38 protein-coding genes and 2 pseudogenes are annotated in these 46,439 nt (G+C 49.1%); 15 read left to right on the top strand and 25 right to left on the bottom strand.

Translation table 11 applies throughout. The features are described from left to right. From glpF to fpr, 4 genes and pseudogenes are all read left to right on the top strand, one after another. Positions 1-548, top strand: a pseudogene (glpF, locus tag A7098_RS19525) (glycerol uptake facilitator protein GlpF); the annotation flags it as partial. A 22-nt stretch (positions 549-570) separates the two neighbouring features. After that, positions 571-2,079, top strand: a complete 1,509-nt coding sequence (gene glpK, locus A7098_RS19520; RefSeq protein WP_000136801.1) for a glycerol kinase GlpK — start codon at positions 571-573, stop codon at positions 2,077-2,079. Between the two features lie 228 nt (positions 2,080-2,307). Beyond that, positions 2,308-3,318, top strand: a complete 1,011-nt coding sequence (gene glpX, locus A7098_RS19515; protein ID WP_105281311.1) for a class II fructose-bisphosphatase — start codon at positions 2,308-2,310, stop codon at positions 3,316-3,318. 96 nt (positions 3,319-3,414) lie between these two features. Continuing rightward, entirely contained in the window at positions 3,415-4,161 is a 747-nt protein-coding gene (fpr, locus tag A7098_RS19510; protein WP_105281310.1) for a ferredoxin--NADP(+) reductase, read from the top strand. 4 nt (positions 4,162-4,165) lie between these two features. Here fpr and uspD read toward each other — a convergent pair whose 3' ends face one another. The 3 genes from uspD to A7098_RS19495 form a co-directional block, all read right to left on the bottom strand. Further along, on the bottom strand, positions 4,166-4,594 hold the full coding sequence (uspD, locus tag A7098_RS19505; RefSeq protein WP_000323549.1) for a universal stress protein UspD: 429 nt from the start codon (positions 4,592-4,594) through the stop codon (positions 4,166-4,168). Between the two features lie 11 nt (positions 4,595-4,605). Continuing rightward, positions 4,606-4,905 carry a DUF406 domain-containing protein gene (locus A7098_RS19500; RefSeq protein WP_000655995.1) on the bottom strand — a complete coding sequence of 100 codons (300 nt, stop codon included), beginning with the start codon at positions 4,903-4,905 and terminating at the stop codon, positions 4,606-4,608. A gap of 211 nt (positions 4,906-5,116) precedes the next feature. Continuing rightward, positions 5,117-5,557, bottom strand: a complete 441-nt coding sequence (locus tag A7098_RS19495; protein ID WP_000155269.1) for a DUF805 domain-containing protein — start codon at positions 5,555-5,557, stop codon at positions 5,117-5,119. Positions 5,558-5,657: 100 nt separating this feature from the next. Here A7098_RS19495 and A7098_RS19490 point away from each other — a divergent pair, with 100 nt between their 5' ends. After that, positions 5,658-6,257: a YiiQ family protein gene (locus A7098_RS19490; RefSeq protein ID WP_000834910.1), complete on the top strand. Its 600-nt coding sequence runs from the start codon at positions 5,658-5,660 to the stop codon at positions 6,255-6,257. Positions 6,258-6,364: 107 nt separating this feature from the next. After that, entirely contained in the window at positions 6,365-7,132 is a 768-nt protein-coding gene (gene tpiA, locus A7098_RS19485) for a triose-phosphate isomerase (protein ID WP_001216325.1), read from the top strand. Between the two features lie 55 nt (positions 7,133-7,187). Here the strand turns inward: tpiA and cdh are convergent, their stop codons facing one another. The 5 genes from cdh to cpxP all read right to left on the bottom strand — a co-directional run bounded on the left by cdh (position 7,188) and on the right by cpxP (position 12,038). Then, positions 7,188-7,937, bottom strand: a complete 750-nt coding sequence (cdh, locus tag A7098_RS19480) for a CDP-diacylglycerol diphosphatase (protein ID WP_105281309.1) — start codon at positions 7,935-7,937, stop codon at positions 7,188-7,190. Between the two features lie 104 nt (positions 7,938-8,041). After that, the gene (gene sbp, locus A7098_RS19475; RefSeq protein ID WP_001045694.1) at positions 8,042-9,031 is read right to left on the bottom strand and encodes a sulfate/thiosulfate ABC transporter substrate-binding protein Sbp; all 990 of its coding nucleotides are present in this window, start codon (positions 9,029-9,031) and stop codon (positions 8,042-8,044) included. A 312-nt stretch (positions 9,032-9,343) separates the two neighbouring features. Further along, complete coding sequence (gene pfkA, locus A7098_RS19470; RefSeq protein ID WP_001355350.1) at positions 9,344-10,306, bottom strand: 6-phosphofructokinase; 963 nt, start codon at positions 10,304-10,306, stop codon at positions 9,344-9,346. 180 nt (positions 10,307-10,486) lie between these two features. After that, entirely contained in the window at positions 10,487-11,389 is a 903-nt protein-coding gene (gene fieF / locus A7098_RS19465; RefSeq protein WP_001076752.1) for a CDF family cation-efflux transporter FieF, read from the bottom strand. 148 nt (positions 11,390-11,537) lie between these two features. After that, the gene (gene cpxP, locus A7098_RS19460; protein WP_016158830.1) at positions 11,538-12,038 is read right to left on the bottom strand and encodes a cell-envelope stress modulator CpxP; all 501 of its coding nucleotides are present in this window, start codon (positions 12,036-12,038) and stop codon (positions 11,538-11,540) included. A 149-nt stretch (positions 12,039-12,187) separates the two neighbouring features. On the opposite strand from cpxP, the gene cpxR reads away from it, so the two are divergent. Both cpxR and cpxA read left to right on the top strand, forming a co-directional pair. Continuing rightward, on the top strand, positions 12,188-12,886 hold the full coding sequence (gene cpxR / locus A7098_RS19455) for an envelope stress response regulator transcription factor CpxR (protein WP_001033722.1): 699 nt from the start codon (positions 12,188-12,190) through the stop codon (positions 12,884-12,886). Next, a complete protein-coding gene (gene cpxA / locus A7098_RS19450; protein ID WP_000580416.1) occupies positions 12,883-14,256 on the top strand; it encodes an envelope stress sensor histidine kinase CpxA in 1,374 nt (457 codons plus the stop codon). The genes cpxR and cpxA overlap by 4 nt, the downstream gene beginning before the upstream one ends. 100 nt (positions 14,257-14,356) lie before the next feature. Here cpxA and yiiM read toward each other — a convergent pair whose 3' ends face one another. Continuing rightward, positions 14,357-15,031: a 6-hydroxyaminopurine reductase gene (yiiM, locus tag A7098_RS19445; protein WP_001270282.1), complete on the bottom strand. Its 675-nt coding sequence runs from the start codon at positions 15,029-15,031 to the stop codon at positions 14,357-14,359. 152 nt (positions 15,032-15,183) lie between these two features. Here yiiM and A7098_RS19440 point away from each other — a divergent pair, with 152 nt between their 5' ends. Next, positions 15,184-16,074 carry a dihydrodipicolinate synthase family protein gene (locus tag A7098_RS19440; RefSeq protein WP_105281308.1) on the top strand — a complete coding sequence of 297 codons (891 nt, stop codon included), beginning with the start codon at positions 15,184-15,186 and terminating at the stop codon, positions 16,072-16,074. 56 nt (positions 16,075-16,130) lie between these two features. Here the strand turns inward: A7098_RS19440 and kdgT are convergent, their stop codons facing one another. Then, entirely contained in the window at positions 16,131-17,114 is a 984-nt protein-coding gene (gene kdgT, locus A7098_RS19435) for a 2-keto-3-deoxygluconate transporter (protein WP_024191187.1), read from the bottom strand. A gap of 259 nt (positions 17,115-17,373) precedes the next feature. Continuing rightward, a complete protein-coding gene (sodA, locus tag A7098_RS19430) occupies positions 17,374-17,994 on the bottom strand; it encodes a superoxide dismutase [Mn] (RefSeq protein ID WP_010345169.1) in 621 nt (206 codons plus the stop codon). 284 nt (positions 17,995-18,278) lie between these two features. Between sodA and rhaT the strand changes: the two genes are divergently transcribed. Next, the gene (rhaT, locus tag A7098_RS19425; RefSeq protein WP_105281307.1) at positions 18,279-19,313 is read left to right on the top strand and encodes an L-rhamnose/proton symporter RhaT; all 1,035 of its coding nucleotides are present in this window, start codon (positions 18,279-18,281) and stop codon (positions 19,311-19,313) included. On the opposite strand, the gene rhaR is transcribed toward rhaT, so the two are convergent. Both rhaR and rhaS read right to left on the bottom strand, forming a co-directional pair. Continuing rightward, on the bottom strand, positions 19,310-20,158 hold the full coding sequence (gene rhaR / locus A7098_RS19420; RefSeq protein WP_085461447.1) for an HTH-type transcriptional activator RhaR: 849 nt from the start codon (positions 20,156-20,158) through the stop codon (positions 19,310-19,312). The genes rhaT and rhaR overlap by 4 nt on opposite strands. Positions 20,159-20,230: 72 nt before the next feature. Further along, positions 20,231-21,067, bottom strand: a complete 837-nt coding sequence (gene rhaS, locus A7098_RS19415; RefSeq protein WP_105281306.1) for an HTH-type transcriptional activator RhaS — start codon at positions 21,065-21,067, stop codon at positions 20,231-20,233. Positions 21,068-21,354: 287 nt separating this feature from the next. Between rhaS and A7098_RS19405 the strand changes: the two genes are divergently transcribed. The 5 genes from A7098_RS19405 (at position 21,355) to rhaM (ending at position 26,754) form a co-directional block, all read left to right on the top strand. Further along, positions 21,355-22,761 carry a rhamnulokinase gene (locus tag A7098_RS19405; protein ID WP_105281304.1) on the top strand — a complete coding sequence of 469 codons (1,407 nt, stop codon included), beginning with the start codon at positions 21,355-21,357 and terminating at the stop codon, positions 22,759-22,761. Beyond that, complete coding sequence (rhaA, locus tag A7098_RS19400; protein ID WP_105281303.1) at positions 22,758-24,017, top strand: L-rhamnose isomerase; 1,260 nt, start codon at positions 22,758-22,760, stop codon at positions 24,015-24,017. The genes A7098_RS19405 and rhaA overlap by 4 nt, the downstream gene beginning before the upstream one ends. Before the next feature lie 381 nt (positions 24,018-24,398). Continuing rightward, positions 24,399-25,223 carry a rhamnulose-1-phosphate aldolase gene (gene rhaD, locus A7098_RS19395; protein WP_105281302.1) on the top strand — a complete coding sequence of 275 codons (825 nt, stop codon included), beginning with the start codon at positions 24,399-24,401 and terminating at the stop codon, positions 25,221-25,223. A gap of 71 nt (positions 25,224-25,294) precedes the next feature. Next, positions 25,295-26,443, top strand: coding sequence for a lactaldehyde reductase (fucO, locus tag A7098_RS19390; protein WP_105281301.1), 1,149 nt, complete (start codon positions 25,295-25,297; stop codon positions 26,441-26,443). Continuing rightward, positions 26,440-26,754, top strand: a complete 315-nt coding sequence (rhaM, locus tag A7098_RS19385; protein ID WP_105281300.1) for an L-rhamnose mutarotase — start codon at positions 26,440-26,442, stop codon at positions 26,752-26,754. The genes fucO and rhaM overlap by 4 nt, the downstream gene beginning before the upstream one ends. A 40-nt stretch (positions 26,755-26,794) precedes the next feature. On the opposite strand, the gene A7098_RS19380 is transcribed toward rhaM, so the two are convergent. The 12 genes and pseudogenes from A7098_RS19380 to A7098_RS19330 form a co-directional block, all read right to left on the bottom strand. Further along, the gene (locus tag A7098_RS19380; RefSeq protein ID WP_105281299.1) at positions 26,795-28,189 is read right to left on the bottom strand and encodes a carbohydrate porin; all 1,395 of its coding nucleotides are present in this window, start codon (positions 28,187-28,189) and stop codon (positions 26,795-26,797) included. Positions 28,190-28,957: 768 nt separating this feature from the next. After that, positions 28,958-30,496, bottom strand: a complete 1,539-nt coding sequence (gene aldB, locus A7098_RS19375) for an aldehyde dehydrogenase AldB (RefSeq protein WP_000183978.1) — start codon at positions 30,494-30,496, stop codon at positions 28,958-28,960. A 164-nt stretch (positions 30,497-30,660) separates the two neighbouring features. Further along, on the bottom strand, positions 30,661-31,812 hold the full coding sequence (gene yiaY, locus A7098_RS19370) for an L-threonine dehydrogenase (RefSeq protein ID WP_000741505.1): 1,152 nt from the start codon (positions 31,810-31,812) through the stop codon (positions 30,661-30,663). A gap of 188 nt (positions 31,813-32,000) precedes the next feature. Beyond that, positions 32,001-33,845, bottom strand: coding sequence for a selenocysteine-specific translation elongation factor (gene selB, locus A7098_RS19365; RefSeq protein ID WP_105281298.1), 1,845 nt, complete (start codon positions 33,843-33,845; stop codon positions 32,001-32,003). Beyond that, the gene (gene selA, locus A7098_RS19360; RefSeq protein WP_105281297.1) at positions 33,842-35,233 is read right to left on the bottom strand and encodes an L-seryl-tRNA(Sec) selenium transferase; all 1,392 of its coding nucleotides are present in this window, start codon (positions 35,231-35,233) and stop codon (positions 33,842-33,844) included. Before selA ends, selB begins: the two co-directional genes overlap by 4 nt. Positions 35,234-35,330: 97 nt before the next feature. Continuing rightward, positions 35,331-35,939, bottom strand: coding sequence for a glutathione S-transferase (locus A7098_RS19355; RefSeq protein ID WP_000766696.1), 609 nt, complete (start codon positions 35,937-35,939; stop codon positions 35,331-35,333). Between the two features lie 146 nt (positions 35,940-36,085). Further along, positions 36,086-39,757 (bottom strand): S6 family peptidase, encoded by a 3,672-nt coding sequence (locus tag A7098_RS19350; RefSeq protein ID WP_301005549.1) that lies wholly within the window; start codon positions 39,755-39,757, stop codon positions 36,086-36,088. Positions 39,758-39,958: 201 nt separating this feature from the next. Beyond that, on the bottom strand, positions 39,959-40,108 hold the full coding sequence (locus A7098_RS23870) for a hypothetical protein (RefSeq protein WP_157943561.1): 150 nt from the start codon (positions 40,106-40,108) through the stop codon (positions 39,959-39,961). 202 nt (positions 40,109-40,310) lie between these two features. After that, positions 40,311-42,794, bottom strand: coding sequence for a fimbria/pilus outer membrane usher protein (locus A7098_RS19345; protein WP_105281296.1), 2,484 nt, complete (start codon positions 42,792-42,794; stop codon positions 40,311-40,313). A 25-nt stretch (positions 42,795-42,819) separates the two neighbouring features. Continuing rightward, positions 42,820-43,500: a molecular chaperone gene (locus A7098_RS19340; RefSeq protein WP_105281295.1), complete on the bottom strand. Its 681-nt coding sequence runs from the start codon at positions 43,498-43,500 to the stop codon at positions 42,820-42,822. Between the two features lie 91 nt (positions 43,501-43,591). Next, complete coding sequence (locus A7098_RS19335) at positions 43,592-44,149, bottom strand: hypothetical protein (RefSeq protein WP_105281294.1); 558 nt, start codon at positions 44,147-44,149, stop codon at positions 43,592-43,594. Between the two features lie 562 nt (positions 44,150-44,711). Beyond that, positions 44,712-45,805: pseudogene (locus A7098_RS19330) on the bottom strand (IS3 family transposase). Positions 45,806-46,439: the final 634 nt, after the last annotated feature.

Below are 46,439 nucleotides of genomic sequence, written 5' to 3'. Positions count from 1 at the left end.
CTGCGGCCTTAGTTTACGGACTTTACTACAATTTATTCCTCGACTTCGAACAGACCCATCATATTGTTCGCGGCAGCGTCGAAAGTGTTGATCTGGCGGGCACATTCTCTACTTACCCTAACCCTCATATCAATTTTGTGCAGGCTTTCGCAGTTGAAATGGTGATTACCGCTATTCTGATGGGGCTGATCCTGGCGCTCACGGACGATGGTAACGGTGTACCGCGTGGGCCATTGGCACCGTTGTTGATTGGTCTACTGATTGCGGTCATCGGCGCATCTATGGGTCCATTGACGGGCTTTGCCATGAACCCAGCACGTGACTTCGGTCCGAAAGTCTTTGCCTGGCTGGCGGGCTGGGGCAAGGTCGCCTTTACCGGCGGCAGAGACATTCCTTACTTCCTTGTGCCGCTTTTTGGCCCTATCGTTGGCGCGATTGTAGGTGCATTTGCCTACCGCAAACTGATTGGCCGCCATTTGCCTTGCGATATCTGTGTTGTGGAAGAAAAGGAGATCACAACTCCTTCAGAACAAAAAGCTTCACTGTAATGTGACTACGGGACAATTAAACATGACTGAAAAAAAATATATCGTTGCGCTCGACCAGGGCACCACCAGCTCCCGCGCAGTCGTGATGGATCACGATGCCAACATCATTAGCGTGTCACAGCGCGAATTTGAGCAAATCTACCCAAAACCAGGCTGGGTAGAACACGACCCAATGGAAATCTGGGCCACCCAAAGCTCTACGCTGGTAGAAGTGCTGGCGAAAGCCGATATCAGTTCCGATCAAATTGCAGCTATTGGGATTACTAACCAGCGAGAAACCACTATCGTCTGGGAAAAAGAAACCGGCAAGCCTATCTATAACGCCATTGTCTGGCAGTGCCGTCGTACCGCTGAGATCTGCGAGCATCTCAAGCGCGATGGCATGGAAGAGTACATTCGTAATAACACCGGTCTGGTCATTGACCCGTACTTCTCTGGCACCAAAGTGAAGTGGATCCTCGACCATGTGGAAGGCTCCCGCGAGCGTGCGCGTCGTGGTGAACTGCTGTTTGGTACGGTTGATACCTGGCTAATCTGGAAAATGACTCAAGGTCGCGTTCACGTGACCGATTACACCAACGCATCCCGTACTATGTTGTTCAACATCCATACTCTGGACTGGGACGACAAAATGCTCGACGCGCTGGATATCCCGCGCGAGATGCTGCCAGAAGTGCGTCGCTCTTCGGAAGTGTACGGTCAGACCAACATCGGCGGTAAAGGCGGCACGCGTATTCCGATCGCCGGGATCGCGGGTGATCAGCAGGCGGCGCTATTCGGTCAGTTGTGCGTTAAAGAAGGGATGGCGAAGAATACCTATGGTACAGGCTGCTTTATGCTGATGAATACCGGTGAGAAAGCGGTGACATCAGAAAATGGCCTGCTGACCACCATCGCCTGTGGCCCGACTGGCGAAGTGAATTATGCGCTGGAAGGCGCGGTATTTATGGCGGGCGCGTCCATTCAGTGGCTGCGCGATGAAATGAAACTGATTAGCGACGCCGACGATTCCGAATACTTTGCCACCAAAGTGCAAAATACCAACGGCGTATATGTCGTTCCGGCCTTTACCGGCCTGGGCGCGCCGTACTGGGACCCGTATGCGCGCGGGGCGATTTTCGGTCTGACTCGTGGGGTGAATGCTAACCACATCATCCGCGCGACGCTGGAGTCTATTGCTTATCAGACGCGTGACGTACTGGAAGCAATGCAGGCCGACTCCGGCATTCGTCTGCACGCACTGCGCGTGGATGGCGGCGCGGTGGCGAACAATTTCCTGATGCAGTTCCAGTCTGACATCCTCGGCACGCGCGTTGAGCGCCCGGAAGTGCGCGAAGTGACCGCATTGGGTGCAGCCTATCTTGCTGGTCTGGCGGTTGGCTTCTGGCAGAACCTTGACGAGCTGCAAGAGAAAGCGGTGATTGAACGCGAGTTCCGCCCTGGCATCGAAACCACCGAGCGTAATTACCGTTACGCAGGCTGGAAAAAAGCGGTTAAACGCGCGATGGCGTGGGAAGAACACGAGGAGTGATGCCAGGCATCTGAACGATTGCCTGATGCTGATCGCCTGATGCGACGCTTACGCGTCTTATCAGGCCTACGAGCCGATGCCATTTTGTGTAGGCGGGATAAGGCGTTCACGCCGCATCCGGCATCATGCAGACTCTGAAACCGTGCGGGGGCAACCCCGCACACATCAATAATCCCGCCCTTCCCCTGTGCTACACTTCGCGCCATTCCTTACTGCTTAGAGTTTGCTATGAGACGAGAACTTGCCATCGAATTTTCCCGCGTCACCGAATCTGCGGCGCTGGCTGGCTACAAATGGTTAGGACGCGGCGATAAAAACACCGCTGACGGCGCGGCGGTAAACGCCATGCGTATTATGCTCAACCAGGTCAACATTGACGGCACCATCGTCATTGGTGAAGGCGAAATCGACGAAGCACCGATGCTCTATATTGGTGAAAAAGTCGGTACTGGTCGCGGCGATGCGGTAGATATTGCTGTTGACCCGATTGAAGGCACGCGCATGACGGCGATGGGTCAGGCTAACGCGCTGGCGGTGCTGGCTGTGGGCGATAAGGGCTGCTTCCTCAATGCGCCGGATATGTATATGGAGAAGTTGATCGTCGGATCTGGTGCCAAAGGCGTCATCGACCTGAATCTGCCGCTGGCGGATAACCTGCGCAATGTTGCGGCGGCACTCGGTAAACCGTTAAGCGAACTGACGGTCACTATTCTGGCGAAACCGCGCCACGACGCGGTTATCGCAGAAATGCAGCAACTCGGCGTGCGCGTATTTGCCATTCCTGATGGCGATGTCGCAGCCTCGATTCTCACCTGTATGCCAGACAGCGAAGTTGACGTGCTGTACGGTATTGGCGGCGCGCCAGAAGGTGTGGTGTCTGCGGCGGTGATCCGCGCATTAGATGGCGACATGAATGGCCGTCTGCTGGCACGTCATGACGTCAAAGGCGACAACGAAGAGAATCGTCGCATTGGCGAGCAGGAGCTGGCGCGCTGCAAAGCAATGGGCATTGAAGCCGGTAAAGTACTGCGTCTGGGCGATATGGCGCGTAGCGATAACGTCATCTTCTCTGCCACCGGTATCACCAAAGGCGATCTGCTGGAAGGGATTAGCCGCAAAGGCAATATCGCGACAACCGAAACGCTGCTGATTCGTGGTAAGTCACGCACCATTCGCCGCATTCAGTCGATTCACTATCTGGATCGCAAAGACCCGGAAATGCAGGTGCATATTCTCTGAGTCATTTGATCGATTGAGCCTTCCAGTCCTTCGGGACTGGAATTTTTTTGTCCGGAGAACGAAGATAAGGCAAGTCAATCAAAACAGGAGAGAAACATGGCTGATTGGGTAACAGGCAAAGTCACTAAAGTGCAGAACTGGACCGACGCCCTGTTTAGTCTCACCGTTCACGCTCCGGTACTTCCATTTACCGCCGGACAATTCACCAAACTTGGCCTTGAAATTGACGGCGAACGCATCCAGCGCGCCTACTCTTACGTTAATTCTCCCGACAATCCCGACCTGGAGTTTTATCTGGTCACCGTCCCTGATGGCAAATTAAGCCCGCGACTGGCGGCGCTAAAACCGGGTGACGAAGTGCAGGTGGTTAGCGAAGCGGCTGGCTTTTTTGTTCTGGATGAAGTACCAGATTGCGAAACGCTATGGATGCTGGCAACCGGTACAGCGATTGGCCCTTATTTGTCGATTCTGCAATTAGGCAAAGATTTAGATCGCTTCAAAAATTTGGTACTGGTTCACGCCGCGCGTTATGCCTCCGACTTAAGCTATTTGCCACTGATGCAGGAACTGGAAAAACGCTACGAAGGAAAACTGCGCATTCAGACGGTTGTCAGTCGGGAAACGGCAGCGGGCTCACTCACCGGGCGAATACCGGCGTTAATTGAAAGCGGTGAACTGGAAAACGCGGTTGGACTGCCAATGAATAAAGAAACCAGCCATGTGATGCTGTGTGGTAATCCACAGATGGTGCGCGATACGCAACAACTGCTGAAAGAGACCCGGCAGATGACGAAACATTTACGTCGCCGACCGGGTCACATGACAGCGGAGCATTACTGGTAAGCGGTTACTTGTCGATAAATGGCACGATCAAGAGATCCGCACTCAACTTATTGATCATCCCGCGATATGCCGGCATCAAACGGTTGATAAACGAGTGGTGGTGACCACAAACAAGGAGGTCACACTGCTCTTTTTGCATAATTTCCAGCAGTGTTTCCGGCATTTCTCCGCGCTCAATGCGCAGTTTCGTTTTCGGCCACTGAATATTTTTCGTCAGCTTATACAGTTTGTTATCTGACTTATCTTTCAATAGTTGAAGAATATCTTCTGTTGCGGGGAAGTAGATACCCGGATACAACTCACTTAAGCCATCATCAATATGAATTAACGTCAGATGAGCGTCATTATGTCTGGCGAGATCCAGGGCTTTGTTCACCAGTAGGGCATCTTCTTCATTCCCGGAAATTGCCACGCCAATGTGTTTATAAGCCATGTTTAACTCCATTAACCAAGTGAACGCAGTGATAACTCAAAAATAATCATCTCGGCCTGGCATGAGAAGGTGAAAGCTGCATCAAGCTCGACTTGCCCCTCCAGATCTTTAATCTTATAGGCCACGCTGGCGCCTTCATCCGCAGAGGATGCAGTGGCTGCAAGCTCTTTCAGTTTGGTCATAAAGGACTCTGCTTCTTCGCGGGTAGCAAAAAAGCGCGAAAGTTTGCTTGTACAGTTGTCGTTATCAATCACCGTACCGATATCAATCGCACATCCTTTAGTACTGCATTTATCTACGACATCTTTCATAGGGCACCTCTGTATATTCGCCTCTCTGTCGATTGCCACTTAAGAATAATGCGCCGTTAAGGGAAGAACAAACAAGTAATGATCTTATGGATTACCATTTTTTTTGATATTGATTAAGGTAAGGAAATGAGGGAGATTTTCCGGGTATCGTCATTTGCAATATGGAAATAACGATACCGGATAAAAATAGCAATAAGAGATATATTGCGGATTAATGGCTTGATTTATTCTCAGACTTATACTTTACGTCCAGGGTATCTTTACCAAATTTATTTGCGCCCTGGGTGCCGACAAATGCGCCAAGATCGATAAGCATCATCACCAGAATCAACGTCGGAATAAACCGCCCCACCGCCCATTGCCACACGCCCGGTAAAATCGCCCAGTTACCCGCCAGAAGCATCCACGCTACAATCATCAGAAATGCCCATGCGCCAGAACGCCCACGATCGTGCAGTCGTTTCACCGTCACTGCCGCTGTCGGCCATAACAGGCACACAAGGCAAAACGCGGCGGTCTGGATATCGAGTAATTTTTTAGCCGCCAGTGAGAAAAGCACCAACATGCCAACGATCCAGAGGCCAATCCAAATCCAGAAATCGCGGCGTCCAATACGCCCTTTAAATGAGAATAACCATTGCTGTATGGTCATGTAAGTTCCTTGATGGTTGTCTTTTCCAGGATTCTACCCTTTTGACAAGGGCGACAGATATCGTTTTAATCGAACCCAGTCATAACAAAAGGTACTGCCGATGAAGTCAGGGTGTTCAGTGTTTTTTCTCTTATCTACCGTGTTATCCGTTAGTGCAACGGTGCACGCACAATCGCCTGGCACGGCAACGACAGCGCCCTACCTGCTGGCTGGCGCCCCCACTTTCGATCTCTCCATCAGCCAGTTTCGAGAAGACTTTAACAGCCAGAACCCCAATCTGCCACTGAACGAATTTCGTGCCATCGACAGCAGCCCCGACAAAGCCAACCTGACTCGCGCCGCCAGTAAAATTAACGAGAACTTGTATGCTTCCACGGCGCTTGAGCGCGGCACCTTAAAAATCAAAAGCATTCAAATTACCTGGCTGCCAATCCAGGGGCCAGAGCAAAAAGCCGCTAAAGCGAAAGCCCAGGAATACATGGCAGCAATGATCCGCACACTCACCCCGCTGATGACCAAAACACAAAGTCAGAAAAAGCTGCAGTCACTCCTTACGGCGGGGAAAAACAAACGTTACTACACTGAGACAGAAGGCGCGTTGCGCTATGTTGTCGCGGACAACGGCGAAAAGGGGCTGACCTTCGCTGTTGAACCGATTAAGCTGGCGCTATCTGAAACGCTGGAAGGGTTGAATAAATGACAAAAAGCAAAGCCTTTGCGCCGATGAATCTCTATACTGTTTCACAGACCTGCTGCCCTGCGGGGCGGCCATCTTCCTTTATTCGCTTATAAGCGTGGAGAATTAAAATGCGACATCCTTTAGTGATGGGTAACTGGAAACTGAACGGCAGCCGCCACATGGTTCACGAGCTGGTTTCTAACCTGCGTAAAGAGCTGGCAGGTGTTGCTGGCTGTGCGGTTGCAATCGCACCACCGGAAATGTACATCGATATGGCGAAGCGTGAAGCTGAAGGCAGCCACATTATGCTGGGTGCGCAGAACGTGGATCTGAACCTGTCCGGCGCATTCACCGGTGAAACCTCTGCTGCTATGCTGAAAGACATCGGCGCACAGTACATCATCATCGGTCACTCTGAACGTCGTACTTACCACAAAGAGTCTGACGAACTGATCGCGAAAAAATTCGCTGTGCTGAAAGAGCAGGGTCTGACTCCGGTTCTGTGCATCGGCGAAACTGAAGCTGAGAACGAAGCGGGCAAAACTGAAGAAGTTTGCGCACGTCAGATCGACGCAGTGCTGAAAACTCAGGGTGCGGCAGCATTCGAAGGCGCAGTTATCGCTTACGAACCAGTATGGGCAATCGGTACTGGCAAATCTGCAACTCCGGCGCAAGCGCAGGCTGTTCACAAATTCATCCGCGATCACATCGCTAAAGTTGACGCTAACATCGCTGAACAAGTGATCATCCAGTACGGCGGTTCTGTAAACGCGTCTAACGCTGCAGAACTGTTCGCTCAGCCGGACATCGACGGCGCGCTGGTTGGCGGTGCTTCTCTGAAAGCTGACGCCTTTGCTGTGATCGTTAAAGCTGCAGAAGCGGCTAAACAGGCTTAAGTCTGACAGGTGCCGGATTTCACATCCGGCACTTAACTTTTCTTAACTGCTTGCCTTAACGCAAAATCTCACACTGATGATCCTGAATCTCCTCGGCTGAAGCACGATTCAGCGTCAGCAGATTACGCTGTGTCGCCAGTAATACAAACGAGTTGTCACTCTGCCGTACCATCGCCAGCCCGTAACTTCCCATATGTTCCCGCGCTTCTGGCACTTCTTCCGCCAGCATCAGAAACGGACTACGTTGTACCAGTTCGCTTTCGGTTACCCGACGCGCCAGATATTCATGCCCCTGTAATCCACCTGGCAGCGGCAACCAGCGACTGCTGATGTTCGCCAAATTGTTATCCAGTTGTTTGCGCACATCAGGACGAATACAAGAGATATGAATATGAAAATGGTCTTGTGTGCGCCCGGTGCGGGAGTTAATCGCCAACGAGACCGCGCGATCGGGAACCGGCTGACCATATTTTTTACTCATAAAATCACGCGCCTGCCAGGCCAGCCAAAAGAAGTTCGGCGTTGCAGGATCGGTCAGCAAAGGACTTTCAGTGCCGTTAATACGATACGTTGGCATCAACAGATATTGCAGTGGTCCGTTAATGTCTTTTAAAACCACATATCCGGCATCGGGTTTGACTTCCACACATGGCGAAGGATTTTGGTTTTGCTGCTGGTTGGGCAAACATTGCTCAAGGACAATCTTACGTAACACATCCGAATCACCGGTAAATTTCCAGTAGCCGATACCCGCAGCAACGGCGATAACTATCATCACCAAAATGAGAATAACCGTTTTTTTCATCGTTTTTTCCCTGTACCTCAAAGAGATGCAAGGGTAACGCAAAATCGCGACAAATAAAAAACCCGGTCGCGAGATGCCACCGGGTCTGGTTATCGTCAACAAAATTAACGTTTGCTGATTTGGTCAAACGTACCGCCGTTAGAGAAATGCTCTTTTTGCGCTTTCGTCCAGCCGCCGAACTCTTCATCAATGGTGAATAACTTCAGCTTCGGAAAAGCATTTTCATACTTTTTCGCCACGTCAGGATCGCGCGGACGGTAATAGTTTTTGGCTGCAATCTCCTGACCTTCTGGCGAGTAGAGATATTTCAGATAGGCTTCTGCCACCTCTTTGGTGCCTTTTTTCTCCACCACTTTATCGACAACCGATACCGTCGGCTCCGCGAGAATAGACTCACTCGGCGTGACGATTTCGAACTTATCTTTCCCCAGTTCATTCGTTGCCAGCAGTGCTTCGTTTTCCCAGGCGATCAGCACGTCACCAATCCCGCGCTCGACGAAAGTATTTGTTGAACCACGCGCACCGGAGTCCAGCACTTCAACATTTTTATACAATGACTGCACAAAATCCTGCGCCTTTGCCTGATCGTTATTGTTGTGGTGCAGGGCATATCCCCACGCCGCCAAGTAGTTCCAGCGTGCACCGCCAGAGCTTTTCGGGTTAGGCGTGATCACCGAAACACCCGGTTTAACCAGGTCGTTCCAGTCATGGATTTGCTTCGGATTGCCCTTACGAACCAGGAAGACAATGGTGGAGGTATACGGCGCGGAGTTATCCGGCAGACGTTTGATCCACTCTTTATCAATTCGACCACGTTCAGCAATCGCATCTACGTCGTAAGCCAGCGCCAGCGTAACAACGTCAGCTTCTATCCCGTTGATTACCGATGTTGCCTGTTTCCCTGAACCACCGTGCGACTGACGAATCACCACGTTATCGCCGGTTTGCTGTTTCCAGTGGGCGCTGAAGGCTTTGTTGTATTGTTCGTATAACTCGCGCGTTGGATCATACGAAACGTTAAGTAACTGAATATCCTTTGCCATCACGCTGGTCGCTGCCAGCAAAAATGTTAATCCTACGCCCCACTTGTTCATCGCCCGGCTCTCTTATGTTGTGTTGTGATAAGCAAAGCGTGCCAGAAGGCGAACCAAACATTAAAGAATAAAAAAAGATTGGCTATAACTTGTGGGTATATGTTGGGGAGTTAAAAAGGCGGAAGAAATCCGCCTCATATTGCTGACAAAGTGCGCTTTGTTCATGCCGGATGCGGCGTGAACGCCTTATCCGGCCTACAAAAGCTTGCAAACTCAATAGATTGCACAATTCATGTAGGCCTGATAAGCGAGCGCATCAGGCATTTTTGCTTCTGTCATCGGTTTCAGGCGAAAGAAATCTGCCCGAAATCATTAATACAGTTTTTTCGCGCAGTCCAGCCAGTCACCTTTGAACGGACGCTTCATGTTTTCGATAGCGTCGATGATGTCATGGTGAACCAGTTGTTCGTTCTGAATACCTACGCAGCGACCGCCGTAACCAGCCAGTAGCAGTTCAATAGCGTAAGCGCCCATACGGGAAGCCAGAATACGGTCGTAAGGCACCGGAGAACCACCACGCTGGATGTGACCCAGCACAGTTGCGCGGGTTTCACGACCGGTTTCTTTCTCGATGAAATGCGCCAGTTCGTCAACATCACACATATGTTCGGTAATCGCCACAATTGCGTGTTTTTTACCTTTCGCGATACCCGCTTTGATTTCATTTACCAGGTCATCGCGGCTGAATTCAACTTCCGGAACCACCACAAATTCACAACCACCGGCAATGGCCGCAGCCAGCGTCAGATCGCCACAGTAACGCCCCATCACTTCCACCACAGAAATACGCTGGTGAGAAGAAGAGGTGTCACGCAGACGGTCGATGGCTTCCACAACGGTGCTCAGAGCAGTGAAGAAACCGATAGTGTAGTCAGTACCTTTGATGTCGTTGTCGATGGTGCCCGGCAGGCCGATGCACGGGAAGCCCATTTCGGTCAGACGCATTGCACCCATGTAGGAACCGTCACCGCCGATAACCACCAGCGCATCGATACCACGTTTTTTCAGGTTTTCGATAGCCACGGCGCGGATGTTCTCGTCGCGGAATTCCGGGAAGCGTGCAGAACCGAGGAACGTACCGCCACGGTTGATCATGTCAGACACGCTGTAACGGTCTAGCTGTACCATACGGTCTTCATACAGACCCAGATAGCCGTCATAAATGCCCATTACTTCCAGACCTTCTGTCAGCGCAGAACGAACAACCCCGCGAATTGCGGCGTTCATGCCTGGCGCATCACCGCCGCTTGTCAACACACCGATTTTCTTAATCATGACTACCTCTGAACTTTGGAATGCAAAATGAAATCTGTTGCCGGAAGTCTTCTTGCACATCGAAGTGATCCAACGAATGTGCAAATAGTATAACAATCACTTCCTGCTGAATTGATTCAGGTCAGGCCAAATGGCGGTATTTTATACACAAAATGCGGGTCTGGCTCTCTTTTATACTGATTATGAAAGCATAGACCGTTTACCCTCCCTGGGTACGACGGAACAAGGGTCCTGATGAATAATCACATCCGATCCCGGAAAACGCCGTAAAATAGCCTGCTCTACCTGATCCGCCACCATATGCGCCTGAACCAAAGGCAGAGAGTCTTCCATTTCCAAATGAATCTGAATAAAGCGGGTCGGCCCTGACTGCCGCGTACGAAGATCGTGAGCGCCGCTAACTCCCGGCCAGGAAGTCACGATATCAATAATTTCTTGCCGTTCCTCATCGGGCAGCGCGCGATCCAGTAATGACTGTACCGCCTCATACCCCATGCGTAACGCGCTATATAAAATATAGATGCCGATTCCCAATGCAAACAGGGCATCAGCACGATGCCAGCCATACCAGGACAACCCCAGCGCCAGCAGAATCGCACCGTTCATCATAACATCGGACTGATAATGTAGCATATCTGCCCGCACTGCCTGGCTCTGTGTCCTGCGCACGACCCAACGCTGAAACGAAACAAGGATAATCGTACAAATCAGCGCCACAATAGTCACGAGAACCCCGACGCCGGGGTCTGTCATCGGCGTCGGAGAAACCAAATGCTGAATACCAGTCAAAAACAGGAACAGCGCCGAACCGGAGATAAACATACTTTGCGCCAGCGCCGCGAGGGACTCGGCTTTACCGTGACCAAACGAGTGATTGTCGTCGGCAGGTTGCAGCGAGTAACGCACCACCAGTAAATTCGTCAACGACGCGCCAATATCCACCAACGAATCCACCAGCGCGGCAAGAATACTCACCGAACCGGTATACCACCATGCAAAAATTTTAATCAGCAATAGCAGCGAAGCCATCGCCGTCGCAGCAATCGCCGCCCGGCTGACCAGCCGTCCATAAGATTGATTCATAAATACTCCCGCTATCAACTGACGGTAGTATAACGGAAGCAAATCATCTGCAATGCATCAAGCAACAGGCAAATTGAAGATAAAAAAAACCCCCACATCATGTGGGGGAAGACAGGGATGGTGTCTATGGCAAGGAAAACAGGGTTTACTACTGGGAACGTGAGTTGCTACTACTCAATAGCTTCAACGATGAACTTTTTTGCCATTGCGTCACGTCGCGCAACTGCTCCATTCGTTGTTGATGTTTCTCGTTTAAAACCGCTTGCTGCTCTGGCGTTAACAGGTGATACATTTGGTTGCGGACTTTAGCCATCTCAACCTGGCGAGCGATCTGTTCTTTCGCCATTTTTTCTGCCTGAGCGCGCACAGCGTTTTCATCAAAATTTTCTGCGGTGACAAGGCGATGCATTGTCTCCACTTCGCTAACATTAACAGGAGGCTGTTCGTGCCGGGCCTGTTGCATAAGATCTCGCATCTGCTGACGCTGATGTTCGGTTAAACTTATGCCGTCGAACATATGGCTCTGCGTACTGCGCTGCGCAAGTTCTTCGCCCGGATGCCAGTTATCGCCTGAACCGACTTCAGCAGCGTGGCTTAATGAACTGACTGCCAGCGTTGAGGCCATGACGGCAGCGGTAACTATGCGCATCATTTGCTCCCAAAATCTTTCTGTCGCGATTCAACGATAGAGAGTTTACGATTCAGGCTGCAAACATGCGTCAGGGGGTGTAAAACAACGTAAAGTCATGGATTAGCGACGTCTGATGACGTAATTTCTGCCTCGGAGGTATTTAAACAATGAATAAAATCCTGTTAGTTGATGATGACCGAGAGCTGACTTCCCTGTTAAAGGAGCTGCTCGAGATGGAAGGCTTCAACGTAATTGTTGCCCACGATGGGGAGCAGGCGCTTGATCTTCTGGACGACAGCATTGATTTACTTTTGCTTGATGTCATGATGCCGAAGAAAAATGGTATCGACACATTGAAGGCACTTCGCCAGACACACCAGACGCCTGTCATTATGTTAACGGCACGCGGCAGTGAACTTGATCGCGTCCTCGGCCTTGAGTTAGGCGCTGATGACTATCTCCCGAAACCGTTTAACGACCGTGAGCTGGTGGCTCGTATTCGCGCGATCCTGCGCCGTTCCCACTGGAGCGAGCAACAGCAAAACAACGACAACGGTTCACCGACGCTTGAAGTTGATGCCTTAGTGCTGAATCCAGGCCGTCAGGAAGCCAGCTTCGATGGGCAAACGCTGGAGTTAACCGGTACTGAATTTACCCTACTCTATTTGCTGGCACAGCATCTGGGTCAGGTAGTTTCTCGTGAACATTTAAGCCAGGAAGTGCTGGGCAAACGCCTTACGCCTTTCGACCGCGCTATCGATATGCACATCTCCAACCTGCGTCGTAAACTGCCGGATCGTAAAGATGGTCACCCGTGGTTTAAAACCTTGCGTGGTCGCGGCTATCTGATGGTTTCCGCTTCATGATAGGCAGCTTAACCGCGCGCATCTTCGCCATCTTCTGGCTGACGCTGGCGCTGGTGTTGATGTTGGTTTTGATGTTACCCAAGCTCGATTCACGCCAGATGACCGAGCTTCTGGATAGCGAACAGCGTCAGGGGCTGATGATTGAGCAGCATGTCGAAGCGGAACTGGCGAACGATCCGCCCAACGATTTAATGTGGTGGCGCCGTCTGTTCCGTGCCATTGATAAGTGGGCACCGCCAGGACAGCGTTTGTTATTGGTGACCACCGAAGGCCGCGTGATCGGCGCTGAACGCAGCGAAATGCAGATCATTCGTAACTTTATTGGTCAGGCCGATAACGCCGATCACCCGCAGAAGAAAAAGTATGGCCGCGTGGAACTGGTCGGTCCGTTCTCCGTGCGTGATGGCGAAGATAATTACCAACTGTATCTGATTCGTCCGGCCAGCAGTTCTCAATCCGATTTCATTAACTTACTGTTTGACCGCCCGCTATTACTGCTGATTGTCACCATGTTGGTCAGTACGCCGCTGCTGTTGTGGTTGGCCTGGAGTCTGGCAAAACCGGCGCGTAAGCTGAAAAACGCTGCCGATGAAGTCGCCCAGGGAAACTTACGCCAGCATCCGGAACTGGAAGCGGGGCCACAGGAATTTCTTGCCGCAGGTGCCAGTTTTAACCAGATGGTCACCGCGCTGGAGCGCATGATGACCTCCCAGCAGCGCCTGCTTTCTGATATTTCTCACGAGCTGCGCACGCCGCTGACGCGTCTGCAACTGGGTACGGCGTTACTGCGCCGTCGTAGTGGTGAAAGTAAGGAACTGGAGCGTATTGAAACCGAAGCGCAACGTCTGGACAGCATGATCAACGACCTGTTGGTGATGTCACGTAATCAGCAGAAAAACGCGCTGGTGAGCGAGACCATCAAAGCCAACCAGTTGTGGAGCGAAGTGCTGGATAACGCAGCGTTCGAAGCGGAGCAGATGGGTAAGTCGTTTACCGTTAACTTCCCGCCTGGGCCGTGGCCGCTGTACGGAAACCCGAACGCCCTGGAAAGTGCGCTGGAAAACATTGTTCGTAATGCCCTGCGTTATTCCCATACGAAGATTGAAGTGGGCTTTGCGGTAGATAAAGACGGTATCACCATTACGGTGGACGACGATGGTCCTGGCGTTAGCCCGGAAGATCGCGAACAGATTTTCCGTCCGTTCTATCGTACCGATGAAGCGCGCGATCGTGAATCTGGCGGTACAGGTCTGGGGCTGGCGATTGTCGAAACCGCCATTCAGCAGCACCGTGGTTGGGTTAAAGCGGAAGACAGCCCGCTGGGCGGTTTACGGCTGGTAATTTGGCTGCCGCTGTATAAGCGGAGTTAAACTCCGCGCAGGCCGGATAGGCGTTTACGCCGCATCCGGCGTTTGAGCAGGATGCCTGATGCGACGCTGATCGCGTCTTATCAGGTCTACTCTTCGGGGGTTATTTCCCCCACAAACGCCGCGAATTATCTTCAATCTTGCCGCTAAGTCGGCGCTTCTGCATCGTCCGCGTCCAGCTTTTCGACAGCCCGGCAGCGGAGAGTAAACGGTGATACTGCTCGTCATCAAACGGCATATGCCATGCGATAGCTATTGCCTCCTGCACGGTGACATCGCTGACGCGAGAAACCAGCTCCAGCGGAGCATCCGCAGATACCAACCCCGGCGCAATCACGCTATACAGCCAGCCAACTTTACCGGCGTTTTGCATCAACTGCGCCATATCGCTGATGTCAAAATGGTAATTGAGTTTGTAACACGGGGAGCGCGGCTGGGTGACCTGAATTAATGCCTCACCCCAGCGGAAAATATCACCAATATAAACATTGCTTTCCGTCAGTCCGTCGGTTGAGAGGTTTTCACCAAACGCAGGCGCAACAAACAAATCTGCCTGTTCAGGAAATTCCCGCGCCCAGTAGAGATAATGCTCGCGAGGATAATGACACAGCGCCCTGTCCGGCCCACCGTGAACTATTTTCTCTGCCTGCTCGTCACCTTCCAGCCCCAGCTCTGTCAACATCAACTCGCCATCGACCTGGATTTTCGCAATCGCGCTGGGTTTGCTTTCGGGATAAGCCTGTATTTTGCCTGTGTATACATCAACCGGATATCGCATCTGTTCCCTCTCCACCGAGAAATTTCCCCATTAGACCATATTTATTTTACGTCAGGCGCGCAAAATGAGAGCACGGTTCACATGACGACGTCTTAGAAATGTTATCAATGAGATGAATTTGAAACGCCATTTCATTATCAGGAGTGTACAACGTGACCGAGCAAACACAGTTTTCTGGCGTCTGGTGTCCTTCCATTACGCCAATGGATAAAGACGGTAATGTGGATCTTAACGGACTGAAGAAGCATCTGCAGCGGCTAACAGAAGCCAATATTGATGTGATATTGCTGATGGGCAGCATTGGTGAATTTGCCTCTTTCACTCTCGAAGAGAGACTCATACTTATCCGCGAAGCGCGTTCCATGAGCACATTAAAAATGGTCGCTAACGTTTCTTCCACCTGCACACACGATGTGCTGATGATGGCGCAAGAGGCGTATCGCACAGGCTATGATGCAGTGATGATCCTCCCGCCTTACTACTACGGCCAGACGGCAAAACAATTATTAAGCTATTTCCGCCATCTGGGTCGCGAATTACAGGGCAAATGGTTCGCATATAACTTCCCGGCAAGAACCGGTTGTGATTTAACCCCTGACCTGGTCGCCACGCTGGCGAGTGAATTTCCTGACTTTGCCGGAATTAAAGATACCGTCGATTGCCAGTCACACACCCGCAGCATGATTCAGGCAACCCAGGCAGTTCGTTCTGATTTTGCAGTGCTTTCGGGCTATGACGAGTATTACATTCCTAATCTGCTGGCAGGCGGCGCGGGAATAATATCCGGCCTGAACAACGTTATGCCGGAGCTGTTTGTCAAAGCCCGTGAAGCCTTCAAACGCGGCGACCTGGCGGCTTTACAAGAGATTCAGCAACAGATTGGCACTTATATGTCCATCTACACCATTGGTGAGGATTTTGTCACTACTATCAAGACGGTGGTATCGCGTAAGTTTGGCTATTGCACTGGCGTATCACGCAATGCGGGTGGTGAGTTAAGCGAAAGTGAATGTCGAACGATTGATGAAGTCTTTGTCAGATAACGCAAAAGGCCGGATGACTACAAATCATCCGGCCTCTTGATTTATATGGATGGAGATTACTTCACCGTACCCAATATTTCGATTTTCGCCGCTCTGGCTTTAACTTTGCGCGACCAGACGGAAGTCAGAATCGGCACCAGAATCGAGGTCACAATCACTGACGTCGCCACCAGCGAAGTTGCCGCAGGCGCCATTGGTTTAAAGGCGGGGATCATTTCAGCAATCAGTACCGGCGTCGCCACCGCAGCACCGGCAGAACTGGAAGCCGCGATTCCGGCTGTACCATCGCCACCGCCAATCAATTTATCGGCAATAATCAACGGAATACCGGTCACGACGATCACCGCCACACCCAGCAAGATCCCCAGCAAACCGGTCTGAGCAATCACGGTTAAATCAATGGTATTGCCCAGCGCAAAGGCAAAGAACGGGATCAGCGTCTGTACGGCTTTGCTGAAAAATTCTCGCAGCTCAGGGTCAAGGTTCCCCAGGGCAAAGCCCACGAGGAACGGTAATACCGCACCGACGAAAACATGCGGTTCAAACGATGCAATCCCGGCAGTCCCCAGAATAATCATCGTCATAAGCGGCCCGGATTCCAGCGACATTAATACAAACGCCCCGGCCTCTTCTTTAGTGCCATACTGCTGCATGATCGAAGCGTAAAGTCCGCCGTTGGTCATATCCATCGCCGCCACCAGCGCCAGCGTTGAAAGTCCGGCAAAGAATCCAACTTCAACACCATGTTCAGGAATAATGCGTGAAGCAATTGCCGCAACCACCCACGCCACGGCAATTTTAGTTACCACCAGCGTACCGGATTTACGCAATACCGTTCCCGTCGCACTTAATTTTATCGATGCCCCCATGCAGAAAAACCACACCGCCAGAATCGGCACCGTGCCGGTAATCATTCCATTTGTGAATGAACCAAAGTATTTTCCCGCCCCTGGCGAGAAAGTGTGACACAGTGCGCCAAGGAACAGCGGGACGAGCATCATCCCTCCTGGGATTTTCTCTATCGTGTGTTTTATCTGCATTTTCATCACCTATCGGCATATTTTTATAGGCTGATGCATAAGTCCTTCACGATGCATCAGTGTTGATGGAAATGAAGATAGACATTCAACAGAGCAATAAAAGTGATCAAAACCACATCAATTGAAACGTTGTTTTATTTTTATAGGATCATTGTTTTTATTTTGAAATTGATCACAAAAAAACCACCGCTATGTGCGATGGTTTGTTTTTTATGCTGAAAAACGGCGTAAACGCCTCATTGCAGTAGGCAATATGCGATTATTTTTTCGCCGCGAAACGTGCCGCAGCTTCGTCCCAGTTCACCACGTTCCAGAACTCTTTGATGTAGTCCGGACGGCGGTTCTGGAATTTCAGGTAGTAAGCGTGTTCCCACACATCCAGACCCAGAACAGGGAAGCCGGAAGCGCCAGAAATGGCTTCGCCCATCAGCGGGGAGTCCTGATTAGCAGTAGAAACCACCGCCAGTTTATCGCCTTTAAGCACCAGCCATGCCCAGCCGGAACCAAAGCGGGAAGCTGCCGCTTTCTCAAATTCTGCTTTGAAGTTATCAACGGAACCGAAATCACGTTCGATAGCCGCTTTCAGGTCGCCCTGCAAAGTCGTGCCTTTTTTCAGGCCTTTCCAGAACAGGCTGTGGTTGGCGTGACCACCAGCGTTGTTACGCAGCACGGTTTTTTTGTCTGCTGGCAGCTGATCCAGTTTGGTGATCAGCTCTTCAACCGGCAGGTTGGCGAATTCTGGCAGGCTTTCCAGCGCCGCATTGGCGTTGTTGACGTAAGTCTGATGGTGCTTGGTGTGGTGGATTTCCATGGTCTGCTTATCGAAGTGCGGTTCCAGGGCATCGTAAGCATACGGCAGGGATGGCAGGGTATAGCTCATATTCATCTCCAGTATTGTCGGGCGGCCGATTGTTAATGCCGCGTAAGCAGTTGGTTCATTATAGTTAATTAAATGATATTGAAAATGATTATCAATGCCGTACTTTTCATAGGGGAATGGTTTTGCAGGGAAATGTCCGAGATGTGAACCAAATCACCCACTTAATGCCGTGATTGCCAGTAAATCGACAACGGCGGCAACAGGCGAAAGGTTAATCGACAGCACGATTTTTACACTCATCTCGTCGGAGATGTGACGCGACGAAAAATGATGAGGATAAGAAGATGAGTAACGCGATTACGATGGGGATATTTTGGCATTTGATCGGCGCGGCCAGTGCAGCCTGTTTTTACGCTCCGTTCAAAAAAGTAAAAAAGTGGTCATGGGAAACCATGTGGTCTGTCGGTGGGATTGTTTCGTGGATTATTCTGCCGTGGGCCATCAGCGCCATGCTACTACCTGATTTCTGGGCATATTACAGCTCGTTCAGTCTCTCTACCCTGCTGCCTGTTTTTCTGTTCGGCGCTATGTGGGGGATTGGTAATATCAACTACGGTCTGACCATGCGTTATCTCGACATGTCGATGGGAATTGGCATCGCCATTGGCATTACGTTGATTGTCGGTACGCTGATGACGCCAATTATCAACGGCAATTTCGATGTGCTGATTAATACCGAAGGCGGACGCATGACGTTGCTCGGCGTACTGGTGGCGTTGATTGGCGTGGGGATTGTGACTCGCGCCGGGCAGTTGAAAGAGCGCAAAATGGGCATTAAAGCCGAAGAGTTCAACCTGAAAAAAGGGCTGGTGCTGGCGGTAATGTGTGGCATTTTCTCTGCCGGGATGTCTTTTGCGATGAACGCCGCAAAACCGATGCATGAAGCGGCTGCCGCGCTGGGTGTTGATCCACTGTATGTCGCTCTGCCAAGCTATGTTGTCATCATGGGTGGCGGTGCGATCATCAACCTCGGTTTCTGTTTTATTCGTCTGGCAAAAGTGAAAGATTTGTCGCTAAAAGCCGACTTCTCGCTGGCAAAACCGCTGATCATCCACAACGTATTGCTCTCGGCACTGGGGGGTTTGATGTGGTATCTGCAATTCTTTTTCTATGCCTGGGGACACGCCCGCATTCCGGCGCAGTATGACTACATCAGTTGGATGCTGCATATGAGTTTCTATGTATTGTGCGGCGGTATCGTCGGGCTGGTGCTGAAAGAGTGGAACAATGCGGGACGCCGTCCGGTTACCGTATTGAGCCTCGGTTGTGTGGTGATTATTGTCGCCGCCAACATCGTCGGCATGGGCATGGCAAGTTAATCTTTCTGGGAATTGCGATGACGCCACTGGCTGGGCGTCATCCCAGTTTCCCGGGTAAACACCACCGAAAAGTAGTTGCTATCTTCAAAGCCACATTCTGTCGAAATATCACTGATTAACAGGCGGCTATGCTGGAGAAGATATTGCGCATGGCACACTCTGACCTGCCGCAGATATTGATTGATGGTCATCCCGGTCTGCTGGCGAAATTGCTGGCGCAAGACGCGTTCACTGCACGCCGCCTCATCACAAAATTTATCCAGCACAAAAGGACTTTTCAGGCTGGCCGCCAGTCGGGTAATCAGCTTATCCAGCAACGTTTCGCTGGATGTTGGCGGTAACGAATCACTGGTGTAGCGATGACGTTTCAAAAGCATCACCAACTGCCCGAACAGTAACTCCGCCATTTCGTTGGCAAACGGCGCGGGCTGATTGCTTTCGTGCTCAAGCTGCCCGATAACCTGCCGCACCAGCGCCATGCCCGCACTGCCTAAACGCCAGTGTGGTTGTCCTGCGCTGGCGTTAAACCCTGGAATCGCTCCCTGCCAGTCGAGATTAAGCGTCAGCCGCTCCGGGCAATAAATAATGTTCTGCAACACCAGATCGTTAACGGAAGCGTAGGAGTGTTTATCGTCTGCGTGGATATAAAAGAGATCGCCACGAGTAATACGATGAGGACGATCGTTGAGCACGTGCAAACCGTTACCGCGCCAGACGATCACCAGTTCACAAAAATCATGTGTATGCTCGGCAAAGACATCCTGCGGATAACGATCAGCCACAGCGACCGCCTGCTGTTCGCTGGCAAAAAAATCTTTTTTACGAAGGACAAACTGATGAGCCACCGTGCCACCTCAGCCAGAAGACGTGTTTGATTATTCATAAACTGGCGTGGAAATACGTTGAGAAGATTCGCGTTATTGCAGAAAGCCATCCCGTCCCTGACGAATATCACGCGGTGACCAGTTAAACTCTCGGCGAAAAAGCGTCGAAAAGTGGTTACTGTCGCTGAATCCGCAGCGATAGGCGATGTCAGTAACGCTGGCCTCGCTGTGGCGTAACAGATGACGCGCTTTCACCAACCGTAAACGGTTAAGGTAACGCTGGGGCGTCAAACCAGTTTGCTGTTTTAACTGACGATGCAATGTACGTAGTGACAAAGAAAATTGATCCGCCATCATTTCCCAATTCACCTCGTCGGCAAAATGCTCTTCCAGCCAGGCCAACAACAAGTTCAGACGCGATTCGCGACTTTCCATGCCCTCCTGCAAACTGTTTTTACGCAGCAAGAGCAGTAATTGCATAAACAAAATCTCACCGCTGGCTTTCGAGGGTAAATCATTCGTTCTTTCCTGCTGTTCCAGTTGCGAAACCAGTTGCCGTACCTGCTGCAATATGCTGTGGCTCACGCGCCAATGGGACGGATATTGCCCGTCTTGTTCTTGCGGCAGAAGCTGATGCAGCCCGGCGAGAAACTGAAATCTATCCGGTGAGCGATACAGCACATTGGTCAAATACAGATTGTCCGTATGTTCGTATAAATGCCGATCATGATCGCGCACGAAACAGATTGTTCCACCGGAGATGGTATAAGGCTGCCCATTGAAAATGTGGATACCCGTGCCGTGTTCGACAATCACAATCTCATGGAAATCATGGTGATGTTCAGGAAAGTCCACCTGTGGAAGCCGGGGTTCTATTGCCACAGACACGTTACCAGACGGAAAAAAATCCACGCAATGTAATACGTCCATATAAACCTCCTGATGCCGTCAACATGGCGGAATAGTAATCAAGCGATTTGGTTCTTACCTTAAATTTTCGACAGCAAAAAACGTAAAAAATGTCTATTTTTCAAGATAAAGCGTGATTTTTCAGAAAATGCGGCAAACATCACACCACCACAATTCTGAAAATTGTGAACGCTATCACGTTCATCTTTCCCTGGTTGCCAGTGGTGTATTTTCCTGTCAGTAACGAGAAGGTAGCGAAGTCGGGCGCTTCTTAGACTGGGCGTAATGAAACCTAGAAGGATCTCATTATGACCTTTCGCTACTGCGTCGCTGTTGATCTCGGCGCATCCAGTGGGCGCGTAATGCTGGCGCGTTACCACCGTGAATGTCGCAGCCTGACGCTGCGTGAAATCCATCGTTTTACCAATGGGCTGTATTACCAGAGCGGTTATGCCACCTGGGATGTCGATAGTCTGGAAAACGCCATTCGCTTTGGGTTAAACAAGGTGTGCGAGGAAGGGATTCGTATCGATAGCATCGGTATTGATACCTGGGGCGTGGACTATGTGCTGCTGGATCAACACGGTCAGCGCGTCGGTTTACCGATTGCCTATCGTGATAGCCGCACTCACGGGCTGATGACATTGGCACAGCAGCAACTCGGCAAACGCGATATTTATCAGCGTAGCGGCATCCAGTTTCTGCCCTTCAATACGATCTATCAGTTGCGTGCGCTGACGGCGCAACAACCTGAACTTATTCCACAAATCGCTCACGCTCTGCTGATGCCGGATTACTTCAGTTATCGCCTGACCGGCAAGATGAACTGGGAGTACACCAACGCCACAACCACGCAACTGGTCAATATCAATAGCGACGACTGGGACGAGTCCCTGCTGGCGTGGAGCGGAGCCAACAAAGCCTGGTTTGGTCGCCCGACGCATCCGGGCAATGTCATTGGTCACTGGATTTGCGCCTCGCCATTAAACGGTTCACGCGCCGCTTATCTCTCTTCTGGCACCTGGTCATTGATGGGCTTCGAAAGCCAGACGCCATTCACCGATGATGCGGCGCTCGCAGCCAACATCACCAATGAAGGCGGTGCGGAAGGTCGCTATCGGGTACTGAAAAATATCATGGGTTTATGGCTGCTTCAGCGGGTGCTTCAGGAGCGGAAAATCAACGATCTCCCAACGCTTATCGCCGCGACACAGGCACTCCCGGCCTGTCGCTTCATCATCAATCCCAATGACGATCGCTTTATTAATCCTGACGAGATGTGCAGCGAAATTCAGGCAGCGTGTCGGGAAACGGCGCAACCGATCCCAGAAAGTGATGCTGAACTGGCGCGCTGTATTTTCGACAGTCTGGCGCTGCTGTATGCCGACGTACTGCACGAACTGGCGCAGCTACGCGGTGAAGACTTCTCTCAACTGCATATTGTCGGCGGCGGCAGCCAGAACACACTGCTCAACCAGTTGTGTGCCGATGCCTGCGGTATTCGGGTGATCGCCGGGCCAGTTGAAGCCTCGACGCTCGGCAATATCGGCATCCAGTTAATGACGCTGGATGAACTCAACAATGTGGATGATTTCCGTCAGGTCGTGAGCGCCACCGCGAATCTGACCACCTTTACCCCTAATCCTGACAGTGAAATTGCCCACTATGTGGCGCGGATTCACTCTACACGACAGACAAAGGAGCTTTGCGCATGACCACTCAACTGGAACAGGCCTGGGAACTGGCGAAACAGCGTTTCGCGGCGGTAGGGATTGATGTCGAGGAGGCGCTGCGCCAACTTGATCGCTTACCCGTTTCAATGCACTGCTGGCAGGGCGATGATGTTTCTGGTTTTGAAAACCAGGAAGGTTCGCTGACTGGTGGGATTCAGGCCACAGGTAATTATCCGGGTAAAGCGCGTAATGCCAGCGAGCTACGAGCCGATCTGGAACAGGCTATGCGGCTGATTCCGGGGCCGAAACGGCTTAATTTACATGCTATCTATCTGGAATCAGACACGCCAGTCTCGCGCGATAAAATCAAACCAGAGCACTTCAAAAACTGGGTTGAATGGGCGAAAGCCAATCACCTCGGTCTGGACTTTAACCCCTCCTGTTTTTCGCATCCGCTAAGTGCCGATGGCTTTACGCTCTCGCATCCCGACGACCGCATTCGCCAGTTCTGGATTGACCACTGCAAAGCAAGCCGTCGCGTTTCGGCCTATTTTGGCGAGCAACTTGGCACACCATCGGTGATGAACATCTGGATCCCGGATGGCATGAAAGATATCACCGTTGACCGTCTCGCCCCGCGCCAGCGTTTGCTGGCAGCACTGGATGAAGTGATCAGCGAAAAGCTGAACCCTGCGCACCATATCGACGCCGTTGAGAGCAAATTGTTTGGTATTGGCGCGGAGAGCTACACGGTTGGCTCCAATGAGTTTTACATGGGGTATGCCACCAGCCGCCAGACGGCGCTGTGCCTGGACGCCGGGCACTTCCACCCGACAGAAGTTATTTCCGACAAGATTTCCGCCGCCATGCTGTATGTGCCGCAGTTGCTGCTGCACGTCAGCCGACCGGTTCGCTGGGACAGCGATCACGTGGTGCTGCTGGATGATGAAACCCAGGCGATTGCCAGTGAGATTGTTCGTCACGATCTGTTTGACCGGGTACACATTGGTCTCGACTTCTTTGATGCCTCCATCAACCGCATTGCCGCGTGGGTTATTGGCACGCGCAATATGAAAAAAGCCCTGCTGCGTGCGTTGTTAGAACCGACAGCCGAACTACGCAAGCTGGAAGCAGCGGGCGATTACACCGCGCGACTGGCGCTGCTGGAAGAACAGAAATCGTTGCCGTGGCAGGCGGTGTGGGAAATGTATTGCCAGCGTCACGATACGCCAGCGGGTAGCGAATGGCTGGAAAGCGTGCGGGCTTATGAGAACGCAATTTTGCGTCAGCGCGGGTAAACACCGCCGGATGCGGCGCGAGCGCCTTATCCGGCCTACGGGTCGAATGACCGTGCGGGCTGTCACCCTCACCCCGACCCTCTCCCTGAAAGGGCGAGGGAGAAAACCGCAGCACCCTCCGGCAACGGAGTTAAACACTGCACCGTCCCCTCTCCCTGAAAGGGCGAGGGAGAAAACCACAGCACCCTCCGGCAACGGAGTTAAACACTGCACCGTCCCCTCTCCCTGAAAAGGCGAGGGAGAAAACCGCAGCACCCTCCGGCAACGGAGCTAAACACTGCGCCGGACAGTCCCCTCGCCCCTTTGGGGAGAGGGTTAGGGTGAGGGGAACAAGCCGCACCATGTATCAACAAGGCAACCGAATTTACAGGAACACAGAACATGCAAAACATTACCCAGTCCTGGTTTGTCCAGGGAATGATCAAAGCCACCACCGACGCCTGGCTGAAAGGCTGGGACGAACGCAACGGCGGCAACCTGACGCTGCGCCTGGATGACGCCGATATCGCGCCATATCACGACAATTTTCACCCACAACCGCGATATATTCCGCTCAGTCAGCCAATGCCTTTACTGGCAAATACACCGTTTATCGTCACCGGCTCCGGCAAATTCTTTCGTAACGTCCAGCTCGATCCAGCCGCCAATTTAGGCGTCGTAAAAATCGACAGCGACGGCGCGGGCTACCATATTATCTGGGGGCTAACCAACGAAGCCGTCCCAACCTCTGAACTTCCGGCGCACTTCCTCTCCCATTACGAACGCATTAAAGCCACCAACGGTAAAGATCGGGTGATCATGCACTGCCATGCCACCAACCTGATTGCCCTCACCTATGTACTGGAAAACGACACGGCGGTCTTCACTCGCCAACTGTGGGAAGGCAGCACCGAGTGCCTGGTGGTATTCCCGAATGGCGTTGGCATTTTGCCGTGGATGGTGCCCGGCACGGACGAAATTGGCCATGCCACCGCGCAGGAAATGCAAAAACACTCACTGGTTCTCTGGCCTTTCCATGGCGTCTTCGGCAGCGGTCCGACGCTGGACGAAGCGTTTGGCCTGATCGATACCGCAGAAAAATCGGCGGAAGTGTTGGTGAAAGTGTATTCGATGGGCGGTATGAAACAGACTATCAGCCGTGAAGAGTTGATAGCCCTCGGCAAGCGTTTCGGCGTCACCCCGCTGGCAAGCGCACTGGCGCTTTAACACCCCGTTTCGCATCTGGCGGCGCGGGTTATGCCGCCGGACAGAAGGATTTGATCTTAAGGAGAATAATCATGAGTTTTATGTTGGCATTACCGAAAATCAGCCTGCATGGCGCTGGGGCAATTGGCGATATGGTAAACCTGGTTGCGAATAAGCAATGGGGAAAAGCACTGATCGTTACCGATGGGCAACTGGTTAAATTGGGATTGCTGGACAGTCTGTTCACCGCGCTGGATCAACACCAAATGTCTTACCACCTATTCGATGAGGTCTTTCCAAACCCCACCGAAGAACTGGTGCAAAAAGGCTACGCTGCATTTCAGGACGCCGCATGTGACTACATTATTGCTTTCGGTGGCGGTAGCCCGATTGATACCGCAAAAGCCGTAAAAATCCTTACCACTAATCCCGCACCTTCTACGGCGTACTCTGGTGTTGGTAAAGTGACAAACCCCGGCGTACCGCTGGTGGCGATCAATACGACTGCCGGAACCGCCGCTGAGATGACCAGCAATGCGGTGATCATCGACACTGCGCGGCAAGTGAAAGAAGTCATCATCGATCCGAATATTATTCCAGATATTGCGGTGGATGATGCCAGTGTAATGCTGGAGATCCCTGCCTCCGTTACCGCTGCCACCGGTATGGATGCACTGACTCACGCAGTTGAAGCCTATGTTTCTGTTGGTGCACATCCATTAACCGACGCCAACGCGCTGGAAGCTATCCGCCTGATTTCTCTGTGGCTGCCGAAAGCGGTAGAAGATGGTCATAATCTGGAAGCCCGTGAACAAATGGCATTCGGGCAATATCTGGCGGGAATGGCTTTTAACAGCGCGGGACTGGGGCTGGTTCACGCACTGGCGCATCAGCCCGGAGCTACCCACAACCTGCCACACGGGGTGTGTAATGCCATCTTGTTGCCAGTAATCGAAAACTTTAACCGCCCGAATGCCATCGCACGCTTTGCCCGTATCGCCCAGGCGATGGGTGTCGATACGCGCGGGATGAGTGATGAAGCGGCAAGTCTGGAAGCAATTAATGCCATTCGAGTCTTGAGCCATCGCGTGGGCATACCTGCGGGATTTAGTCAGCTTGGCATCAGCAAAGAGGATATCGAAGGCTGGTTAGATAAAGCCCTGGCCGACCCATGCGCACCATGTAATCCGCGTACCGCCAGCCGCGACGACGTGCGTGAGCTTTATCTGGAGGCGTTATGATCCGCAAAGCGTTTGTTATGCAAGTCAACCCGGACGCTCACGAAGAGTATCAGCGTCGGCATAACCCGATCTGGCCGGAACTGGAAGCGGTGTTGAAGTCACACGGCGCGCACCATTACGCCATCTACCTCGACGAAGCACGTAATTTACTTTTTGCCACGGTAGAAATTGAATCTGAAGAACGCTGGAATGCGGTTGCCAATACGGATGTTTGCCAACGATGGTGGAAACATATGACCGAGGTGATGCCCGCTAATCCGGATAACAGCCCGGTCAGCAGCAAGCTGCAAGAAGTCTTTTATCTGCCTTAATGAGTTGCGGTGCCGGAAAATATCCAGCACCGCGCCTTCATCAGAAGAAGTATTTAAAGCGAACGCGTGCGCCGTAACGGTCATCAGTATTGTCGCCGTGTTTCTTATCGCCGTCGCTATCCAGAATGGAGTAATAAGTACCAAGGTAAATATTAAAGTTCTCCATATCCATCACGTTAGCGAACTGATAAGACGCATGAATGGTGTGAATGGTGTACGTCCCTTCATCATCAATCCAGCAGTCGTTATCACAAACTACGCCACTAAATTCATCAATCTTATTGTGCGCGTAGATATAACCCAGCTCGAAACGTTTCCACAGCGCGTTGATCCCGGCAGTGAAATCTTTCTCATTATTGGCATCTAAATAGGCGGTATTAAGATTAACCACGATACCATTTTCCGGATCGGTTTTCAGGCCGTTCCAGGTCATGCTCATGCCATAGCCGGTACGATCGGACTGGTCGACAAAATTACCCTTACTATCGGTATAACCGTAAGCATTATTCACCACGTTCGCTTCCATCGCTGCGGAAACAGTTAATTCATCCGTCGGCGACCAGGCAATTACCGGGCGCAGGTAAGCGACATTTTTCTGCTGCTCCATATCGCGGCCATGATAATTGCCATCGTTATATAAAGATGTTCCGTCTTCCAGTAACGTGTTTAATTCAAAATACCAGTTATCGAGTTGTTTGCTGACAAGGAAATTACCGCCAGCGTTAGAACGCCCGCGCCCCTCTTTCATCATATAGATATAACCGCTGCCATCGTCATAAAGATCGTTCGCAGTATTACCTGAATGCTCAACAAAGGTATCCTGATTTAGCGGGAACATATCGTAGGCTTCAAAGCGCCCTACTTTGACTCTCCAGTCATTTTCTTTGCCAAAGAAGAATACGGCGTCATCGATATTCACTGAACCGTGCATATCCCCCAGCGGCTGTGCGGAGAATCCGGCAAAATAACCGTTATCCAGCTTTCGCATACCGTCAAAGCCTAACAGAATACGGCCATTGAGATTCCACTGTTCATTGGTAGGATCGCTATTCATATCGGCGTTGGTCATTGCCAGCAGGCCATGATTGCTTTCCGCGTCCATATTAAATTCTACGTCGCCGTAGATTTTCAAATCGCCATAACCTGAAAGCAAAAGATTAGGAGATGACGCGTTTTTCTTTGCAGATTCCGCAGCAGCCTGACCATTTACTGGCGTATTACCCTGCGCGGCTTTAATTTCGCGAATTTCGGCTGCCTGTTGTGTCTGAAGCTGTTTTACCTGGCTTTCAGCTTTTGTTGCCCGCATTTCCGCCGCTTCCAGCCGCTCCTCCAGCAATGCCATGCGTTGTTCCAGCGTTAAATGCTGTGTTTTTGCCATACCGGTACTACATGCCAATAATAAACCGATGGCTAAAGATAACGTCGATTTTTTCATTATTTACGTTCCCTGAAATAAAGGATGCCCTACGCTTTCCAAAAGGCGTGCGTATATCGAAAAATATAAAAAATTGTTTTAATAGGATGTGCACTTTCGATTTTAATGCAACATCAGCAAGCCAGCGAATAGTATCCCGCCACAAAAGACGAGTAAATCTACTGATTTCCTGGGACGTGAGGAATATAACAATAGTGTCGTTTTTAACTAAATATCATAAAAAATATTAGATATGATTTCTGCTAATTCATAAACAATAAAAATAAATAGCGTTATACAGAAACACTTTAGATATTTAAACATTCATCAAATCATTAAAAAATGGTTTTTTATTTGCGGCATTTATTTTACCCACCAATATGTGTCCTGCTCCGCAAAATGTGCCTTTCTCTCTTCCTTACATTGTCACAGCTTCACGGTATATCGCCGCTTATCACTCTCATTACAATCAACGAAAATAAGTTTAAAGGGGGCTAATATGAATATTCGTAAGAAGAATCACGGTGTGCAGTAATTTGTAGAAAAGGTGCTCTTAATTTAGTTCAGTGAATGCTCAGCCCCAGGAGACGTAAACATTTGAACCGATAAGACACGCAAGCGTCGCAGATAGTGATAACGTGCGCTTTGCTTATGCCGGATGCGGCGTGAACACCTTATCCGGTCTACAAAATCATGCAAATTCAATATATTGCATGAGCCATGTAGGCATGATAAGACGCGTAAGCGTCGCATCAGGCAATGAATGCCCGATGCGACCAGCTTCTTATATCAGAACAGCCCCAACGGTTTATCCGAGTAGCTCACCAGCAGGCACTTGGTTTGCTGGTAATGCTCAAGCATCATCTTGTGGGTTTCGCGTCCGATGCCCGACTGTTTGTAGCCACCAAACGCCGCATGTGCCGGGTAAGCGTGATAACAGTTGGTCCACACGCGCCCTGCCTGAATGCCACGCCCCATCTTATAGGCCAGATTACCGTTACGACTCCAGACACCAGCGCCCAGGCCATATTGCGTGTCATTCGCCAGCTCCAGCGCCTCTTCCATCGTTTTGAAGGTGGTCACCGCCAGCACCGGGCCAAATATCTCTTCCTGGAACACACGCATATTGTTCTGACCAAACAGAATCGTCGGTTCGAGGTAGTAGCCGTCTTTCAGTTCCCCTTCCAGCAGCTTACGCCGCCCGCCGGTAAGCACATCTGCCCCCTCTTTTTTACCGATATCAATGTAATTGAGGATGGTTTCCAGTTGCCCGTGAGAAACCTGTGCGCCCATTTGCGTCACGCTGTCGAGCGGGTTACCGCTACGAATGCTTTCAACACGACGGATGGCGCGTTCCATAAAGCGTTCGTAGATAGACTCCTGCACTAAAGCACGGCTCGGACAGGTACAGACTTCGCCCTGGTTGAAGGCGAACAGTGCAAACCCCTCCAGCGCCTTATCGAAGAAAGCATCTTCTTCATCCATCACATCGGCAAAGAAGATATTTGGCGACTTACCGCCCAACTCCAGCGTCACCGGAATAATGTTCTGCGTGGCGTACTGCATAATCTGCTGACCGACTTCCGTTGAGCCGGTAAACGCCACTTTGGCGATACGTTTTGAGGTCGCCAGATATTCACCGATTTCGCCGCCCGCACCGTTGACCACGTTCACCACGCCTGGCGGCAGTAAATCACCGACGATCTCCATCAAAAGCAACACTGAAAGCGGGGTAAGTCGTGCGGGTTTTAGCACCACGCAGTTGCCCGCCGCCAGCGCGGGAGCCATTTTCCAGCTCGCCATCAGCAACGGGAAGTTCCACGGGATAATCTGCCCTACCACGCCCAACGGTTCGTGGAAGTGATAAGCCACAGTTTCGCTATCGACTTCACTGATCCCACCTTCCTGCGCCCGAATACACGAGGCGAAATAGCGGAAATGGTCAATCGCCAGCGGCACATCGGCAGCACTGGTTTCGCGGATGGGCTTGCCGTTATCCCAGGTTTCTGCCGTCGCTAACAGTTCGAGGTTTTGTTCCATTCGATCCGCAATCTTAAACAGAATCGCCGCGCGATCCTGCACCGAGGTATGCGCCCATTTGTCTTTCACTTTATGCGCGGCATCCAGCGCCAGATCGATGTCGCGTTTGCCCGAAGACGCCACTTCGCACAGTAGCTGCCCGGTCACCGGCGTCAGGTTCTGGTAATACTCGCCGTCGGCGGGTGCTACCCATTCGCCGCCGATAAAGTTGTCATAGCGGGCTTTTAACTTGAGGGGGAAACCATACTCGCCGGGCTTAATCTGTGCTGAAGGGGGATTGTTGGTCATGGTAGTCTCCTTGCGGTGTGAGGTATAACAAGGGTAGACGTGACTGGCGAAATCTTCGCCAGCCGGTAACAGCTTTACGACGGCAATCACGAATTTACGGGCAAGGATTACAGAGATAATTGAAAAATCGGCTGACAATTTGCCAGCCGTTGTGGGAATGATGATTACATCGCAGCGCGATAAATCGCCACAATTTCTTCGTGAGTTGCCTGAATCGGGTTAGTAAATCCGCAGGCATCTTTCAGAGCATTGGTCGCCAGTACCGCGAAATCTTCTTCTTTCACGTTCAGATCGCGCAGACCTGCCGGAATATCGACTTTCTTCGCCAGTTCGCGGATAGCGTTAATGCAGGCTTCTGCACCTTCCGCGTCGTTTTTACCTGTCACGTTCACACCCATTGCAGCAGCGCAGTCACGCAGACGTGCGGCGGCTACTTTGCTGTTGAATACCTGAACGTGCGGCAGCAGAACGGCGTTACATACACCGTGCGGCAGATTGTAGAAACCGCCTAACTGGTGCGCCATCGCATGAACATAACCCAAAGACGCATTGTTGAACGCCATACCGGCGAGGAACTGGGCATAAGCCATCGCTTCACGCGCTTTCGCATTGCTGCCATCTTGTACGGCTAACGGCAGGTTTTCGGCAATCATGGTCACGGCTTTCAGTGCGCAAGCGTCGGTGATCGGCGTGGCGGCAATAGACACATACGCTTCGATAGCGTGTGTTAAGGCATCCATACCCGTTGCGGCGGTCAGTGACTTCGGCATACCGATCATCAGAGAGGAGTCATTGACAGAAAGCAGCGGAGTCACGTGTTTATCCACAATCGCCATTTTGATGTGGCGCGCTTCGTCAGTGATAATGCAGAAACGGGTCATTTCAGACGCAGTACCCGCCGTGGTGTTGATGGCGATCATCGGCAACTGCGGTTTTGCAGAGCGGTCAACGCCTTCGTAATCGCGAATATCACCGCCGTTGGCTGCCACCAACGCAATGCCTTTCGCACAATCGTGCGGAGAACCACCACCTAAGGAAATCACGCTATCGCAATTATTTTCTTTCAGCAGTTTGAGGCCTGCGGCGACGTTTTCCGTAGTTGGGTTAGGCTGGGTGCCATCATAAATAACGCTAAAAATATTGCGTTCTTCCAGTGCTTTTTGCACATCGCCCGCCATACCTAATTTCGTTAACATATTGTCAGTAACAATTAATGTACGGGTAAAGCCATAGTCTGCCATCATATTCATTGCATCATTCAATGAATCAGCGCCGATGACATTCACTGAAGGAATAAAAAAGGTTGAAGCTGCCATAAAACACTCCTGGAAGAGTAAAAAGGGCTGGCAGATTACAAAGTATTTTCATTCGGAAATATGATCGACATTACCGTTTATCAAAATATTTTTAATAAAAAGCACGTTACATTCATCAAATAACGTGCTTCCTTAATATTAATAAGAATTTTGTATTAATTCATATTTATTATGAATTAATCATTTCCTTATTTTTCGGGAAATAATAATGCATCGCGCAATAAATGATCATTTCCACGACGCCGCGTAAAGCCAATGCGGTCAAAATATTCCAGAATCTGAATTGCCAGCTTTCGGCCTACACCTAAGCGATCGCGGAAATCCGCCGCGCAGGTTGAGCCACATTCCTGATCGAGATCGCGGATCATATTGGCAAATTCAACAATCCGATCATTACGGTAATAACGATCTTTGACGATCGCCGTAATTATCCCCTGCTGCGCCGCCTGCCGTAGTGTCAGCCGCATTGCCTGCTCGTCGGTTCCCGTCTCTTTTGCCAGATCACGTACCCACCACGGCTCGTTACCAAACAGCGGCTCTGCTTTTTGCCAGATAGCCTGCTGCTCTTCGCTGAATCCGGCTTTATGATCCGGCAGATGCAGCCAGCCGTGGTGGCTGTGGATATCGCCGCTTTCGCGCATCTTTTCAATCAACAACAGTACCAGAGCTTCATCTTCCATCGGCAACGCCATACGCCGCAGGCGCTCGCGCCCCGGACCGGGTTCGTCGCGATGCTGCTCATGATAAGCCGCTAATGTGTCGAGGATTTTCCGCTGCCAGCGGGCGGCAACCGGCGCATTCAACAAGCTATAACCAGCCTGAATATAGCCAGGCTGTTGCAGCACTTCGCGCATCCCTTCGCCGTTGAGCTGTCTCGCCCAGGCGAAATCGGCAAGATTCACCGCTCCGCGTTCCAGATGAACCGTCAGTGCGTCGGCATCGCTTTGTGTGCGTGCAAGAGACGCCAGCCATTGCAGATATTCCGGCTTACGCTTACCGCGACGTGGCGGGTTGAGCATCACCACGCGCGCCCCCGCCAGCGTGTTGCGAGCCGAGATATCGCGCAGCACTATGCGATCGTTATCCGCCAGCCACAGAGGCGTGTCGAACACCAGCTCGGCAAGGTTATCTTCCAGCAGCGAAACGCGCCCCGTAACGTGGCTGGCGGCGTGGTGAATATGCAGCGGCTGCCACTGGGTCAACGGTACATGAGTTTGTAGCTCGACAATCACCCGCGTGAACGGCTCCGGCGGCGCATCGGCAAGCAGCCAGTCGCCACGGTTAATCTGTTCTTTCTCCGCATCACCGGCGATGTTAAGCGCAATACGTTGCCCGGCATGGGCGGTTTCTGTTGGTTGATTTTGCGCATGGAGAGCACGCACGCGCATCGGCTTATTTACACCAGTCAGCCATAGTGAATCGCCTACCTTCACTTCCCCGCTTAACGCCGTACCGGTGACCACCAGCCCGGCACCTTTTACGGTAAAAGCGCGGTCGATAGCGAGGCGGAAACTATGTTGGCTGGCGTGTTCACGTTCAGGCAACTGAAGCAGATGTTCGCGCAGGGCATCAATTCCCCGACCTTCGGTTGCTGCGGTGACAAACAGTTTTGCCTCAGCAAAACCGTATTCCCGCAGCACCTCCTTTACCTGACGTTCAACCTCATCAACACGCGCTTCGTCCACGCGATCGGCTTTAGTCAGCGCCACTGTCAGCATCGGGTTACCGGTAAGCTGCAAAATCGCCAGATGCTCACGGGTCTGCGCCATCACACCGTCATCGCAAGCCACCACCAGCAGCGCGTGATCAATACCACCCACGCCCGCCAGCATATTGGAAAGAAACTTTTCATGACCGGGAACGTCGATAAAACCAGGCACGCGCCCATCTGGCTGCGGCCAGTAGGCATAGCCGAGATCGATGGTCATTCCGCGCTTTTTTTCTTCCGGCAGACGGTCGGCATTTACGCCAGTAATCGCCTGCAATAAGGTTGTTTTGCCGTGGTCAACGTGTCCGGCAGTCGCAATAATCATTTCAACAACATCTCCATAAACCGTTGCTCATCTTCAAGGCAGCGTAAATCCAGCCACAATCGTCCGTCATAAATACGACCAATCACCGGCACCGGCAATTCACGCCAGCGGGCGGCTAATGCCTCAAGGTGGCTGCCACGTCCGTCATGGGGTGTAAACGTTAATGCCGCGCTCGGCAGGCGATCAACCGGCAGCGAACCACTGCCAATCTGCGAAAGACACGGCATAACCTGTACCGCAAACTCCGCACCGTAATGTGCGGCAAGGGGAGCCTGTAAACGTTGCGCCTGGATTTGAATGACCTCTGCGCTGCGGGTAAGCAGGCGCAGGGTCGGTAATTTTTCACTCAGCGCCTCAGGGTGTAAATAAAGACGCAGCGTGGCTTCCAGCGCCGCGAGGGTCATTTTATCCGCGCGTAATGCACGCTTCAGTGGATGGCTTTGCAGGCGGGCGATCATCTCTTTTTTACCAACGATAATCCCTGCCTGCGGCCCGCCTAACAACTTGTCGCCGGAGAAGCTCACCAGGCTGACGCCCGCCGCAATCAACTCCTGCGGCATCGGCTCTTTCGGCAAACCGTACTGGCTAAGATCGACCAGCGAACCACTGCCTAAATCAGTCACTACGGGAACATCCAGCTCTTTGCCGAGCGCCACCAGTTCCGCTTCATCTATCGCTTTGGTGAACCCCTGAATGCTGTAGTTACTGGTATGTACTTTCATCAACAGTGCGGTATTTTCATTCACCGCCTGACGATAATCACTGACGTGCGTGCGGTTGGTCGTCCCCACTTCGTGCAGGGTACAGCCAGCCTGACGCATGACGTCAGGGATACGAAACGCGCCGCCGATCTCCACCAGTTCGCCACGAGACACCACCACCTCTTTACCGCTTGCAGTGGCTGCCAACATCAGCAGCACCGCCGCCGCATTGTTATTGACGATACAGGCATCTTCCGCCCCCGTAATGCGGCACAGCAGTTGCGCCAGCGCGCGATCGCGATGCCCGCGTCCGGCGTCGTCCAGATCGTACTCCAGCGTCACCGGCGAACGCATAGCCTGCGCAACGGCTTCCACCGCTGCTTCCGCCTGTAAAGCTCGCCCAAGGTTGGTATGCAGTACGGTTCCTGTCAGGTTGATCACCGGACGCAGCGCGCTCTGCGCTTCTTTCGTCAACCGGGCATCGACTTCTTGCGCCCAGTTCTCACACCACGCGGGCAGCGTCTGGCTGTCACGAATCACTTCTCGCGCTTCGTCAAGCATCTGACGCAGCAATTCCACCACGCGGGTGTGACCATAAGTATCACGCAAAGAAAGGAAGGAGCTATCGCGCAATAAGCGATCAATAGCCGGAAGTTGACTATAGAGGGAACGCGTTTCGGTTGTCATAGGAAACCTGGCTGATCAAGGCCCTCTCACACGGAGAAGGGCGTTTAACATAACCACGGATTGTAACGTGAGATGGGTCAGGAGGACATATCGCGCATCAAGCCTTTGGTGGTTCGGTGCGGGCAAAACTTTCGCGGCTAAACAAGTTTTCGACCAGTTTGACTAAGTGTGGGCGGTCAACACACCAGCCCGGCGCAACGCGGCGGAAATTGAGATATCCGACGGCACAGGCAATGGCGATCGTCGCCAGATTGACCGTATCGGTTTTAAGCGTGCCATCGACCAGATATCCTTCCAGCACATCCAGACTGCGGTTGATTTTCTCCCGCTGGCGTAACAATTCATCTTCAGACTGCTGCGCCGCCGGACGCGCCTGTTCGCGCACCGATACCAGCCCGGCATCCATAATGCCATCTGCCAGCGCCTCAATTTTACGCACTCGCAACGACTCCAGCGGATCGCGCGGCAACATCGCCGGAGCGACATTCATTAATTCAATATATTCGGCAATGATCGGCGAATCAAACCAACATTCGCCCTCTTCGGTCACCAGCACCGGCACTTTCCCTAACGGGTTAAATTGCGCCACGCCGTTGTCCGCGTTATAGGGCAGTTCATTAATAAATTCGAAAGTTATGCCCTTTTCTAACAACAGAATAGAAAGTTTGCGTACAAACGGGCTGGTGTAGCTACCGATAAGTTTCATGCCATGTCCTTTGTATTAACAAAATATGAGTATGACCCAGGGTTAAAAAAAAGGCAGATGTTATTGATATGAGTGTGATGACAAACACAAGATGACCCGATACGTACGCATATCGGGTCTTGTAGATGAAACGATCTTTTTAAATATCAGAATGAATAGCGGATATTCGCATTGATAGCATTATCGACGTTGTACTTACCAAATGCTGATTTCTCAACGGTCAGGCCGATACGGGTATTGTCTTTAATGCGTGTATCAATCCCAATATTGGCTAACATACGACCATCTTTACCGTTGTACATCGTGGACTCACCAGCAAAATCACGGTAAGTGGTGGTGCCAGAATTCCGCAGGTCAAATTGATAACTTAAACCTGCCTTCGCTGTAACCTGCCAGTCGTGCCCATCCAGCGTTTTTCCAAACTCCACTCCAGTACGACCAATCAAGGGTTTTGCCGTTTTACGTTGCATGCTGATATCCATTCCGTTGTATTGCCAGTCAAAGGTATTACCTGACAACGTGCCGTAGACAAGCTCAACCTGCGGTTCAATAAACACATCAGGTTTCCACTGATAGCGCCAACCGGTTTCAGCCCCTAAATACCAGGAGTGGGCAGTATCGTCTGCCTTACCAAGTCCCAATGTTTGCATTGTGTAATCGTCACGATGATGGACATATTTTCCGACCACATCAATATACAATCCTGAATCAAACAGGGTGGATGCGTATAAACCGCCGCCTACAGAGCGGGTTTTCCCCTGGTAACTTTCGCCACTGGCTTTGCTGTCAGTAACAGTCATCATGATACCTGTAAAAAGATCACCTCCATCAAAGTGATGTTTTTTGTCGGCACCAATTTGCAGATGCATATGGCGATCAGAGAATCCCCCCTCGCCTGAACCAGAAGTGGTCATAAACCGTGCCCAGGCACCGGCTTCTCCTTGTGTATCGCGTAGATCACCCATACGTCGGTTAAGGTTATTCACCTCAGATAAGAAGTTCCTGTAACGGATATCCATAAAACGTTGACTTTCATTGAGTGCAGCATTATTACGCTGAACATCGAATCCTTTCAGACGCCACTGTGTGGCACCATCAGTATTTACCACCTCAACATCAGGAGTCATTGAGTGAAAACCCATCTGTTGAGGCACAGTTTTAAACGCCTGAGTATTGTTGGTTCCATTTTCTGCCGTGATCAACGGAATATCACCGACAGACATTTCGTTAAGCGGTCTGGTCGGTTTTACATACAGAATATTGTTCTCTGCGATTAACTTATCGAGAACCGTAATATTGCTGCTGGTTTTACCATCGGTGGTCATCACAAGCTGGCTGTTAGATAGTGCCAGATTTTGCATTTGAGAAGACGAGTTAAGCTTCCACAATGTCTGGTCAATACTAACATTGGCCCCAGGTGCGTTGATATCACCGGAATAGTAGATGCCTGATGAAGTACCTTGGTTCGTACTAACACCAATATTAATGGTCGCATTTGAGCCGGCAGTAATATCACCACTCATCATCGTACCGGAACCAACATTCAACGTTGATCCAGAACCTTGCAAATCCCAGGCTGCCGCTGAATAAAACGCTGGCGTCGTCGATTGTTCATTCAACAAAGAGAGGGTAGTCCCTGAACCGAGCACAACATTGTCATCCGATAGTAAACCAGCCTTGCTTGTAAGCTGTGCATTATCGGTGAGTGTCAGTGCCGAACGGGTCAACGTACTGTACTCACTGATAGTTGCACCAGGGGAAGATACATTTATAGTACTATCCGTACTATTTATTCCACCCGTAAAAAATTCATTAATATTTAAAGTAGAGTTATTGGTCAGAGATACATTTCCATAAAATGTACTTTTATCTGAGTCCTTTGTCGCTTTTGATTGACCTTGTTGCGGAATAACCTGTACTTTCTTTTCATTACTGTCATTCAGATCAATATAGACATCTTCACTGCCAAGGGTGACAGATGAGTTATCTGCACTAATATCAGTAGTGAGCTGCGCATTTCGTCCAAGATAAAACGAGGTGTCTTTCAGAACAAGAGACTTCATGCTGAATTGTCGAGTCTCCCAATCATCCTGTGTAAATGACACTGGTTGTGTTAATACTGAGTCATCTCCTAGTTTTTTGAGAGTATTTGCTACTGACTGACTAGTCACCGCATGAGGAACAGGATGCCCCTGAAAAAACAATTTTCCACCATTTTGTTCAAAATTATCATTTATATTTATACCACCATCAACAATAAAATCACCTGAATTATTGGTGGCGTTATTTGTCACAGACAAATCATTCTTAAAATTCCCATGATAAATAGTTGCTGTTTTTTCATTTAACGAAAGTGTCAGTCTGGCCAACCCGCCATTACTTGTAATAATTGCACCGTCATCAAAAGCATTTAATTTGTGGAAAGTCAGATCATTCCCATTAATATCAAGCGTACCTCCACGATATCCCCAATAAATATTATCTGGGTTAACCTGATTTTCATCAGAAAGAATTACAGTAGGGCGACCACTAACAAGAGATACCCTACTAAAAGCCTGAACTTTCCCCTCGCCATCGGGTCTCTGAGCCAGAATAACTGTGCCATCACCAGTATTCAGGCTTCCACCATTAATCCCGGAGCCATCAATTTTCAACGTCCCCGTGCCTAATTTATGCAGCGCATCTCCTGACACACCGTTGACCTGCCAGTCAACAACGTGTCCATCATTGACAATGATACCGCCCCCAATCCAGGTCTGATCATCAAGCGGTTTCACCACATAGTCATCATTAAAAGTCAGCGCCCCAGCCCCCTGAGTCACCGAATTTTCTAAAACAATTGTACCACCTCCAGAAAATGCCAGATTTTTCCCATAGTTGAGATTTGAGCCTATCTGACCATGCATGCCCCAGGAATTATTTCCCTGAACTAACTGACCTATTCCTGTAGTACTGTCGAAAGTCCAGAGAATATCCCCGCTCCCGGCCTCACTGGTAACAGGTTTATCAGTATCAGCATTTATATTTGCGGTGATTTGCGCTGTTGGTATAACAACATACCAGTTGGTACTCCCTGTAGTTCCTGCATACGCACTGAGTACTCCCACAAGAACCCATTTATTTAGAGTTGTATCCCATCCAAATAGCGGTGAACCACTGTCACCGGGGGTCCCATAAGACGCAAGGGCACCATTGCCAGCATTTGTCACAAATGACCAGTCTGAGATTGATGGCGTAGGAACAATCCCCCCAGTAAGATAACTATAAGCACCGTTCAGAGTATAATATCTTTGTTTATTTTTATATATTTGTGTCCCTGTACCTATCCTGTAGAAGGCTGGAAATCTGTTTACATTTTTATATGTTCCCTTGGCTGTTCCTGCACTAGTGACCTCTACAGGAACCACATCTGTTACCAGTTTATTTAACCTCGGTGTATGGAAATCTCTCGCTGAGTAGTTATTTCTGTCTACTAATTTATAATTACTCGTACCAAACCGTACACTACTATAGCCACCATTATGCTTCACACTGACGACATACTGTGGATCAACAAGCGTGGCAACGCCCAATAGCCTATCCACAGATGAAAAATCAGGCATTGGCGCTTTATTTAACGTAGTTACTAATGTTCCTGAGTTATTAAACAACTCAATACCTTCCGTTCCTGGAATAAAGCCACCCTTATTTTCGGCAAAGTCTCGATACACCTGGTATGGAAGCAAGTTATTAACAACAGACGCTTCTGCAGCAGTCATGCCAACCAAATGCGACATGGCTGCAGAAAGAAAAACAGTTATAGCATTTATTTTTCTCATATATTATATCCAGCGATATATAAAATAACAGAATGCTTGATAGCTTCAAGAAAGCACAGTGTAACCCAGAAATTTTAAACGAAAAGAAAAAACAAATGATGAAACAAAACTATATCAGATATAGCTATTTTTAGAACAATCCCACGATGACGTTTATTTCAAATATGGCGCCTAAATATAAAATATAGTATTAATTCGTAGTTATCGATCTTTTTTCAATACATTAATATGCGCCAAAAGAAATTCAGTGGCAACAACACCTGTGTATCCAGCAAGTTTTATAACTTTGCTGCGAAATTCTGGTGAATGATGCTTATGAGGATTCCTGCCGATTGCTACTGTTTTTGTCATGTAAGCCGCACCTGATTGAGTGCTTACTCACTCAGTGTCCACTATTACTGGGTAAGAGCAAAGTCTCAACTCTGAGGAGTCTGTTAACCCCGTAGCGATTCGCGTCACGATCACATATTTATAGTATATCTGAAGATTATATTTAGTATTCTACTTCACCGTGTCTCCTAAGCATACATTAATGGGGTAGGAAGAAAATATTTTATTTACAAACTAAAGTTATCATCGATACCTTTCCTTTATTTTTATTGAAAGAAAAAGGTGCATTGCAATTACTTTTACCATCATCTCCCCATTGTGCCATCAATTCTCCTCTATCGGGTAATCCACTCATCCAAACCTGACCATTATCAGAAACAATACCCGTTACGCTTTGGTTAGAATGATCGCCCGTTAATGATGTCAGGCTGCCAAAGGGCACAGATTCACCATTCGGACGAACCAAGTTAATTAGAGCCTTATGACCTGAAACTACGTTAAACTTAGCACGAACCAACGCCCCCCTTGATGGAGTAACATATGCATCCGATTTGATGATCTCTGTTGTAGCCGAAACCTTATTTACATCTAATGCAATTGAGTTCTTCTGGTATGGCGACAGATTTGGAACAACGGTATAGCCATTTTGGTCAGTATACAAACCAATCCCTCGTTTTACTTTTATATTACCAACACCATTTGTATCGATTAAAGCATTCGCACCATCGAGTGATAAAGTTTGGGTTAATACTAACCCATCAGAGTGTAAAACAACGCCGCCATTAGCACTTAACTGTAATTGTCTTCCTTGTTTCTGATGTGACCAGGTTGATTGAATTTCACCCTTGGCTGTTTTATACCTTATGGTAGCATTACCAGAGTTAGAGTTTTCATCTCCACTATGGAGCCCTTCCATAACACTATAGTACAATTTCTGATCCAACAACGAACCGCTAACACCCGTTTGTATGTCAGATGTGTTTTTTGCCTTGTAAACATTGGTTGTCAGAGATGCTGTATTATAGTTTGAAAAGACACTAAATGGCACCGATACGGAGGCAAATATAGCCTTATCAGAATCATTATATTGTGGCTGTTTATTATAGGTTAATGATAAACTCGTTGATATACCCATTATAGGAAGAGAATATGCAAGTCTATACTGCTGACCATTCTCTTCGTTGATATAATCATTTAAATCAGCTGCCAGAGTGATCTGACCGGCATCCCCAATATCTTGCTGTAATTGAGACGATACTTTATATCTGGAACGATAGCTATAGGGATAGTCGTCACTGTTTTTATTCTGCTGATAGTCATTGAATGAATAATATCCTGAGGAACCATACCAATATCCGGTAAAACTTAAATAAGTTCCTGTAGACTCAAAACCTCTGGCATAAGTTAAGCGAGTCAGTTGCCCCTGTTCTTTTCCAGAGGAATTTCTGACAAATGAATCAGATTTAGAATGACTAAAATCTAAGGATATTGATCCCAATAATGGCATATATTTCCCCAGACCAATTACGACAGAGTTATAGATATCTGCAGCAATTAAACCTCCGTAGATCGTAGTGTCCCACCCTATACCCCATGCTCCGGAGTATTGTAAAAATTTAGGTCTATCTCCGTTAGGATTACCAACATTTCGGTATTGTCCAATAGCAGCGTAATAACGAAAACGCCCCTCACGTTGCAACACAGGTAATGTTGATGAAGCTTGTGTATAACGCCTTACTTCTCCGTTACTTTCATGGATCTCAACTTCCATATCTCCAGCATATAATGGAAAAACATCCTGTAACTCAAAAGGGCCAGCTGGCACGTCACCTTGCCAGATAATTACATTATTTTGCCTTACGATTACCTGTGCAGGAGTGTATGCAATACCTCGTACAACAGGACTATAAGTACTCATCCAGGGTACAATCATACCGTCATCAGAAGATATAGAAATACCTTCATACGGGAAACTTTCCAGGATTCCATCTTCTGTTGAGGTCTGGCCTATTGTCAACTGCCCACCCTGCCCAAAGCTATAATCATGACGAACAAACGTATTTAGATTAGTCCAACCTTGCTCATTCGTACTCCAATAACCATTATTCCTGACACGCCATCCCCCAATATTCAATCCCGTATTAATTGAAAGAGTTTGAGTCTCTTTTGTATCAGAGTTATATTTCTGTCTTACATCTGAATAGCGATAATTTAGAAGCAGCGCGGTCTCACCATCGTCCCATGATTGCGGTGGTAATTCAGACCATTCTGGATGATATATCCATTTTAGTGGGATATTTATATATAATACTTGCTTGTTTTTATCAAAAATACTATTAAATCCATCTATTTTATTTTTCAACTCCTCTGAAAGAATAGTATCATTTGATAAACTCAGGTTTTCTGTATTAATCCCCCATTTCTTTAGTATAGAGGTAGAAAACCGTGGGACGACTTTACCACTTTTTATTGGTTCAAATATAATCTTTTCTTTGCCAAGACGCTCACTATTTAAGACTACATCAATATAATATTCACCTGGCAGGAAACCATCAGCGCGAGAAAAATATTTTAGATCGGGGATATTATTGCTTTTATCACCCATACTGATAAAAGCAGGATTAAATGAATAGTTCGCAGCTAATTCTTCCGAATGCGAATTGTGTATAAACAAAAATGTCAATAATGCAATTGGCTTTAGTTTCATTTGTTATGATTCTGCTACAAATATACTAAAATGTTACATTTCTGATGCTGCTATTGGCACCATAATCATTAATTATTGAGAATGACAATGTCTTAACATTTTTTTCATGAATAACAGATTCAGAAAAAGGTTTTAACATTGTTGCAGCCCCCTTTGCAGGTAAGCCATTAAAACTCATCTGACCAATAGTGATAAAATATGGTGTCGGGTTTTTTATTTCTATCGTGTCTGTATGCTTTGTAAAAGTAAGTTTTTCAGGCAAATCTTCAATGACCGACTTATTATTTATTTTATGAGGTCTATAAATTAATTTTATCCTGGTGTTTAGACCTATTTGCACCGATGAACCATCTTTTTCCGGTGGAATTGCAAGAACATTAATTGCAAACAAACTTTCACGATCTTTTGGCAGTTCCATTGCTGAATCCAACTTATTAACCCTGAATTGAACGTTATTATTTACGTCTATTCTGTTTAATGGCGGCGTAATAAAAAAAGGAACTTTTGCATCACTATTAAAATAATCATTAACTGTCGATTTTAATAACAAAACCATATCTGACGATGTATTTCTCACTGTAAAAGAAACGCTATCGTCTTCTGAATCAAATATCACCCTAGTAACATCAAGACTTATTCCTTTTGAGTCTGCAAGTACGCTACATGTGAAAAAAAAAGAAATAAGAAATAACATTTTCTTATGCATGTATTATTCCTGAACTAACACCAGCAATGATGACATAATGTTTCAATAAAGGCATATGGTGAATATGCCTTTAAATTATTAATGTATATGATTAGTCATAGCTAATTGTATAGGTAACTACAGAGCTTAACTCACCTGGAGCTACAGTACCGCCTCCGCGTTTAATTACCTTAGCATATACAGGACCTACAGTTAGATCGCCATTCGTATCAGTTGTACCAAGGTTACCCTCTTTACCACTTAAATCCCACTGCACGCTGAAATTCTCACGGGAAGATAACATATAGGCGATATTACTAACCGTGTTTCCAGAGGCAGCTGTAAACAAGCCTTGGTAGGGATTACCTTGTGCAGTGTTTGCTGCCCGCACGGAGAACTTCATAGCCGTACTGGCAGGACAACCTGTCAATACAAAACTCCCAGCCTCTTGCGTGTTACCTATTGCAGCACCATGACTCACGCCTGTATCCGCACTACTAACGGTAAAACTTACATCTGTAGGCCACGTAACATTACAAGTACCCGATGTTACACTAAGAGCCACTCTTTGCTGATGAGAGCCAACTGTGTTTGTTGCAGCCATCGATGCTGCAGACGCACCGAGCAGAAGAACCCCTGCAATAATCTGAGCGGTGATATTTTTATTCATCAAAGAATCCCCCTTACTAATAACTAATACAAAATGCTAAATGACTATCTATGAATGCATATAGATGATAAATGAGATTGAGATGTATATCCCAACTCATGTTTATTATTTAATAAAATAAGAATCTATTTTGTCAACGCCTTTAACAAAGTCACCCTGCACCACATTTTTACATAAACCCATCCATTTTAGGATAAAAATGTATTTTTTCACTCTAATTATACTATTTTGTTGTATTTTTCTTAATGCTCTCTATTCTCGATATACCAACCGATTCTTATTTATATCTTATTTTTGCATTTATCTTTATGCTTTTATATTTCTGGGTAATTATTTGCAGATCTGCCCTGCAGAAAAAATGCAGATCATATGATTTAACCACTAATGACATATAACCATACGTAGCGTATAGGATGGAAGAAAAAATATATTTTTACTTCATTTATGAGATGATGGCCGGCGACACAGAAGATGCTCCTACCCACGTAATATGGGCACAAGCCTAAGCGAGGTTCTGTTTTTCACATTTTTCCGGACTGAGACCGCCACACCAACTGTGCCATCACCAGCGAATGTAATCGCACTCGATATAATTAAACACAATTTCCCGCATATTTCCCTACAGATAAAGTGTTCACCGTGGAGATATTCCACTTTCAGCGGATGAAAGAAACTTTCCACGCAGGCGGTAGCATCAGCCTTTTGCGCTCATACTGCCACGCAGATTATGCCGCTTCAGCATCGCCTGATAATCTGCTAAACAGTACAGACCTCCACGGCTCGTGTGAACGATAACGTTCCGGGGTTTTTTACACCGCCATAACGCCATCTGTAGGGCATCTCAGGTCTGTTGCGCCATTATGCGCGGCTACATCGACCAGCCAATAACCGTACGTGACCACAGATTAATTACCTCTGCCATATACAGCCAGCCTTCATCTGTGCGTAATTAAGTTATATCTCTCGCCCACTTCTGGTTCGAACCACTGGAGTAAAAAATCCAGCCCCATCAGATTTTCTGACACAGGCAGGCCGTGTGCGCGGTAACTGACCGGGCTGAACTTCCGGGAGGTGCCATCAGCCCCTGACGGCGCAGGCTTGCTGCCACGGTTTTTACGTTGAAGTGGTAATCCTGAGCATGCAGTTTATCAGTCAGGTGTGGAGCACCATAACGTTATTTTGACCTAGTAAAAGTCTCATGAATAACGCTGTCGAAACGCAGACTGAACTGCTGACGTAAACTTATCCTTGTACGCCGCTGACACAACGTATACCAGCCGCTGCTAGCCACCCGGAGTGCGTGGCACATTTCGTTGATGCTGAACTCAGCCTGATATTTTTCAATAAAGACTTACTTCATTTCAGGCGATTCGCGAACTATATCGCGGCCTTTTGGAGGATAGCCAGCTATCCACCCCGTTCTACCAGTTGGTGTTTGAGAGGTGCAATCTCGGTGGACATCTCCAGCTCACGTTCAGAAGCAGCCCGCTGATTTTGCTGTTTACTGCGCCAGTTGTAGAGCTGTGATTCATACAAGCTGGGTTCACGGGCTGCGGCAGCAACACCGATGCGTTCCGCAAGCTTCAGAGCTCCACTGCAAAATTTAGGTGAATGCTGTTTACGAGGCTTTTTGCTGGTTGATACTGTTTTTGTCATGTGAGTCACCTCTGAGTGAAAGTTTACTCACTTAGCTTCCTGCCTACTATTGCTGGGTAAAATCAAAGGCTGTCGCTACGATACTGCCTGTGTGAAGAACTCATTTCATTCTCTGAAAGCAGTATGTATCCCACGGAGAACTTCTTTACCTACAGGTGTATAATGCAGGTTACAGTGTTTATCATATCGAGGGTAATAGCCTCAGTCGGAATAATTTGAAAACCAACCAGCACCTTAGTTTAAGACAACGCCCACTTACGTAGGTAGTATCAACCCCCTCCGCATAACCTCGTCCATACAGCCCCAGACTGTTCGTATGACTAAGAAAATTGTCCGCATTTATTTAAATATTGAAATTTACATAGCAGTATGTATATGAAAGGCTGTTGTTATGCGACGATCTATGTGAAAATAGTTTCCATATACTGAATTTACTACATAAAAAAAATAACAATCATCACTATAATTTAGATTGGTAAAATGCGTCTTATGTTTTGCAGAATGGGCATCTTATCTGCACCCCAAATACATACCAATTCAAAAATTGTGATTCACTATGTAGACTAGATAGGCGCATCATATCAGATTTTTTTTGTATGTTGCCAGTTTCAAAATTATTTCACCTAGTTATTAC

Source organism: Escherichia sp. MOD1-EC7011 (genome assembly GCF_002965005.1).
Taxonomy (GTDB): domain Bacteria; phylum Pseudomonadota; class Gammaproteobacteria; order Enterobacterales; family Enterobacteriaceae; genus Escherichia; species Escherichia ruysiae.
Note: the sequence above shows the minus strand (reverse complement) of the source record. Positions and strands in the feature narration are given on the sequence as shown.

Bases quoted from the DNA above. Each gene is read 5' to 3' on its own strand.
- glpK (WP_000136801.1), top strand. From the start codon at position 571: ATGACTGAAAAAAAATATATCGTTGCGCTCGACCAGGGCACCACCAGC.
- glpX (WP_105281311.1), top strand. From the start codon at position 2,308: ATGAGACGAGAACTTGCCATCGAATTTTCCCGCGTCACCGAATCTGCG.
- fpr (WP_105281310.1), top strand. From the start codon at position 3,415: ATGGCTGATTGGGTAACAGGCAAAGTCACTAAAGTGCAGAACTGGACC.
- uspD (WP_000323549.1), bottom strand. From the start codon at position 4,594: ATGGCTTATAAACACATTGGCGTGGCAATTTCCGGGAATGAAGAAGAT.
- A7098_RS19500 (WP_000655995.1), bottom strand. From the start codon at position 4,905: ATGAAAGATGTCGTAGATAAATGCAGTACTAAAGGATGTGCGATTGAT.
- A7098_RS19495 (WP_000155269.1), bottom strand. From the start codon at position 5,557: ATGACCATACAGCAATGGTTATTCTCATTTAAAGGGCGTATTGGACGC.
- A7098_RS19490 (WP_000834910.1), top strand. From the start codon at position 5,658: ATGAAGTCAGGGTGTTCAGTGTTTTTTCTCTTATCTACCGTGTTATCC.
- tpiA (WP_001216325.1), top strand. From the start codon at position 6,365: ATGCGACATCCTTTAGTGATGGGTAACTGGAAACTGAACGGCAGCCGC.
- cdh (WP_105281309.1), bottom strand. From the start codon at position 7,937: ATGAAAAAAACGGTTATTCTCATTTTGGTGATGATAGTTATCGCCGTT.
- sbp (WP_001045694.1), bottom strand. From the start codon at position 9,031: ATGAACAAGTGGGGCGTAGGATTAACATTTTTGCTGGCAGCGACCAGC.
- pfkA (WP_001355350.1), bottom strand. From the start codon at position 10,306: ATGATTAAGAAAATCGGTGTGTTGACAAGCGGCGGTGATGCGCCAGGC.
- fieF (WP_001076752.1), bottom strand. From the start codon at position 11,389: ATGAATCAATCTTATGGACGGCTGGTCAGCCGGGCGGCGATTGCTGCG.
- cpxP (WP_016158830.1), bottom strand. From the start codon at position 12,038: ATGCGCATAGTTACCGCTGCCGTCATGGCCTCAACGCTGGCAGTCAGT.
- cpxR (WP_001033722.1), top strand. From the start codon at position 12,188: ATGAATAAAATCCTGTTAGTTGATGATGACCGAGAGCTGACTTCCCTG.
- cpxA (WP_000580416.1), top strand. From the start codon at position 12,883: ATGATAGGCAGCTTAACCGCGCGCATCTTCGCCATCTTCTGGCTGACG.
- yiiM (WP_001270282.1), bottom strand. From the start codon at position 15,031: ATGCGATATCCGGTTGATGTATACACAGGCAAAATACAGGCTTATCCC.
- kdgT (WP_024191187.1), bottom strand. From the start codon at position 17,114: ATGCAGATAAAACACACGATAGAGAAAATCCCAGGAGGGATGATGCTC.
- sodA (WP_010345169.1), bottom strand. From the start codon at position 17,994: ATGAGCTATACCCTGCCATCCCTGCCGTATGCTTACGATGCCCTGGAA.
- rhaT (WP_105281307.1), top strand. From the start codon at position 18,279: ATGAGTAACGCGATTACGATGGGGATATTTTGGCATTTGATCGGCGCG.
- rhaS (WP_105281306.1), bottom strand. From the start codon at position 21,067: ATGGACGTATTACATTGCGTGGATTTTTTTCCGTCTGGTAACGTGTCT.
- A7098_RS19405 (WP_105281304.1), top strand. From the start codon at position 21,355: ATGACCTTTCGCTACTGCGTCGCTGTTGATCTCGGCGCATCCAGTGGG.
- rhaA (WP_105281303.1), top strand. From the start codon at position 22,758: ATGACCACTCAACTGGAACAGGCCTGGGAACTGGCGAAACAGCGTTTC.
- rhaD (WP_105281302.1), top strand. From the start codon at position 24,399: ATGCAAAACATTACCCAGTCCTGGTTTGTCCAGGGAATGATCAAAGCC.
- fucO (WP_105281301.1), top strand. From the start codon at position 25,295: ATGAGTTTTATGTTGGCATTACCGAAAATCAGCCTGCATGGCGCTGGG.
- rhaM (WP_105281300.1), top strand. From the start codon at position 26,440: ATGATCCGCAAAGCGTTTGTTATGCAAGTCAACCCGGACGCTCACGAA.
- A7098_RS19380 (WP_105281299.1), bottom strand. From the start codon at position 28,189: ATGAAAAAATCGACGTTATCTTTAGCCATCGGTTTATTATTGGCATGT.
- aldB (WP_000183978.1), bottom strand. From the start codon at position 30,496: ATGACCAACAATCCCCCTTCAGCACAGATTAAGCCCGGCGAGTATGGT.
- yiaY (WP_000741505.1), bottom strand. From the start codon at position 31,812: ATGGCAGCTTCAACCTTTTTTATTCCTTCAGTGAATGTCATCGGCGCT.
- selB (WP_105281298.1), bottom strand. From the start codon at position 33,845: ATGATTATTGCGACTGCCGGACACGTTGACCACGGCAAAACAACCTTA.
- selA (WP_105281297.1), bottom strand. From the start codon at position 35,233: ATGACAACCGAAACGCGTTCCCTCTATAGTCAACTTCCGGCTATTGAT.
- A7098_RS19355 (WP_000766696.1), bottom strand. From the start codon at position 35,939: ATGAAACTTATCGGTAGCTACACCAGCCCGTTTGTACGCAAACTTTCT.
- A7098_RS19350 (WP_301005549.1), bottom strand. From the start codon at position 39,757: ATGAGAAAAATAAATGCTATAACTGTTTTTCTTTCTGCAGCCATGTCG.
- A7098_RS23870 (WP_157943561.1), bottom strand. From the start codon at position 40,108: ATGACAAAAACAGTAGCAATCGGCAGGAATCCTCATAAGCATCATTCA.
- A7098_RS19345 (WP_105281296.1), bottom strand. From the start codon at position 42,794: ATGAAACTAAAGCCAATTGCATTATTGACATTTTTGTTTATACACAAT.
- A7098_RS19340 (WP_105281295.1), bottom strand. From the start codon at position 43,500: ATGCATAAGAAAATGTTATTTCTTATTTCTTTTTTTTTCACATGTAGC.
- A7098_RS19335 (WP_105281294.1), bottom strand. From the start codon at position 44,149: ATGAATAAAAATATCACCGCTCAGATTATTGCAGGGGTTCTTCTGCTC.